General features: G+C 56.2%; 61 protein-coding genes and 1 pseudogene (2 of these 62 running past the window's edge). 35 read left to right on the forward strand and 27 right to left on the reverse strand.

All coding sequences use genetic code 11. The features are described 5' to 3' along the window. Positions 1-324, forward strand: partial view of a glutathione S-transferase gene (locus R1T46_RS08720; RefSeq protein WP_317308283.1) — the 3' end only. Its footprint begins 327 nt before the window's first position; the window shows 324 of its 651 coding nt (coding positions 328-651); the start codon falls outside the window, past its left edge; its stop codon occupies positions 322-324. 60 nt (positions 325-384) lie between these two features. Here R1T46_RS08720 and R1T46_RS08725 read toward each other — a convergent pair whose 3' ends face one another. The 5 genes and pseudogenes from R1T46_RS08725 to R1T46_RS08745 all read right to left on the reverse strand — a co-directional run. After that, positions 385-1674 (reverse strand): hypothetical protein, encoded by a 1290-nt coding sequence (locus tag R1T46_RS08725; protein ID WP_317308016.1) that lies wholly within the window; start codon positions 1672-1674, stop codon positions 385-387. Positions 1675-1739: 65 nt separating this feature from the next. Further along, the gene (locus R1T46_RS08730; protein ID WP_228209946.1) at positions 1740-2003 is read right to left on the reverse strand and encodes a type II toxin-antitoxin system ParD family antitoxin; all 264 of its coding nucleotides are present in this window, start codon (positions 2001-2003) and stop codon (positions 1740-1742) included. A gap of 103 nt (positions 2004-2106) precedes the next feature. Further along, positions 2107-3306: an MFS transporter gene (locus tag R1T46_RS08735; protein ID WP_317308017.1), complete on the reverse strand. Its 1200-nt coding sequence runs from the start codon at positions 3304-3306 to the stop codon at positions 2107-2109. Positions 3307-3564: 258 nt separating this feature from the next. Then, a complete protein-coding gene (locus R1T46_RS08740; RefSeq protein WP_317308018.1) occupies positions 3565-4665 on the reverse strand; it encodes a mandelate racemase/muconate lactonizing enzyme family protein in 1101 nt (366 codons plus the stop codon). A 119-nt stretch (positions 4666-4784) separates the two neighbouring features. Further along, positions 4785-4922, reverse strand: a pseudogene (locus R1T46_RS08745) (SDR family oxidoreductase); the annotation flags it as partial. 186 nt (positions 4923-5108) lie between these two features. Here R1T46_RS08745 and istA point away from each other — a divergent pair. Together istA and istB are read left to right on the forward strand one after the other, a co-directional pair. Then, positions 5109-6650 carry an IS21 family transposase gene (gene istA / locus R1T46_RS08750; protein WP_317305993.1) on the forward strand — a complete coding sequence of 514 codons (1542 nt, stop codon included), beginning with the start codon at positions 5109-5111 and terminating at the stop codon, positions 6648-6650. A 12-nt stretch (positions 6651-6662) separates the two neighbouring features. Beyond that, a complete protein-coding gene (istB, locus tag R1T46_RS08755) occupies positions 6663-7418 on the forward strand; it encodes an IS21-like element ISSpu5 family helper ATPase IstB (RefSeq protein WP_317305994.1) in 756 nt (251 codons plus the stop codon). Positions 7419-7602: 184 nt separating this feature from the next. Here the strand turns inward: istB and R1T46_RS08760 are convergent, their stop codons facing one another. Continuing rightward, positions 7603-7776, reverse strand: coding sequence for an RSP_7527 family protein (locus R1T46_RS08760; protein WP_156105514.1), 174 nt, complete (start codon positions 7774-7776; stop codon positions 7603-7605). 126 nt (positions 7777-7902) lie between these two features. Here R1T46_RS08760 and gcvA point away from each other — a divergent pair, with 126 nt between their 5' ends. Further along, positions 7903-8781 carry a transcriptional regulator GcvA gene (gene gcvA, locus R1T46_RS08765; RefSeq protein ID WP_288351984.1) on the forward strand — a complete coding sequence of 293 codons (879 nt, stop codon included), beginning with the start codon at positions 7903-7905 and terminating at the stop codon, positions 8779-8781. A gap of 63 nt (positions 8782-8844) precedes the next feature. Here gcvA and rlmF read toward each other — a convergent pair whose 3' ends face one another. The 3 genes from rlmF to R1T46_RS08780 form a co-directional block, all read right to left on the reverse strand. Continuing rightward, positions 8845-9777, reverse strand: a complete 933-nt coding sequence (gene rlmF, locus R1T46_RS08770) for a 23S rRNA (adenine(1618)-N(6))-methyltransferase RlmF (protein WP_317308019.1) — start codon at positions 9775-9777, stop codon at positions 8845-8847. 532 nt (positions 9778-10309) lie between these two features. Then, on the reverse strand, positions 10310-11254 hold the full coding sequence (locus R1T46_RS08775; RefSeq protein ID WP_041657592.1) for an IS5 family transposase: 945 nt from the start codon (positions 11252-11254) through the stop codon (positions 10310-10312). A 71-nt stretch (positions 11255-11325) separates the two neighbouring features. Then, positions 11326-12072 (reverse strand): class I SAM-dependent methyltransferase, encoded by a 747-nt coding sequence (locus tag R1T46_RS08780; RefSeq protein ID WP_317308020.1) that lies wholly within the window; start codon positions 12070-12072, stop codon positions 11326-11328. A 130-nt stretch (positions 12073-12202) separates the two neighbouring features. On the opposite strand from R1T46_RS08780, the gene R1T46_RS08785 reads away from it, so the two are divergent. Beyond that, a complete protein-coding gene (locus R1T46_RS08785; RefSeq protein ID WP_317308021.1) occupies positions 12203-12448 on the forward strand; it encodes a hypothetical protein in 246 nt (81 codons plus the stop codon). 446 nt (positions 12449-12894) lie between these two features. Next, entirely contained in the window at positions 12895-14163 is a 1269-nt protein-coding gene (locus tag R1T46_RS08790) for a dicarboxylate/amino acid:cation symporter (protein ID WP_317308022.1), read from the forward strand. 37 nt (positions 14164-14200) lie between these two features. Here the strand turns inward: R1T46_RS08790 and R1T46_RS08795 are convergent, their stop codons facing one another. The 3 genes from R1T46_RS08795 to R1T46_RS08805 form a co-directional block, all read right to left on the reverse strand. Then, positions 14201-14653 carry a DUF3010 family protein gene (locus tag R1T46_RS08795; RefSeq protein ID WP_317308284.1) on the reverse strand — a complete coding sequence of 151 codons (453 nt, stop codon included), beginning with the start codon at positions 14651-14653 and terminating at the stop codon, positions 14201-14203. Positions 14654-14729: 76 nt separating this feature from the next. Continuing rightward, the gene (locus tag R1T46_RS08800; protein WP_317308023.1) at positions 14730-15020 is read right to left on the reverse strand and encodes a helix-turn-helix transcriptional regulator; all 291 of its coding nucleotides are present in this window, start codon (positions 15018-15020) and stop codon (positions 14730-14732) included. Beyond that, positions 15017-15340 (reverse strand): type II toxin-antitoxin system RelE/ParE family toxin, encoded by a 324-nt coding sequence (locus R1T46_RS08805; protein ID WP_317308024.1) that lies wholly within the window; start codon positions 15338-15340, stop codon positions 15017-15019. The genes R1T46_RS08800 and R1T46_RS08805 overlap by 4 nt, the downstream gene beginning before the upstream one ends. A gap of 314 nt (positions 15341-15654) precedes the next feature. Here R1T46_RS08805 and R1T46_RS08810 point away from each other — a divergent pair, with 314 nt between their 5' ends. After that, positions 15655-16305 (forward strand): cold shock and DUF1294 domain-containing protein, encoded by a 651-nt coding sequence (locus R1T46_RS08810; protein ID WP_317308025.1) that lies wholly within the window; start codon positions 15655-15657, stop codon positions 16303-16305. Positions 16306-16545: 240 nt separating this feature from the next. On the opposite strand, the gene R1T46_RS08815 is transcribed toward R1T46_RS08810, so the two are convergent. Both R1T46_RS08815 and R1T46_RS08820 read right to left on the reverse strand, forming a co-directional pair. Next, positions 16546-17646, reverse strand: coding sequence for a mandelate racemase/muconate lactonizing enzyme family protein (locus tag R1T46_RS08815; RefSeq protein WP_317308026.1), 1101 nt, complete (start codon positions 17644-17646; stop codon positions 16546-16548). Between the two features lie 106 nt (positions 17647-17752). After that, a complete protein-coding gene (locus R1T46_RS08820) occupies positions 17753-18592 on the reverse strand; it encodes a hypothetical protein (protein ID WP_317308027.1) in 840 nt (279 codons plus the stop codon). A 176-nt stretch (positions 18593-18768) separates the two neighbouring features. Between R1T46_RS08820 and R1T46_RS08825 the strand changes: the two genes are divergently transcribed. Next, a complete protein-coding gene (locus R1T46_RS08825; RefSeq protein WP_317308028.1) occupies positions 18769-20547 on the forward strand; it encodes a DEAD/DEAH box helicase in 1779 nt (592 codons plus the stop codon). A gap of 175 nt (positions 20548-20722) precedes the next feature. Here the strand turns inward: R1T46_RS08825 and R1T46_RS08830 are convergent, their stop codons facing one another. Beyond that, positions 20723-21154, reverse strand: coding sequence for a hypothetical protein (locus R1T46_RS08830; protein ID WP_305936619.1), 432 nt, complete (start codon positions 21152-21154; stop codon positions 20723-20725). A gap of 284 nt (positions 21155-21438) precedes the next feature. Between R1T46_RS08830 and R1T46_RS08835 the strand changes: the two genes are divergently transcribed. Both R1T46_RS08835 and R1T46_RS08840 read left to right on the forward strand, forming a co-directional pair. After that, the gene (locus R1T46_RS08835) at positions 21439-23169 is read left to right on the forward strand and encodes a winged helix-turn-helix domain-containing protein (RefSeq protein WP_317308029.1); all 1731 of its coding nucleotides are present in this window, start codon (positions 21439-21441) and stop codon (positions 23167-23169) included. Between the two features lie 61 nt (positions 23170-23230). Next, positions 23231-23710 (forward strand): peptidylprolyl isomerase, encoded by a 480-nt coding sequence (locus R1T46_RS08840; RefSeq protein ID WP_317308030.1) that lies wholly within the window; start codon positions 23231-23233, stop codon positions 23708-23710. Positions 23711-23834: 124 nt separating this feature from the next. Here R1T46_RS08840 and R1T46_RS08845 read toward each other — a convergent pair whose 3' ends face one another. Next, positions 23835-25826, reverse strand: coding sequence for a hypothetical protein (locus tag R1T46_RS08845; protein ID WP_317308031.1), 1992 nt, complete (start codon positions 25824-25826; stop codon positions 23835-23837). 221 nt (positions 25827-26047) lie between these two features. On the opposite strand from R1T46_RS08845, the gene R1T46_RS08850 reads away from it, so the two are divergent. From R1T46_RS08850 to R1T46_RS08905, 12 genes are all read left to right on the forward strand, one after another. Beyond that, positions 26048-27196: a mechanosensitive ion channel family protein gene (locus tag R1T46_RS08850; RefSeq protein WP_213480127.1), complete on the forward strand. Its 1149-nt coding sequence runs from the start codon at positions 26048-26050 to the stop codon at positions 27194-27196. Between the two features lie 182 nt (positions 27197-27378). Next, the gene (locus R1T46_RS08855) at positions 27379-27663 is read left to right on the forward strand and encodes a hypothetical protein (protein WP_040474347.1); all 285 of its coding nucleotides are present in this window, start codon (positions 27379-27381) and stop codon (positions 27661-27663) included. A 74-nt stretch (positions 27664-27737) separates the two neighbouring features. Beyond that, positions 27738-28634 (forward strand): DUF692 domain-containing protein, encoded by an 897-nt coding sequence (locus tag R1T46_RS08860; protein WP_213480126.1) that lies wholly within the window; start codon positions 27738-27740, stop codon positions 28632-28634. After that, positions 28631-29434 carry a DNA-binding domain-containing protein gene (locus R1T46_RS08865; protein ID WP_317308032.1) on the forward strand — a complete coding sequence of 268 codons (804 nt, stop codon included), beginning with the start codon at positions 28631-28633 and terminating at the stop codon, positions 29432-29434. Before R1T46_RS08860 ends, R1T46_RS08865 begins: the two co-directional genes overlap by 4 nt. A gap of 58 nt (positions 29435-29492) precedes the next feature. Next, positions 29493-29828 (forward strand): DUF2282 domain-containing protein, encoded by a 336-nt coding sequence (locus R1T46_RS08870; protein WP_288351947.1) that lies wholly within the window; start codon positions 29493-29495, stop codon positions 29826-29828. Positions 29829-29830: 2 nt separating this feature from the next. Further along, complete coding sequence (locus tag R1T46_RS08875; RefSeq protein WP_007152732.1) at positions 29831-30670, forward strand: DUF692 domain-containing protein; 840 nt, start codon at positions 29831-29833, stop codon at positions 30668-30670. Beyond that, positions 30663-31448, forward strand: a complete 786-nt coding sequence (locus R1T46_RS08880) for a DUF2063 domain-containing protein (RefSeq protein ID WP_286811894.1) — start codon at positions 30663-30665, stop codon at positions 31446-31448. The genes R1T46_RS08875 and R1T46_RS08880 overlap by 8 nt, the downstream gene beginning before the upstream one ends. Continuing rightward, positions 31432-31971: a DoxX family protein gene (locus R1T46_RS08885; RefSeq protein WP_317308033.1), complete on the forward strand. Its 540-nt coding sequence runs from the start codon at positions 31432-31434 to the stop codon at positions 31969-31971. Before R1T46_RS08880 ends, R1T46_RS08885 begins: the two co-directional genes overlap by 17 nt. 84 nt (positions 31972-32055) lie before the next feature. Next, positions 32056-32211, forward strand: a complete 156-nt coding sequence (locus R1T46_RS08890) for a hypothetical protein (RefSeq protein WP_007152729.1) — start codon at positions 32056-32058, stop codon at positions 32209-32211. Positions 32212-32256: 45 nt separating this feature from the next. Beyond that, complete coding sequence (locus R1T46_RS08895; RefSeq protein WP_075196958.1) at positions 32257-33189, forward strand: DUF4124 domain-containing protein; 933 nt, start codon at positions 32257-32259, stop codon at positions 33187-33189. 51 nt (positions 33190-33240) lie between these two features. Further along, entirely contained in the window at positions 33241-33621 is a 381-nt protein-coding gene (locus tag R1T46_RS08900) for a DUF6152 family protein (protein WP_007152727.1), read from the forward strand. Positions 33622-33629: 8 nt separating this feature from the next. Beyond that, entirely contained in the window at positions 33630-34115 is a 486-nt protein-coding gene (locus R1T46_RS08905; RefSeq protein WP_317308034.1) for a hypothetical protein, read from the forward strand. Between the two features lie 46 nt (positions 34116-34161). On the opposite strand, the gene R1T46_RS08910 is transcribed toward R1T46_RS08905, so the two are convergent. Continuing rightward, positions 34162-34569 (reverse strand): hypothetical protein, encoded by a 408-nt coding sequence (locus tag R1T46_RS08910; protein ID WP_007152725.1) that lies wholly within the window; start codon positions 34567-34569, stop codon positions 34162-34164. Between the two features lie 151 nt (positions 34570-34720). Between R1T46_RS08910 and R1T46_RS08915 the strand changes: the two genes are divergently transcribed. Together R1T46_RS08915 and R1T46_RS08920 are read left to right on the forward strand one after the other, a co-directional pair. Next, on the forward strand, positions 34721-35503 hold the full coding sequence (locus tag R1T46_RS08915) for a helix-turn-helix transcriptional regulator (protein WP_317308035.1): 783 nt from the start codon (positions 34721-34723) through the stop codon (positions 35501-35503). 154 nt (positions 35504-35657) lie between these two features. Then, on the forward strand, positions 35658-36020 hold the full coding sequence (locus tag R1T46_RS08920) for a hypothetical protein (RefSeq protein WP_317308036.1): 363 nt from the start codon (positions 35658-35660) through the stop codon (positions 36018-36020). Between the two features lie 43 nt (positions 36021-36063). Here R1T46_RS08920 and R1T46_RS08925 read toward each other — a convergent pair whose 3' ends face one another. Genes R1T46_RS08925 through phnD form a run of 6 tightly spaced genes read right to left on the reverse strand, consistent with a single transcriptional unit; the run spans position 36064 to position 41144 of the window. Beyond that, entirely contained in the window at positions 36064-36846 is a 783-nt protein-coding gene (locus R1T46_RS08925; RefSeq protein WP_228301504.1) for a DeoR/GlpR family DNA-binding transcription regulator, read from the reverse strand. A gap of 14 nt (positions 36847-36860) precedes the next feature. Continuing rightward, the gene (locus R1T46_RS08930) at positions 36861-37670 is read right to left on the reverse strand and encodes an HAD-IIB family hydrolase (protein WP_317308037.1); all 810 of its coding nucleotides are present in this window, start codon (positions 37668-37670) and stop codon (positions 36861-36863) included. A gap of 16 nt (positions 37671-37686) precedes the next feature. Then, a complete protein-coding gene (phnE, locus tag R1T46_RS08935; RefSeq protein ID WP_317308038.1) occupies positions 37687-38496 on the reverse strand; it encodes a phosphonate ABC transporter, permease protein PhnE in 810 nt (269 codons plus the stop codon). Beyond that, on the reverse strand, positions 38490-39308 hold the full coding sequence (gene phnE / locus R1T46_RS08940) for a phosphonate ABC transporter, permease protein PhnE (RefSeq protein WP_085679484.1): 819 nt from the start codon (positions 39306-39308) through the stop codon (positions 38490-38492). The genes phnE (R1T46_RS08935) and phnE (R1T46_RS08940) overlap by 7 nt, the downstream gene beginning before the upstream one ends. Continuing rightward, positions 39305-40099 (reverse strand): phosphonate ABC transporter ATP-binding protein, encoded by a 795-nt coding sequence (gene phnC / locus R1T46_RS08945; RefSeq protein ID WP_040474321.1) that lies wholly within the window; start codon positions 40097-40099, stop codon positions 39305-39307. The genes phnE (R1T46_RS08940) and phnC overlap by 4 nt, the downstream gene beginning before the upstream one ends. A gap of 52 nt (positions 40100-40151) precedes the next feature. Further along, entirely contained in the window at positions 40152-41144 is a 993-nt protein-coding gene (gene phnD, locus R1T46_RS08950; protein ID WP_317308039.1) for a phosphate/phosphite/phosphonate ABC transporter substrate-binding protein, read from the reverse strand. Positions 41145-41368: 224 nt separating this feature from the next. On the opposite strand from phnD, the gene R1T46_RS08955 reads away from it, so the two are divergent. The 3 genes from R1T46_RS08955 (at position 41369) to R1T46_RS08965 (ending at position 43442) form a co-directional block, all read left to right on the forward strand. Continuing rightward, positions 41369-41824 (forward strand): CopD family protein, encoded by a 456-nt coding sequence (locus tag R1T46_RS08955; RefSeq protein ID WP_036209262.1) that lies wholly within the window; start codon positions 41369-41371, stop codon positions 41822-41824. A 137-nt stretch (positions 41825-41961) separates the two neighbouring features. After that, positions 41962-42915: an adenosine deaminase gene (locus R1T46_RS08960; RefSeq protein ID WP_317308040.1), complete on the forward strand. Its 954-nt coding sequence runs from the start codon at positions 41962-41964 to the stop codon at positions 42913-42915. Between the two features lie 92 nt (positions 42916-43007). Next, entirely contained in the window at positions 43008-43442 is a 435-nt protein-coding gene (locus tag R1T46_RS08965; protein ID WP_317308041.1) for a DUF4399 domain-containing protein, read from the forward strand. Here R1T46_RS08965 and R1T46_RS08970 read toward each other — a convergent pair. Further along, positions 43397-43948 (reverse strand): MOSC domain-containing protein, encoded by a 552-nt coding sequence (locus R1T46_RS08970; RefSeq protein WP_317308042.1) that lies wholly within the window; start codon positions 43946-43948, stop codon positions 43397-43399. The genes R1T46_RS08965 and R1T46_RS08970 overlap by 46 nt on opposite strands. 238 nt (positions 43949-44186) lie before the next feature. Between R1T46_RS08970 and R1T46_RS08975 the strand changes: the two genes are divergently transcribed. Next, complete coding sequence (locus R1T46_RS08975) at positions 44187-44873, forward strand: SDR family oxidoreductase (RefSeq protein ID WP_317308043.1); 687 nt, start codon at positions 44187-44189, stop codon at positions 44871-44873. 20 nt (positions 44874-44893) lie between these two features. Here R1T46_RS08975 and R1T46_RS08980 read toward each other — a convergent pair whose 3' ends face one another. Further along, positions 44894-45859, reverse strand: a complete 966-nt coding sequence (locus R1T46_RS08980; protein WP_317308044.1) for a DUF6635 family protein — start codon at positions 45857-45859, stop codon at positions 44894-44896. A gap of 186 nt (positions 45860-46045) precedes the next feature. On the opposite strand from R1T46_RS08980, the gene R1T46_RS08985 reads away from it, so the two are divergent. Together R1T46_RS08985 and R1T46_RS08990 are read left to right on the forward strand one after the other, a co-directional pair. Further along, positions 46046-47182 carry a zinc-dependent alcohol dehydrogenase family protein gene (locus R1T46_RS08985; protein WP_007152707.1) on the forward strand — a complete coding sequence of 379 codons (1137 nt, stop codon included), beginning with the start codon at positions 46046-46048 and terminating at the stop codon, positions 47180-47182. A 15-nt stretch (positions 47183-47197) separates the two neighbouring features. Then, a complete protein-coding gene (locus tag R1T46_RS08990; protein ID WP_317308045.1) occupies positions 47198-47614 on the forward strand; it encodes a thioesterase family protein in 417 nt (138 codons plus the stop codon). Positions 47615-47641: 27 nt separating this feature from the next. On the opposite strand, the gene R1T46_RS08995 is transcribed toward R1T46_RS08990, so the two are convergent. Both R1T46_RS08995 and R1T46_RS09000 read right to left on the reverse strand, forming a co-directional pair. After that, a complete protein-coding gene (locus tag R1T46_RS08995; protein ID WP_317308046.1) occupies positions 47642-48031 on the reverse strand; it encodes a DUF2780 domain-containing protein in 390 nt (129 codons plus the stop codon). 267 nt (positions 48032-48298) lie between these two features. Next, a complete protein-coding gene (locus tag R1T46_RS09000) occupies positions 48299-48967 on the reverse strand; it encodes a glutathione S-transferase (protein ID WP_317308047.1) in 669 nt (222 codons plus the stop codon). 242 nt (positions 48968-49209) lie between these two features. On the opposite strand from R1T46_RS09000, the gene R1T46_RS09005 reads away from it, so the two are divergent. From R1T46_RS09005 to R1T46_RS09025, 5 genes are all read left to right on the forward strand, one after another. Continuing rightward, entirely contained in the window at positions 49210-50358 is a 1149-nt protein-coding gene (locus R1T46_RS09005; protein ID WP_317308048.1) for a M14 family zinc carboxypeptidase, read from the forward strand. A 43-nt stretch (positions 50359-50401) separates the two neighbouring features. Beyond that, a protein-coding gene (locus R1T46_RS09010) for an IS3 family transposase (RefSeq protein WP_317306215.1) occupies positions 50402-51573 on the forward strand; the annotation gives its coding sequence in 2 pieces (ribosomal slippage) (positions 50402-50651 and positions 50651-51573; 1173 coding nt in all). A 184-nt stretch (positions 51574-51757) separates the two neighbouring features. Beyond that, a complete protein-coding gene (locus R1T46_RS09015) occupies positions 51758-52213 on the forward strand; it encodes a GatB/YqeY domain-containing protein (RefSeq protein ID WP_317308049.1) in 456 nt (151 codons plus the stop codon). Positions 52214-52259: 46 nt separating this feature from the next. Continuing rightward, a complete protein-coding gene (locus tag R1T46_RS09020) occupies positions 52260-52955 on the forward strand; it encodes a VWA domain-containing protein (protein WP_317308050.1) in 696 nt (231 codons plus the stop codon). A gap of 58 nt (positions 52956-53013) precedes the next feature. Then, positions 53014-53683, forward strand: the 5' portion of a protein-coding gene (locus R1T46_RS09025) for a DnaJ domain-containing protein (RefSeq protein WP_317308051.1). It continues 53 nt past the right edge of the window; the window shows 670 of its 723 coding nt (coding positions 1-670); its start codon is at positions 53014-53016; its stop codon lies beyond the right edge, outside the window.

Here is a 53683-nt window from a genome sequence, read left to right on the forward strand (position 1 = left end):
CGTTATAAATACGCGGATCGCCATCCAGAACTCTCCCAGTTGGATTACCAGCAGAAGGGTGAGGTGTTTTTGCAGGCGTTGGAAAGCCTATTAGCCAAGAACCGGTATCTCCTGGGGAGCAACATCAGCATCGCTGATATTGGCATCATGCCCTTTGTACGCCAGTTCGCCCATGTCGATCGGGAGGTGTTTTACAGTCTGCCCTATCCGAATTTACAGAAATGGCTGAGGGATTGGCTGGAACATCCAGTGTTCCTGCAGGCCATGATCAAGTTCCCGTCTTGGCAGGAAGGCGATGATGAGGTGGTGTTTCCACTGAAATAACGGGACAGATCTATTTTCTCTGAGATCACGATCCGCGCTTCGAGCCAGTCTCGTAAGCCATCATTCATTGGCAGAAACCCCAATGCGCTCGGCCAGGTAATCGCAAAAGTGTTGGGCGACGTCCTGGCCGTCTAGGTCTTCGGCGATTGTCGTCTTTCTTTGCTGGTTATCAATCGCAAGAATCTTGAAGTGCTCCACCTTGCTTACCCCCTGTCCCGTGCTTCCCGTGCGCTTGATGGTCAGGCGCAAAACCTGATCCATCGTCAGCTTGCGGCTGCGTACAGGCAGGAAGAGCCAGCTTCTCAAGGTACGAATTCCCTGTCGGTCAATACGGACAACCAGGCGGTTGAAGGGCAGGTATAAGGCAGCAGCGCCTGCAGCAATCGCGACCAGCACAAAGGGGACGCTGAACAGGCCCAAGAACACGCCAAAGGCCCCGCCCGAAAAAGCCGACGTCAGCATCGATACGCTTGCAAACCCGAAACCGCCTGCAAAGATCCAGGCGAACGCGCTGAGCATCTTGTTGCGGAACATGGGGAAACGCATTTTTATCTGATGGCCATAATCCTGGTAGTTCATGGCACGGGAGAGGCCTGGCAGGTCCAATTGGCCAGACTGTATGGCTTCTTTGGCGGCCTGGGATTGTTCGTTACGCAGGTCGCGCGCCTGAGCACTGATATCATGCTCGACACTCTGAGAACGGGTATCGCCGTGAAACGCCGGAATGTCGTACTGGCGCTCCAGATCTACGCCCGCAATATCCGCTTTCACCGATAGACGCCAGAAATGGTAGCGGCTGGACCGTTCAATATCGGCTTCTGGTAAGTCGCCCGGCAGGTCGAATCGAAAAGCAAAGCGTACACCTTGCCCGGCTGTCTCAATTTTCGGTGTGCCGCGTTCCGCCCAGAGTATCCGCTCCTGGCGGGAGCGGTTCTTTCCCGATCCGGACACATAGGTGTAAATGCACTCCAGTGTCACGGTGACTTCTGCATCGGGAACTGCCAATTCCTGAACTCCGAGCCTGGGCACCAGAATTGTGCCACCCATCTGGCCACCGATGGCCGCAGGATATGGGTCCATGATCAGTTCGACCGTGCCGTAGTGACGATACTCCCGGGTCATGGCGATGGCTTTCCACAATAGCCCCAGGCCCACAGCAGGAAAAGCGACGACCATTAACACCAACCACTGATTTTGATCCAGGGCCTTTGGTAGAGTCCAGAGTAGCGGCGTGCTTATGGCGTTCCACAGCAGGGCGATGACCCATGTCAGTAAGAGCGTGCGTTTGCGATCAGACCGGATGCGAGGGGCTTCCCAGCCCTTGCGGCTTTGCCAGTTGAGGTGCGTCATTGTGGTGGGTCTTTTGTTGTTGGGGCGAAAACCTGGACAGATCTGTTTTCTGGAGGTCAGATCTATTATCTGCGCGCACGTTTAGAGAGGTAAGTCGCGAATTCGTCGCCAGCAAATGCTGTGGTTCTGCCGGTTTTCAGGTCTTCCTGACCCGCGTCGATGGCATCTCTCAGATCATTCATCTTCGTAACGTAGCTGGACTCAGCTTCCTCGACCATCCTCAGGCCGGCTCGCAGTACTTCGCTCGCATTCTGGTAACGGCCAGAGGCAATCAGGTGGTCAACCACTTCGGACTGATGCTCTGTGAGTACAATATTTCTCGTTGCCATGGGGTCGGCCTTTCAAGAGTGATATTGGCATAATATGCCAATCAATGCGTTTGCGGTCCAGTGCTGCAAAAGGCGTATCGGTGTCAGCGCTGAATCTCGGAAGCTATTTCCCCCTTGCCCGTTCCCTCCGAACCAGCAACACCAAAGCCAGCGCCGCCAGTGACCCCATCACGGCGGCGAAAGTGATCCCGGTCGTCCTCAGGCTGGTCACGCTCGCCATCAACCCCAGGCCGATCACCGGTACCGAGATAGCGATATAGGCCACGACAAAGAACGCGGACGTCACCGCTGCCTTCTCCCGCACAGGGCTGGCCGCGGCGATGGCGCCCATGCCGGCGCGGAATGATATGCCCTGGCCCATACCGGCAATCACAGCGCCGGCGATGAACAGCGCGAGGGACTGGGTGTAGGTGCCGAGCGCTATCGGAATCACGCCGAGCATCAGGGAAGCGCAGCCCAGAGGTAGGCGCAGCCTGAGCGGCAGTCTGCCCTGCAGGAACTGACCCAGGGTTGAGGCGATGAAGATGCTTCCGGCCACAACGCCGATCAAAAACCGATTGTCGTAGCCCAAGACCTTGCCCATCATCGCCGGGGCGATGGATGTGAAGAAGCCGCACATGGCGAAGCCTGCGAAACCGGCGATGGCGGCGGGAATAAACACACCGCGGACTTCCGCTGGCACGTTCAGGCGCTGGACGGACAGTTTGGGGCGAGCGGGTTTCGAGACGGTCTCAGGCGCTGCCCAGATGCAGCACGCGGCCAGCATAGCCATGGCTATGTGCACCAGAAAGGTCAGGTGCAGTGGCCAGGGTAGGTACTGGGAAAGAGCGCCCGCTAACATCGGCCCCAGGCCCAGCCCGCCCATGTTCGCCGCCGTGGCAAAAAAAGTGGCTTTCTCCCGCCAGTGGGGCGGGGCAAGTTCAATGACGGCCACCGTGGCCGTACCGGTAAAGATCCCTGCGGACAGCCCCGACAGCACCCGGCCGGTCAGGATCATCGCCAGGCCATCGGCCTGCCAGAACACCAGGTCACTGATGATGGAGCAGGCCAGGCCCGCAAACAGCAAAGGCCGGCGGCCTATCTGATCAGACCAGCGCCCGGTCAGCACCAGTGCGGCGATCACACCAAAGGCATAGGTGGCAAAGATGATGGTGATCATCAGGTCGGAAAACCCGAAACTGTCCTGGTAGATCGGGTAAAGAGGCGTCGGCATGGTGGTGCCGATCATCGTGACACTGAAGGTGAAGGCTGCGCCCAGGAAAATAAGCAGCGGAAACAAGCGGTGTTGCTTGGGTGAGGGCATGCAGGGGTCCTGGTCGGCAATCTTAAAAGTTGGTGTGCTCGTTTTTGGTCTGTTCACACCCGATCAATAATCCCACACAACGCATCCAGCCCATCCGTCAGCGGCGCCGATGGCGTAGAGGGTCTCTGTGGTTTCTTCGGTTAGGCAGACGATGCGTTGGGGATAGTTCATGGGGGCACTATACCGTGAAAGTGGGGCTTGACCACTCATGCAAATCGGCATGATCGCAGACACCCACAGCAAAATGCGCCCTGGCATTTACTCGTAGACGTCCCGCAGGGAAAGCAGCTCAAAGTCCGGGGTAACGCCCAACCCGGGTCGATCACTGAGCCACATGCGGCCATTGGCGACTTCCGGGGCGCCTGTGGCGAGTTGCACTGTGTTGTAGTTGTGCAAATCGGTGGTGTTTAACAAGGCTCTGGGGGGTGTGCTGGCGGCCAGATGCGCATAAGCCGCCGTCGCAATTCCACTGCCCCAGGCGTCTTCTACGGTCATGGGTATGCCGGCATCTGCACAGACGTCGCGAATGATCCGGGAGGGCGTCAACCCACCGAATTTGCTGACCTTGAGGGCAATGGCATCCATGGCGTCGTCCCTGATGCCGCGCTGGAGCTCATTCAGGGTGTTGAAAGCTTCGTCCAGTTTGATCGAATGCCTGGCACGGCGCCGGACCGACAGGCACTCTTCGTAGCTGCGGCAGGGCTGTTCCAGGTAAATATCCACATCCTCGACGGCTTTTGAAAAACGCAGCGCCTCGTCGCGCCGCCAGGCGGCGTTGATATCGCCGATCCAGAGCTCATCCGCCTTTTTGAGTTTGTTAAGCCTGCGAACCAGGTCAATGTCTTCTTCAACCTCATGACCCAGCTTAATTTGAATGTGGCGGAACCCCTCGTCGCGGTAACGTCGTAGTGATTCTTCCATTTCCTCTGGCTCGGCCAGTGGCACAATCCGGTGCAAGGGCATGGAGGGCGATTGAAGCCCGCCAAGCAAGGTGAATACCGGAAGCCCGGACACCTTGCCCAGGAGGTCCCAGCAGGCAATATCGATGGCCGCTTTGGCAACCGCCTGGCCGGTAAGGGCCTGATTCATCCGTTCCTGGATGACTGACACTTGCCGCGGGTCCTGGCCGAGTATTTCAGGAGCGAGCAGGGACAGGCAGGAGGGAAGGCCCTCGGCAAACGCCGGCATGTAGTTGGGGCCGCAGGGGCACACCTCGCCAAAGCCTTCGAGGCCTGTGTCTGTTGAAAGTACAACCACCGTTGTTTCGAAAGCCTGATGAGAGCGGCCACCAGCGAAGGCATAGGCTTTTCCAGTATATTCCAGGCTCGCCGTGTATACGGCCATTCGCTCGATACGCATAGACCACTCTGCTCTGTACCCATCCCTGATCAAGTAAATCTAGTTCAGCTATGTGGGGATAGATAGCAGAGCCGGTCGCCTTGAATGTCACGTTTGGCGACAAACGCTTCGGCGGGAGCCTAGTCCTCGTAAATCATCTTCCGCGTCATGCCGCCATCGATCACGAAGTTCTGACCGGTCACAAAGCTTGCGTCCGGCGACACCAGGTAGGCCACCATAGCCGCCACGTCCTCGGGTTTGCCGACACGCCCACTGGGGTTGCGTATTCCAGACCAAGGTTGCCACTGATTCCAGACGAAGTCTGCCACCCATTCCACGCGAAAGCTGCCACTAATTCCACGGCAAAGCTGCCACCCCAGCAGACTGCCTGAAGCTCCATCAAAATCGTCCGGCGCGGGATTACTTAACGGTACTCTGACCCTTTTCATCCGGAGATGGGCCAGATGCCAGCGAAGAGGTTATCCATGCGTAAAATCAAAGAAGTCCTTCGCCTCAAGTGGGAGCGAGGGCTGAGCAACCGCCAGATTGCGGCGGCCTGTGGCGTTAGCCGCCCCACCGTAAGCGACTACCTGCGCCGCACGGTTGAGGCCGGTCTGAGCTGGCCGTTGCCAGCGGATATGGATGAGGCCCACCTGGAGCGGTTGCTGTTCCCGCCGCCACCGGACCTGCCGGCACAGGCCAGAGGTATACCCGACTGGCAACACATCCGTGACGAACTCACGGGCAAGAACGTCACCCTGTTCCTGCTCTGGCAGGAGTACCGGCAAGCCAACCCGGACGGTTATCAGTACAGCTGGTTCTGCGAGCACTACCGGGCCTGGCGGGGCAAGCTGGACCTGGTGATGCGCCAGGACCATCGGGCCGGTGAGAAGCTGTTTGTGGACTACGCTGGCCAGACCGTGCCCGTCATTGACCGCACCACCGGAGAGATCCACGAGGCACAAGTCTTTGTCGCGGTGATGGGTGCATCCAATTACACCTACGCCGAAGCCACCTGGAGCCAGACATTGCCGGACTGGGTCGGCTCCCACATCCGGACCTTCGAGTTCCTGGGCGGAGTGCCGGAACTGGTGGTTCCGGACAACCTCCGCTCCGGCGTCAGCAAGGCCCATCGCTACGAGCCGGATCTCAACCCAACCTATCAGGACATGGCCGCCCATTATGGCGTGGCCGTTGTCCCGACAAGAGTTCGTAAGCCCCGTGACAAAGCCAAGGTGGAAGGCGGTGTATTGATCGTCGAGCGCTGGATCCTGGCAGCCCTGCGCCACCGTCAGCACTTCTCCCTAGGTCAACTCAACGCCACCATCCGTGAGCTACTGGAGAAGCTCAACAGCCGCCCCTTCCGCAAGTTGCCCGGCTGTCGGCGTGACCACTTCGAACAGCTGGATCAACCGGTTCTACAGCCGTTGCCGGCAGAGCCGTATGTCTACGCAGAGTGGAAGAAGGCTCGGGTGCATATCGACTACCACGTGGCCATCGACGGTCACTACTACTCAGTGCCCTACACACTGATCAAGAAAGAGGTGGAGGTTCGCATCACCCACAACACCATCGAATGCTTTTACCGGGGCAACCGTGTCGCCAGTCACCGGCGTTCCGATCAGAAAGGGCGACACACCACGATTGCTACCCATATGCCCGAGTCCCATCGCCAGGCGGGCGAGTGGTCGCCGGAACGGCTCATCGCCTGGGCGGCCAAAACCGGACCGGCGACGGAGAAGCTTATCCGCACCGCTCTGGGTGCCCGCAAACACCCTCAGCAGGCGTACCGCTCCTGTCTGGGCATTCTCCGGTTGGGGCAGAGCTACGGCGAGTCGCGGCTGGAGGCCGCCTGCCAGCGAGCCCTGATGCTGGGAAGCTGCCGCTACAAGAGCATTGAATCCATCCTCAAACACCGTCTGGATCAGCAGCCCCTGGAAGAGCAACAGGAACTGGCCTTGCCCGACACCCACGACAACATCCGTGGCCCCGCCTACTACCACTGAAGGATCTCTGACATGCTAAAACATCCCACACTGGACAAGCTCCACGCCCTCAAACTGACCGGCATGGCCGCCGCCCTGGCGGATCAGTCGGCCACCCCCGACATCACCGATCTGAGCTTCGAGGAACGCCTCGGGCTGCTGGTCGACCGGGAAATGACCGAGCGAGATAACCGGCGCATGACCAGCCGGTTGCGCCGGGCTAGGCTGCGACACACGGCCATCCTTGAAGACATCGATTACCGGAACTCACGGGGCCTGGATAAAGGGCTGGTGCAATCACTGGCCGGCTGCCAATGGGTAAAAGAGCACCTGAACGTGCTCATCACCGGTCCCACCGGGGTTGGCAAAACCTGGCTGGCCTGTGCACTGGCACACAAGGCCTGCCGGGAAGGCTACACCGCCCAGTACGTCCGCCTGACCCGACTGCTACGGGAGCTGACCATTGCCAAGGGCGATGGCCAGTACGCCAAACTCCTGACCAACCTCGCCAAAGTCGACGTCCTGATCCTAGACGACTGGGGGCTGATGAAACTGAGCGCGGAGAACCGGAGAGACTTGCTGGAGGTGCTGGAAGACCGACATGGCCGGCGTTCCACCATGGCCACTAGCCAATTACCTATCGAGGAATGGCATGGCGTAATCGGTGACGCCACTCTGGCAGACGCCATTCTGGACCGGCTCGTTCACAACGCCTACAAGATCAACCTGCGGGGCGAGTCCATGCGAAAACAAAAGGCAAAGTTGACGGCCACCGAGACTTCGGAGTAAGAAGAGAAACCCCGCGTCGCTACGCTCCGATGGGTGGCAGCCTTGCTCCGATCCGGGTGGCAGGCTTCACGTGGAATGGGTGGCAACCTTCAGCGGTTTACGCACGCAATCAGGCTGGTTCGCCAGTTTGAGCAAAACCAGCCAGTCTCCACATAAGGCCATCGAGCGCTAAACGGAACACGAATTAATGGCTAATGGACAGTTTCGGCAGCTTCACGTGGAAGAAGGACTTGATTTTGGCTTTGAGTGACACTGCCATCTGCGCGATATATTCGCTACGTTCCTGCGATGCAAGCTTTGTGTAGTAATCAATGTCGATAGTGCCCTGTTCGTTCAGTTTCGGAGCCTGATAAGTCATGGTGGTGTGTCCTGGTTCGATAAGTGAGTATCTTCTACAGGACTTATGGTAATGAGTACGAGGCTCTTGAAAAAGCGATCCTTTCTCATCAGACTGATGAATTAATCTCATCAGTCGAGCGAAGTTATGCGCCACCTGCCACCTCTGAATGCGCTTCGGGTATTTGAATCAGCGGCTAGACACCGCAGCTTTGTCGCAGCTGGCAAGGAACTTTTCGTGACGTCATCGGCGGTCAGTCATCAGGTGAAGACACTTGAAGAATATTTAGGGCTTTCACTGTTTGATCGAAGCAGGCGAGCGGTGACGTTAACCCCTGAAGGCGAGCAATATCTCTCATCGGTCAGGCATGCGTTCGATGAGATTGAAATGGCCACCCAACGACTGACCGCGAACCAGGAATCCAACGTGGTCAAGATCAGTGTTGCCCCCAACTTCCTAACCCGCTGGCTGATGCCACGCATGGCTCGATTCCAGGCCCTATACCCGGATATTGAGCTGGAAATTAATGCGTCCATGGGGCTGCTGGATTTCGATCGCACCAGTACCGATATGGCGGTTTATTTCGGGAATGGTGAATGGGACGATATTGAAGTGCATTTCCTGCGCAAAGTTATGCTGGTTCCGGTGTGTAGCCCGCGACTACTGGACGGTGAGTTGCCGCTGGAGAAGCCTGAAGACTTGGCTAAACACACTCTGATTTATGTCAGCAAACGGAAGTGGGAGTGGGAGAATTGGCTGCAACAATCAGGCGTGGATTTTATATCCGCCCGGGGCAGCTTACAGATGTCCAGCGGGCAACTTGCCACGGCGGCGGCGCAAGAGGGCCTTGGAGTGGCGCTGGCTGATAGCACCCTGACGTCCCGTGAGATTAAATCGGGGAAGTTGGTGGTGCCTTTCGACATCCAGTTGGATACGAATCGGGCCTTCTATCTGGTCTACCGCAAGCAACGTCCGCTGACCATCGGAATGAAAGCCTTCAAGGAGTGGCTGATGAACGAGATTTAGGGAGCCCTCGGGCCTGATTCTGGGAGGAAAACCGGGACAAAAACGGCCTAAACTCGGGGCGGCTCAGATGAATGTCCAGGCCAAGACCCGCGTAATCTTATTTCCCTGCTTCATCTCAATTTCCCTTATATCGACTGCACCAAGCTTACGAATTAACTTCTTTGCGGGCTTAACATTGTCGGCTTTTGAAACCAGGCTGGTAAACCAGCGACATTGAGTTGAATACGCCTGGCTTTCTCTTATCAGCTTTTTCAGAAACAGCTGCTCACCCCCCTTGCACCAAAGCTCTGCTCCCAGACCACCAAAATTCAGAGTAGGGGATTCGGATTTTGTTTTTTGTTCACCGCGACTGCGAGCAAGGTTATTGAGTTTTAGCCGGCTACCTTTCATCGCGTCATCGAGAGATGCATGGAAAGGCGGGTTGCATACGCTGACGTCAAAGAACTCACCAGCTTGGATGATCCCTTCGAACATGTGGTTTTTATCGTGCTGGGTGCGGAGCGTGAAGCGACCTTGGAGTGCGGGGTTGTTGGTGATGATTGTGGCTACGTTCGCAAGCGACTCCGTATTGATGTCGCTACCGACACACTGCCAGCCGTAAATTTGGCAGGCCAGTAGCGGGTAGATGCCATTGGCTCCCGTCCCTATATCCAGCAGCTTGATGCTGGGCTGATCAAGCCCGGGCAAGTCAGCGATGTAATGGATATAGTCGGCCCTGCCCGGGATTGGAGGGCAAAGTGCCCCGTCCGGAATGTCCCAAGCGACAATGTTGTAGTATCGGTTTAATAACGCGGCGTTGAGAGTTTTTACTGCCAATGGGTCTGCGAAATCGATGGAAAGGTTGCCATGAGGGGTCGTTTTCACATGGGGGTCTAGTGCCGGGTGGGTTTCTACGAGAGCTGGGAGGTCATAGCCCTGATTGTGCAGATTCCTCGGGTGTAGATCCTTGCGAGCAGGCTTTGTGGAAATCGGAACAGGATTATTTTTTTGGTTCATAAGCAGGGGGAAACTGTGACAGACCTGTTTTTCGGGGCTTTCGCGTAGGTTCTCTGTTTAGATGAATTGCGAACAGGCGTTTACGAAAGTCATCGGATGGCAAAGTTGCATGCTATCACTCAAACGGTTGTTACACATTTCTGCCAGTGAAATATGCACTCCAGAAATACATGTTCTAACCTGGTCGACAAGAGTGTTGGTTGTGAGGGTCAAGGTGTTCAGACTGAGCTTGCAGTGCATGAAGTACCCGAATCCGATGCAGCCGAAAAGTAGCGAGAGGAAGATATCTACGGTTTCCATGGGGTGAGGTCCTCCGGCTTTTCTTTCCTTACTCTATCAGCCCCGCCTGTCACCGTGGCAACGTAAGCCGCCACAGATCCGTTTTGCTCTAGGGAAGGTCTGAATAACTGCTGATATTTGCCGATCTTGGGTTTAACCGGCAAAAAATCGAAGATTCAGACACTATTTTCCCGTTAGTTGTGTGTTTCTTGCCCGATTCCCGCCATTTTGGCGAAAAACAGGCGCACTGGCCCTACGCCAGCATGTATTTTTCACCAATCAGCAGGTTGCTGAACGCGGCCAGCAAATGCAGCCGGTTGTTGTTCTTGGCTAGACCGCGATAGCGGACCTTGCTATAACCGAAGACCTGTTTAATGTACCGGAAGGGATGCTCCACTTTGGCACGAACACTGGCTTTGATTTTCTCGGCTTTCAGCTTGTCAGCATCCAGCTTCTTCCGGGTGCCAGGCCGTTTGGCAATGAACCAGGAGACGTTTTCACGGTGCTTATGCTCATCCCGCTTCTGAATGCCAAGGTACCCGGCATCGCCGAAGACCCGTTGCTCTTCACCGTGCAGCAGCTTGTCGGTGGGCACGATGTCGTGCACGTTGGCAGCGGTGGTATCGATGCTATGAATCAGGCCAAGCGTATCGTCGACACCAATGTGCATCTTCATGCCGAAGTGCCATTCGTTGCCCTTTCTGGTCTGGTGCATTTCAGGATCGCGCTTGCCAGTGCTGTTCTTGGTGGAGCTTGGAGCAGAAATAATGGTGGCATCTACGATGCTGCCTTCACGCAGCATCAGGCCGTTCTTCTCCAAGTGTTTATTCACCTCTTTAAACAGCGCCTTGCCAAGACCGTGCTGCTCCAGGAAATGCCGGAAGTTGAGAATGGTGGTCTCGTCCGGCAAGCGGTCCAGCTTCAGGCCAGCGAAGTGGCGCATGGATTCGATCTCGTAAAGAGCGTCTTCCATCGCCGGGTCGCTCAGGTTATAGAACAACTGCATGCAGTGAACTCGAAGCATGGCAGGCAGCGGATACGGAGGCCGACCGTTCTGACCCTTGGGGTAATAACGGGCTACCTTCTTCTCCAACTGCTTCCACGGAATCAGCTTGTCCATCCGTTCCAGAAAGATCTCGCGACGCGTCTTGCGCTTCTTGGTCTGGTACTCAGCTTCGGAGAAAGTGATCTGATCCATGGTGGCAACGAATCCTATGCGGTTGGCGATGGCCATATTATCGCTGATTTTGAGACTTATTCAGAGTCTCCCTAGGCCTTTACGCAGACAAACAGAGCATTGCCAGACTGCCCGTCCCAGGGCTCTATCTTGCCGTAGTCGTGCTCGAATATATGCACCTCGAAATAAGGCTCCAGCAGTTGTGCCAGATCCTCGAAGCCCAACGCCACCATGGGATGCTCGTCTTTCCAGGTTTCGCTGACATTGTGGGTGGTTTTTTTAATGCGCAGCTTGAGTGACTGCTGCTCGCCCTGGCCGTGGTAGTGCCAGCCCGAGCTGAAGGTGAAGGCTCCATCCTGGTGCTCTGCGGTATGGGTTACGAACAGGTTGTTGTCGATTTTGTTCTTGTCCACCGCGTTGAAGCAGAAAACACCCTTGGCCTGCAGGGCATTGTGAACGCTGGTGATGCAGGATGTCAGGCGGTCGATGTCACTGTTGTAGTGAATGGAATACAACAGGCAGGTGATCAGATCGAAAGGCTGGTCAAAGGCAAAACGGCCAATGTCTCCCAGGGTGAAACTGGCTTCAGGGCAGCGCACTTTCGCTTTATCCAGCATGGGCTGGTTGATGTCCAGGCCCTGGCTCTGGTAGCCAGAGTCGAGGAAATGCCGAATGTGGGGGCCGGTTCCACAGGCCAGGTCCAGATGCTGGCGACCGCCGTTTCCAAACAACTGGTTAAGCCTGCGTACAGCGCTGCTTTGTTCCGGGTAGTCGATGTCGGCACACATCAGGTCGTAATAACCGGAGAGGTCGGTGTAGAGCTTGATGGACGGTTGCATGACGACTCACTGGGCGGGCGGGGTAGGCAGCTGTCCGGCAGTATAGCAAACCGTATTCGCTAATGGGGGGATCGGCCCGTTGAATCCCGATTGTCTATACTTCTTGGGAGAGTATTAAGAAGGAGGAACTATGATGCGGTATTTCGCGGTTATGTTATTCACGGTTTTTCTTGCGGGCAATGCGCTTGGTAGTCAATGCCCGACGCTGATAAAACAGATTGATCACCAACTGCAGTCAGCGCAATTGGACATTGAGGCTGAGGCCAAGGTCAAAGAGCTCCGGGAACGGGGTGAATCGCTCCACAATCAGGGTAAACATTCCGAGGCGGTGATTGCGCTAAAAAAGGCGATCGATGAACTGGACGCTGCGTTGTAGGTGGTTGGCGTCTCGGCAACGGAGTTAGTCTGTGGTGGACCATCTGGCAGCTTCCATCTTGAAGCGGATGGCACCACCGGCCGACCCCGCAAGCAATCATAGCCATTGTCCTCTATACCCTCGGAGAAAACCGGAAAATCGCATATAACCGGGACAAATCTATTTTCTCGGCTTCTCCCTCTATTTTTCCTACCCCTGCTGAGACGGATTCTTCATATCCATATAGCACCCGCATATAGCCCATAATTGCACCAGATTCCCCGAAGCCTTGTGGCACAAGGCTTATGGAAGTTTAACCCTAGGTTCCTAACAAACTTATCCACAGCTTCTGTGAGTAAAGTACGTGGCAATACCGGTTTACCAACGAGCCGGTACTGACCAGAATCCTTGCCCTTACGTTTTTGAATGCCTGCTCACTAACGGACGAAGGTATAACGGGAGCCTCCATGAAAGCTGTACTTGATGCCTATCTGAATACTTCGCTGGTGCTGCGCATTGGTATTGCGCTTGTTCTTGGTCTGGTTGTAGGACTGGTGGGCGGGCCCGCGGTGGCCGAATGGCTGGATCCATTGGGGGAGTTGCTGCTTCGGTTGCTGAAGTTCCTGGTTGTGCCGATTGTCCTGTTAACTCTGATGGTGGGAATCAATCAGGCCAATCTTGGCAGTATGGGGCGTGTGGGCCGGAAGATGCTGGGCTTTTATGTGCTGACCTCGGCGTTGGCGATCACGGTGGGGCTGGGTGTAGCGTCTGCTTTCTCGCCTGGCAGCGGCCTGGAATTGACGTCTTCGGAAAGTGTCGAAGTGCCGGAGAATCCGGGCTTTATCCAGGTACTTCTGAACATTGTTCCCACCAACATGGTTGAGGCATTCGCCGAGCCGAACCTGCTGGGGATTATCTTCACCGCGATTGTTTTTGGTATTGCACTGTTGAAGCTGCGGGAGTCAAAGGCTCACGGCGAAGTTGCTGAGCGGGTGTATGGCGTGGTTTCTGGCCTGAATGAGGTCACCATGAAGGTGATGGCCGGGGTGCTCCAGTATGTTCCGATTGGTGTGTTTGCGATTGTGGCCAGCACTGCAGGTGAGCAGGGCATGAACACGATACTGGCCCTCGGGGATATGGTCATGGTGTTGTACATCGCCCTGGCGGTACAGCTGGTGGTCTACGGGGTTCTTATGCGTTTAAATGGCGTTAACCTTATGGACTTTGTTCGTGAGGCCCGGGCTCCGGTCGCCACGGCCTTTGCCACCCAGAGCAGCTCCGGAACGCTGCCCTTAACCTTGAACGCGGCTCGGCGTTTGGGTGTTCCCCAGAGTATCTATGGCTTCAGCCTGCCGCTGGGCGCGACCATCAATATGGACGGGGCCGGCATCCGCATTGCCATTTCTGCCGCCTTTGCCGCCAATGTGATAGGGGTGCCCCTGGACTTTGTCACTATGCTGGAGATCGTTCTGATCGGCACCCTGGCCTCCATCGGTACGGCCGGTGTGCCGGGCGCTGGTATCGTGATGATTGCTACGGTGTTTGCCCAGGTGGGCCTGCCCATTGAAACCGTAGCGCTGCTGGTGTCCATCGATGCCCTTGTGGGTATGGGGGCCACGGCCATGAATGTCACCGGGGATCTGGTGTGCACTTCGGTGATTGCCCGTTCTGAGGATAAATATGAGGCGGCAGAGGCAGGCTCAAGCCAGGCGGTGCCGCAGGAACAGTTGTCCTAGGGGGCAGCGTGTCAGCGGGAGCCGAGTATCGGCTGACTCACATTGATGCGGCCCCTTTCATGCTGGTCATCTGAGCGATATAGGCGGTGATAAAGGCAGTTTCCTGAAACACCTTCAAACCCGTGTCGGCGAACGCAATGGGCAGCGGGTTGGATGTCAGGGTAGATTTGATCATTGCCGGGGGCAGCAAGGTCACGGTTAACTCAGTATCGGTGATCAGTTGAATGGCCGCTTCCAATTTGAAGCTGATGGCACCGCCGGCAAACTTGCCTTTCGGCATCCGCTCTTTGATCGCGACACGGGTGACCCCGTACTCGGCCATTAACTCCGCAAAGGCCGCCTGGAACCGCTTCAGGTCTTCACGGCTATGATTTTTCGGCAGTGACAGTTTGCGCACCTTGCACTCCGGCAGGTTGAACTGCCCTCTGTCCATATTCAGCAAACACACCACCGCATCGCTGCCCGTCAGTTCAACTCCGCATACAATCATAGCCATTGTCCTCTGTGCTCCGGTTGTGATCAGCCACGAATGACTTTACCAGCATGCACTTGTCCGATGTGGTTCTCTATGGCGAAGGACGATCATTCTCAGTAGCGTCGAGCCTGACCGTATAGCCACAGGCGGCAGCATACTTATTGAGAGTCCTCCAGCTAGGATTACTTTTGCCACGCTCAAGTCTGGAAATGTTGCTTTTGTTTGTCCCAAGTTTCTTCGCGACATCTTCCTGTGTAAGACCTGCTTTCGTCCTCATTGTGATCAATTGATCAATCAGGCTAAACTCTTCCTCAAGAGCATCATACTCTTTGCGAACTTCGGGGTTTTCCAGTGCCTTTTGCTTAAATTCTTTAAAGTTCATCGCTTTTTGACCTCCTTCAAACGCTCTTTCGCGAGCTCCAGGTCTTTCTTTGGTATTTTCTGATCCTTCTTCACAAACACATGCAGGATGACGATTCGTTTACCCTGCATGTAGCAGAAGAATCCTCTTCCAATTCCCTCTTTTGCCTTTGCTCGGAGCTCGAAAAGCTCATCACCCAGTGACTTAGTGTGAGGCTCTCCAAGGTTAGCTCCGTGTTTCGTCATCAATTCCATCAACCGGATCATTCGTGCTTGAATCTTGGTCGGCATCCGGGCCAGCTCTTGATCTACTTTCCCGTAGAGTTCAATTTCCCAATCCATGGGTGCTCCTTTCAATTTTAGGTTATCATATACGACAACATGGGTGGGTGGGAAATATGCTGGCGAGGGTGTGCCTATTTAGGTGCAATTGCTCGTTCGTTCAGTTGCTGGAGCAAGGCTTGCCGCTGGGCGCTTTTATTGTATATTTGGCCGGCGAGTTCCAGCGTGAACATTCGCATGTAGTCTGGGACAGTGGCTGCAATTTATGGCTTACTCCAGCTTTCTCGGCTAGCCATACTGCTTTCCCTGGATGCTGTTAGTACTATTCGCCAACGATATCACTATTGTGTGTGGGTTCGGAAAGGGGAAGTGGATTGAATCAGAAAGGATTACTCACCGCCTGGAATGATGCCAAGGGGTTTGGCTTCATCACGCCGGAAGGCGGCGGTGAACGGGTCTTTGCCCATATCAGCAGTTACGCAGGCAGTGGCCGGCCGTCTTCCAATCGCAAGGTGACTTACAGCCTCACGAAGGACGGTCAGGGCCGGCTGAGGGCAGGGCAGTTTCAGTACGCCGGAGCGGCAAAGGTTGGTGCCAGCATTGCGCCGGGAGTCTGGGCGGCCGCGGCGGTTGTGATGGCGTCGTTTGCCACGCTGGCTGTCTTGTTCCATCGAGGTTATCTGCCGGTCTCGATCCTGGCTGCCTACGGTGGAGTGAGTCTGGTGTTGTTTGTGATGTACTGGATCGATAAGCGGGCGGCACAGCGGGGTGGCCAGCGCATCGCGGAGAAAACGCTACACTTGTTCGAGCTTTGCTGCGGTTGGCCCGGTGCGCTGTTGGCCCAGCAGGTTTTTCGGCATAAGACGCGAAAGGGCAGTTATCAGTTTGTTTTCTGGCTGGCGGTGCTGGCCAATCTGGGTGCTCTGGGGTGGCTGCTGTTGGCTCCGGAGGCGATGAGTTGGCGGCAACAATTGGGCTTTGATTTGTCGAAGTCTTTGCGGCCGCTTGTCTGGAGCCCGAAATGATTAAGCCGAGTTGCTACAGCTGTCGGAAAAAATTTGAGCCGTCAGAACTGAGGCTTTCCTACTCAAAAAACTACTGTGAGGGCTGCGGCGTTGGGCTGTTTGGTGACGAATACTTTCGTTTCGCCAGAAAGCCCGCCCCAACGGCCCGGAAGAACCTGGCTGTTCATGTGGCCGTGCTTCTTTCTGTGGTTGCCGGCTTGTCGTTATGGCTTTTGATGGGTAGGGCGTGACGGCCCCAGTCTATTCGTAGACATCCCGCAAGGACAGTAAGGCAAAGTCTGGTACAACGCCGAGGCCGGGCCGGTCACTGAGCCACATTCGGCCGTCCGCCGCTTCCGGGGCGCCTGTGGCAAGCTGCACTGTGTTGTAGTTGTGCAAGTCGGTGGTGTTCAGCAAGGCTCTGGGGGAGGTGCTGGCGGCGAGGTGCGCATAGGCAGCCGTCGCGATGCCACTGCCCCAGGCGTCTTCAATGGTCATGGGGATGCCGGCGTCGGCACACACATCCCGAATGATCCGGGAGGGCGTTAGCCCACCGAACTTGCTGACTTTCAAGGCAATCGCGTCCATAGCATCGTCTCTGAGTCCACGCTGAACCTCGCTCAAGGTGTTGAACGCTTCATCCAGTTTGATCACATGCTTGGCACGCCGCCTGACCGACAGGCACTCGTCGTAACTGCGGCAGGGTTGCTCAAGGTAGATATCCACATCCTCAATGGCCTTTGAAAATCGCAGTGCCTGATCGCGCCGCCAGGCGCCATTGATATCGCCCACCCAGAGTTCATCCGGTTGTTTGAGTTTTCTGAGCCTGCGAATCAGGTCGATGTCTTCGTCCACCTCATGGCCCAGTTTGATCTGGATGTGCCGAAAACCCTCGGCGCGATAACGGCGAAGCGACTCTTCCATTTCTGCGGGTTCGGCCAGTGGGACAATTCGATGCAGGGGCATGGACGGTGATTGAAGACCGCCAAGCAGCGTATAAACAGGAAGCCCGCACGCCTTGCCCAGGAGATCCCAGCAGGCAATATCGATGGCCGCCTTGGCGACAGCCTGGCCGGTGAGCGCCTGACTCATTCGTTCCTGAATTACCGACACTTGCCGTGGGTCCTGGCCGAGTACCTCAGGTGCCAACACTGACAGGCAGGAAGGAAGGCCCTCGGCAAAAGCCGCCATGTAGTTGGGGCCGCAGGGGCACACCTCACCATAGCCCTCCAGTCCCGTGTCTGTTGAGAGGGCAACAACCGTTGTTTCGAAGACCTGATGGGAGCGGCCGCCAGCAAAGGCATAGGCTTTCCCGGTGTATTCCAGATTCGCCGTGTAGACTGCCATTCGCTCGATTCGCATAAGCAACTCCGCCCGGAACCGTATACGACAACGTTAGTTCACCGGTGTACGAATAGATAGCGGCGCCAGCGGAATGCTGGCGCTTTCGTTAGATTCGGCGACTCATTCAGGAACAGCGACGTAACTTCCGTGCGGCGATCCCAAGCAGGCCAATCAGAAGCAATGGCAACGATGCCGGCGTGGGCACTTCGGCAGCGCCCCCGAAATTAAAGGTCTTCTGGTAGTTTCCGGCATTGACGGAGACATTGTCGATATAGCCAGTTTGGTCGGGAGTGAACGAGCCCAAGCCTAGACTGATACCGAACAGATTAGCTTCGCCAAAATCTGTATTCAGCTCCGTAAGCCAATCACCCAGGGTACGTAGTGGCGGACCACCAGCGCTGTTGGTTGCGCCAAAACCACCGGTGCTCCATAGCAGGCCGCTGTTAAAACTGACGGAGTAGTTAATCCACTCACCGTTCGGCACTGCAGAGCTTGAGCCTTCGGCTCCAGGCTGGTTCCAGTAGGGCTCGAAGATCAACTGGGTATAACCACCCTCATCTTGGGTTGGAGACGCATTTAAAAACTGCATTTTTAACGAAGGGGCGGGTTCAACAGCACCGGTACTGCCCTTGTACATCGAATAACTGAAGGAGGCGTTCGCACCAGAAAGATCATTAACAGTGCCAAAACCGCCGTCAGGACGAAGCTGAATTTCAGCGCGTGACGCATTTGTCGGCCCGGTCTGAAGTTTTACCGCCCCCGAGTTCAGGGGCGCATTGTTCTCCAGGTTACCGCCTTGTCCAGTCAGGTCTACAATTTCCGCCGTTCCATCAGCCGCCACGAGGGTTCTTTCCCATGGTTGGTTATCGAGGTCTGATACGGGTGTTGCTAGTGCCACCACAGGAAGTGCGCATATGAAGGTTGTTGCGAGGACGATATCTGTTTTTGTAGTTTGCCTAAACATACATGCTGCTCCTAACCCCGTCAGTTAATACTAAATATGTATATTTTATCGACGCTTAGGTGGGCGGAAGCGCAACGAATCCATGCGGCTTAACGGCAAGGAGCCTGGTTTATAGCGCTGCAGTCTTTGCTAGTATGGCTTCCTGTCCCATCCTGAAAACGATTAAGCCCCACAAAATGAACGTTCCCTTCAAGCTCCGGCCTTACCAGCAGGAAGCGGTCGACGCCACGCTGAATCATTTCCGCAGATCCGATGAGTCTGCGGTCATCGTGCTGCCAACCGGCGCCGGCAAAAGCCTGGTCATTGCCGAGCTGGCCCGTCTAGCCAAGCGTAAAATTCTGGTGCTGACCCACGTCAAAGAGCTTGTGGAGCAGAATCACGCCAAATACCAGAGTTATGGGTTGGCAGGCGGCATCTTCTCCGCTGGGCTGAAGCGTAAGGAAAGCCACCATCAGGTGACGTTTGCCAGTGTGCAGTCGGTATCGGCGAATCTGGATCAGTTCCGGGATGAATACTCGTTGGTCATCATCGATGAGTGCCATCGGGTCAGTGGTGATGAAACCAGTCAGTATCAACGGATCATCGAGTTGCTACGGCAACAGAATGACGCCCTCAAAGTGCTCGGGCTGACCGCTACGCCCTACCGTCTGGCCATGGGCTGGATCTATCGCTATCACTACCGGGGCTTTGTTCGCGGCTCTGGAGAGGATCAGGACAAACCCTTTCAGCACTGCATTTACGAACTGCCGTTGAGCTATATGATCAATCGAGGGTATCTCACCCGGCCCGAGTTGGTGAATGCGGCAGTGGCGCAATACGATTTCTCCGCGCTGGCTCGGGACCGCTTTGGCGAGTATGCCGAGAAGGACGTCAACCAGCTGCTGAGCAAACACAAGCGTGTGACCCGCGCGATCATTGAGCAGGTGATGGAACTGGCCGCTGAGCGCCAGGGAGTGATGATCTTTGCGGCCACGGTGGAGCATGCGAGGGAGATCACCGGTTATCTTCCTGAATATGAGACCGCTTTGGTAACTGGCGCGACCGATCAGAAAGATCGGGACATGCTGATTCAACGATTCAAACAGCGGCAGTTGAAGTACTTGGTGAACGTATCCGTGCTCACCACGGGCTTTGATGCACCCCATGTGGACGTTATCGCGATTCTTCGTCCTACCCAGTCGGTCAGCCTGTATCAGCAGATCGTGGGCCGCGGCCTTCGCCTGGATGAGGGCAAGCCGGATTGCCTGGTGATTGATTACGCGGGCAACCACGTGAATCTGCATCACCCGGAGGTGGGCGAGCCGCAACCGAACCCGGACAGTGAGCCGGTGCAGGTATTTTGCCCGGGCTGTGGCTTTGCCAATATCTTCTGGGGCAAAACAGACAGTGAAGGCCGTGTGATCGAGCACTACGGGCGCCGTTGTCAGGGGCTTCTGGAGACTGCGGACGGGGAGGAACCTGCCGCGCAGAACGGGCGCCCTCAACAGTGCGATTACCGCTTTCGCTTCAAGGAGTGCCCCCACTGCGGTGGCGAGAATGATATTGCAGCCCGCAACTGTCACCAATGCCAGAAAGCCATCATCGACCCGGATGATCAACTGAGAGACGCGCTGAAACTCAAGGATGCCATGGTGATCCGTTGCGCCGGGGTCACGTTGAGCGTTAACGAGAGTAAACTGAGGATGACCTACCACGGCGAGGATGGGGAAGAGCTCAGCGAGTCGTTTGATTTCAGCAAGCCAGCGCAGTGCACCGTCTTTAACAAACTGTTCGGGCGGCGTTTCGCGAATGGCCGAGCGCCGAAAACATTCAACAAGGCGAATGAGGTGCTTGAGAGTCAGGCCTTGTTGCCAGCGCCGGATTTTGTCATCGCCCGCAAGCAGAAGCACTATTGGCAAGTGCAGGAACGCGTTTTCGATTATCAGGGTAGTTATCGGAAGGCGAATGAGACCTGAGGACAGGTTCTTCTTTCCCTGTTCGTGATCCATGATCTCTACATGAATCTGCTGAACTCCCGCGCCGGTTACAGCGAGCGTTAGATGCCCCGAGCAGGATCTGACGAGTCCCTTCATGCCAGATCTTGACCATTGCGCCTATGACGCGGAAGCCCCTTTTCCCTTATATGAGTTGTCAAAGCTGATTGCCGGTGCGGACTTCGAGCAACTCAAATGTCAGTTTTCCTGTGGCGCTGTATTTCCGAAAGGCGCCGTTCTGCTTCATGATGGTCATGCATCTCAGGCGTCCTTTATCTTGAGCCATAGATAAGCAAACCGAATCCTGGTCGGTGACGCCGTAATAGCCCGTACCGGACCAGTTGCCGCCGACCAGCTCGCCCGAGATCACGTTATCCGTGCCGTAAAAGAAGTTGAAAATCTTTTCGCCGGCTTTGGCCCTCACTGTGTTGCCCACCACCAGCGCTTCGATTTCCTCCGAACTCAGTTGAACTGCTCCACTCTCGATGGCTGTCCGTTGCTCTGAGTCTGCCAGTGCGTGACCGGTCAATAGAAGATCAGTCAGCATCGCGGCGCACAGCAGGGCTGCCTTCGTCTTTAGGTTTGTCATGGTTGGTTTCCTTCTTTAATTGTTTGGGGAGCGCCATCCCGCTCTGTCTGGTAATTGCCACGTCGTTTGGATGGAACGGGCTACAGCCTGCATTATTCCTGGGAGAAGAAGGTGGCGCTTGAGGAATATCTGAGGAATATCTGAATAAGTCTGCGGATTATTTGCGTTTCCAATAGCTTGAGAGAGGTCGAGGTTTTACTAGGGGCAAAGTTGCCATGGGTGTAAATTTGAGTATGGATCTCTCAACAGGACGGTCGTAGTGTCATTAAACAGGGGATAGGCGCATGGCAGGGCAGGAGAGGCAGGATTCGCCTGATACAGTCTACAGGTTTGGCGATTATCTACTGGATCGCAATCGTGATGGCCTCTCGCGCAAGGGCGAGAAGTTGCACGTTGAACCTCAGGTCTTGTTGTTGCTTTGCTACCTTGTGGAGCATCGTCACCGGGTTGTCTCCAAGGGCGAGCTGATCGAAACGATCTGGCAGGGCCGGGTCATTTCCGACGCGGCACTCAACACGTGTATTCGTTCTGTACGGCGTGCCCTGGGTGATACCAGCGGCAGTCAGTATTACATCAAAACCTATCCTAAACGTGGATTCCGTTTTGTTGGCCCGGTTAACGAGAGTGGCCAGCGTGAGGCGGCCAAAAATGGGCCAGCCAGTGGGCGTGCAGGCACATCTCGAGCAGACGGAATACAGAATCGTCGGGCAATCGGTGCTGCCGTTTTATTGCTGCTGTTTTTGACTGGCGGATTCGCTTGGTGGGCCTGGACTGAACCTAATGATGACGCCACACTGGCACTGTCAGGAAAACCATCCATCGCCGTGCTTAAATTTGTCAATCTGAGCGACGATCCTGACCAGGTTTATTTTGTTGATGGTCTGGTTGAGGATCTGATCACAAGCATCTCCCTAAATCGGGAACTCTTTGTGATCTCACCGAACTCCACCTTTCGCTATGCTGCGGGAGACGTGGATGTGGATAAGATCGGGCGTGAGCTGGAGGTGGCCTATATTGTGCGGGGCAGTGTTCGACGGACGGACAATCGCGTGCGGATCAATGCCGAACTTATTGATGCTCGAACCGGTGCAACTGTCTGGTCGGAACGGTTTGATCGAGAGCTGGTCAATATCTTTGCCCTCCAAGATGAAATTAGTCGCGCCGTTGCCGGGCGTCTGGCCCCCGAAATTGTCACGGCGAAGGCCGAAGAAAGCAGGCGTATACCCACCAGTAGCCTGCGCGCCTGGGACCTCTATCTTCAAGCAAAGGCTTTGCAGGCAATTGTTATTGAAGAAAACCAAGAAGAGGCTATTCGTCTGGCTGGCCTTGCGATCCGGCGGGACCCAGAATTCGCGGCACCCCGAGCATTGATTGCAAAGGCTAGGGGCATTCAGTTTTTCCATGGGTGGACTACGAACCCTGAGCTGACGTTGGCGAAAGCGATCGAAAACGGTCGTGCGGCCATTCGCCTGGATGGTAAGGCCCCGGCTGGCTTTGCGGCGTTGGGTTACGTTTTCAGGCTCACTGGCGATGAAACCCGCGCGCTCGGCCACTTGGGAAGGGCAAAGCAGCTTAATCCCAACGATGCCGGCATACGGCTTGAACTGGCCCATACTCTAGACTGGTTTCGTTATCATAAGCGGGCACTTACCGAGATCGAGGAGGCCATCCGCCTAAGCCCCCTTGATCCACGGCTGGAAATGATGTTCTTCTATCACGCTCACATCCTATTTCATCTCGGCGATTATGCAGGCTCTCTGGCTGCGGCTGACAGGATGGCCGGGACACTTACCAACGATACCTGGCGTAAGTTCTATCATTTGATTCGCGCCGCGAATTTTGCGTTTATGGGGCGCAAAAATGAGGCGATGGTGGAGGTGCAAAGTGCACGGATAATTGCTCCCCAGCTGTCGATCGCTTCAATGAGAAAAAGGTTTGAAGGTGGGCACAATCACCCGGAAAATCGCAGGGTTTGGCTGGAAGCACTGCGCAAAGCGGGGATGCCGGTGAACTAAGCCTGCAGTCAGCGCCGCTGCCGGCTATAATGGCCTACCATTTGTCTTTGCAGAGAACCCTATGCCAATCGAAAAGAATCAGGTCGTCCTGTTTCACTACAGTGTCCGTGATGAAGAGGGCAACGAAGTTGAAAATTCCCGTGGCGGTCAGCCGAACGCGTATCTGCATGGCCATGGCGGCGTTATCCAGGGTCTGGAAGAAGCTCTGGAAGGTCGCGAGGCCGGCGATACGTTCAGCGTTACCGTCACTCCGGAAAAAGCCTACGGCCCGCGCAAGGCCGATGCCGTGCAGCGCGTGCCGGTCAAGCATTTGATGGGTGCCAAACGCTGGAAGCGGGGCATGATCGCCCAAGTGCAAACCGAGCAGGGCCCGCGCCATGTGGTCGTTGCCAAGGTCGGCCTCAAGTTTGCCGATGTCGACACCAACCATCCGATGGCCGGTAAAACCCTGACTTTCGATATCGAAGTGATCGAAGTACGCGCCGCCGATGCGGAAGAGATAGCGCACGGCCATGCGCATGGGCCGGGTGGGCATCACTGAAGGATTGGAGGCCTTGTTCCGACTTCGGTTCGAGGGGGGGCGATTAGGCACCGGGGCCGGCTCGACTTGATCTCGGCACGACAGCTGTGGCTGCGTGTCTTAAAAGTTCAGCACGTCGCTTTTACTACCGCCCCGAAGCCCAACAGCCACGGGCCAGGTCCATGGCCCGGTTGACTTCATCGGCAGGGATGTCGCCCGGCTCGCCTTTTTCTATCGGGTCATAGTGGAACACGTACAGTCGGGAGACGAACTCGGCTACCGGTAAGGAGGCTTCGCCGAAGAGTTCACCGTGGCCATGGGTGGAGGTGATGACGCCCTGGCCCCAGTTCTGCCCGCTATCGTTGTTGGGGTTGAAAAAGTAGACGCGCATGGTCTTGTCTGGATCCATGGCGAGCCGTTGGATGGTGATGGCGTGCCAGCCGAGAAAGCGCGTGGCGCTGTCGGTCACCGCGATACCGGCCGGCTGTGGATTGATCACGGGAATGTTGCCGTTATAGAACGGGTGATAGGCGGCGTAGAAATCCCGGATAAATCCTTCGAAGTCTTTCAGGCCGCCGGTAAAAACGTCTACGGCAATGCGAAATCCGTGGCCGACGTGGTCGCCGTGAAATTCGGCGTTGACCCATTTATGGGGATCCTCTCCGCGGCCAATACTGCGCCGCCCCATTTCAAAATAGATGCGGTCCAGATGCGGCACGGTCAGCAGGGATACGGCATCGACATCCACGGGCGGTTCGGTGGCCAGTCCGGTGCCAAGCTCTTTCGAAGAAATGCTGTTGCCTTCGAAGCGCATAACGATTTCATCGTCCCGCGCTGCCCAGGCAAGGATGCGCAGCAGTTCTGCCGGCATGTTGTACGCCCACATGGACAGGGCGCGGGTGGACTGGCAGGTCGGGTAGTTGCCCTGGCCCACGCCCAGTGGCCGCCCCAGCACGTTGAGTACGTCGGCAAGCAAAAAACATTCGGGGGAACGGCTGCTGCCGAAGACCGTCGCGATCTTCTCGGCTGCGGCGTCGCAGAGCGTCATGCGTATCTGGCGCCACAGGGATGGCGCTACCGGTGGCGAGTAGAGAATGCCCCGCTCCAGCATCATGGCCAGGCCGTAAGTGCATTGACTGGTTTCCGGAAACACGGCGTCGTCGATCAGGCGGTGAATCAGTGCAGGGTAGCAGTGGAATGCATCGGCACCGGTGTAGCTCAACCCGAGGGCTGTGGGGATCAGGGCGTTCCAGCGCCCGCGCAGGTAGCGTATGAACACCGGCATGTAGGCCGACACCAGGCCGGTGTTGTGCATGGCCTGGGCAAAGGCGATGGCTTCCTGCATCAGGGCGGCATCGTCCATGTCCGCCAGTCGTTCGGAATAGACTTCAAAACCGGGGTCTTCACGGCAACCTTCAGTGGGGCTGAATACGGCGTTGATCAGTTGCAGGGCGTCGTCGCCGACTTCTCCGCCCAGGGCGTCGGGTTTTTCCAGGCAGACGGCAATCTGGGTCACCATGTGCTTGACGCCCTCAACCTGCACCGGGCGCTGCTCCAGAATACGCCAGACTTCGGCCACCAGGTGCTCAAGCAGGTTTTCATATCCCAGATGCTGGAGCAGGTAGTGATACAGGTTCTGCACGGCATGGCCGAGCTGATCGGGCCGCAGCCGGTCGCTCTCCTGCAGGTCATCACTGACCACCAGGTCCAGGTTCATCGCCATCACCTGGGCGAGGAAATTATGGGCATGTTCCGCCGAGATAGAAGCGTGGACGTAGTCGCCTTTGGTGACCGCCAACAGGCGAACCTGACTCAGGCATTCGACCAGTGTTGCGGTGGGCTCCCCGTGGCGGACCGTACGCGCAGCCAGGGAAGGCACCAGTGTCTGGGGGTAGTCCCAATCGCTGCCACCAAAGAACCCGGCGGATTCAATGGCCGGAACGCGTTCGTAGATTGCGTCCAGCCCTTCGGGGCTGAGCATCAGGGGCCTTGCCGCATCAATTACTTCGAATACGGGCGAAACGCCCTCGATCGCGTTGATTGCAGCAAGGCGGCTAACGGCATCGTCAAATGCATTTACAAGTTCCGTTGGCGCGCGGCTGTTCTGGTTTTCGGTTTCTTTTTTTTGTCTGGCCATACAACCATCCTTGAGCCAACCTCGGACTGTGTCAACCTGGACTGTCGAAAACATCCGCGCCCACCGGTTGGCTGAAGCCAGGAACCTGTTGGTCCACCATTTCGGATAGGATCAATGGCTGATGATTGGTAAACAGGCTGACGTTAACCTACATATCATTATGAGCAAGAGATCCGATAAAGTGACGCCCACCCCCCCAACAAAAGAAGAGCAGACACCTGATGGCTGAATCCTTTGGTACCGAGCTGGTTGAACAGCTCCAGCGATATATTGGCGATGCCTTCCTGGCCGTGTCAGGTGAGGATTTGGACTGGGGCGCGCTTGTCGTACAGATGCTTGGCCAGTTGTTGGTCTCTGTAATCTATCTTGGGGTGTTTTTCGGGATCTATCTGGTGGTGACCGGTGCTATCCGGCTGGTCTTGGGCAAGCAGCGGGCCAAAACACCTCTGTTCCTCCAAGTGCGAAGCACTCTGCGCTATCTGGCTGGGTTAGGGGCGCTGGTCTTCATTCTTGCACAGTTCGGGACGTCTCCTGAGGTTCTCAAGGCGATGGCGAGGGCGGGCTTTATGGCCCTCGGTTTCTATGTGGCCTGGCTGGTTCTGGCACGCCTGATCAAGGACAGCATGGTGCGCTACAAAATGGATCCTTCGATTCGTCAGCTGGTCGAGAACCTGTTTTCGGTGGTCGTCTCAGCGCTGGCTGTGGTGACGGTGCTCGCCCAGTTCGGTTTCGATGTGGTTTCGATTGTGGCGGGGTTGGGGATCGTCGGTATCGCCGTTGGCTTTGCGGCGCAATCAACCCTCTCCAATTTCATTGCCGGTATCACCCTGCTGATTGAGAGGCCGTTCCGCATTGGTGATTGGGTGACCATCAACGGGCAAGACGGCAAAGTGGTCAAGATTGCCTTGCGCACCACCTGGCTGCGCACCCGGGATAATATCTTCGCGATGATTCCAAACGACAGTGTGGCGTCATCCGACATCATCAATTACAGCGCAGAAGGGGTCACCCGCCTGAATATCCCGGTGGGCATTGCTTACAAAGAATCCGCGAAGGCCGCGAGGGATGTGCTGATGCCGGTTCTGCTGACGCACCCTGAAGTTTTACAGGGTGCTGGTATGGAGCCCCGTGTTCTGCTTAAAAGCCTGGGCGATTCTTCAGTGAACCTTGAAGCCAAGGTGTGGATTACTCCCGATAATCTGGATGTGCAGCCCAGAATCATGGCTGATGTTCTGGAACAGATGAAAGAAGCGCTGGATGCCGCCGGCATTGAGATTCCTTTCCCTCATTTGCAACTGTTTATAGATGATGCAAAAGGGCTCAAGCCGGTTCTGGAGCCCCTCTACAGCAAGCGGGAAGCTAACGGATAACTCCTTGCCCCCTCCTCTCTCCCACGCCGGGTGACGTGAACCCTGTTATGACAATGGTGACACTCTCGTGACCATTCCGTGATGATCTGGTCGGCCCATGCAGCGCACTATTTATTCAGGCGGGAAACACATGCTGAATGGTTACCTGCCGCTCCGAACTCATAGATGAAAAGGAAACAGATATGAACACGATGCTAAACGGTGCCCGCATTGCAGCTCTCGCCGCCGCCTTCGCGACTTCAGGATTGGCCTATGCCGCTGAACCACCTGCCGGCTCCAGCGGTGCGGCGGTCTCTGGCAGCGATAAAGTGCATTGCTACGGGGTGAACTCCTGTAAGGGAACGGCCGACTGCAAAACCACCGAAAATGCCTGTAAAGGACAGAACGCGTGCAAGGCCCAAGGCTTCAAGGGGATGTCAGCAAGCGAATGCCTGTCGGAAGGTGGTGTGATTGGCGATCTGGGCTGAGTAGGCCAGATCAAATGTGTTTGTCCGGAGGCGCGTTCCGGCGCGCCCCGGGTTTTCAACGGGAGATTTAACGGATGATGAATCACTCTGCCAAAGCCAAACCGAATGGGCTGAAGAACAGTCTCCGTGAGCCGTTCCAGGGTTTTGGGCTGGGTTTGCGCCCGCGTCATTACAACAGCTTTCTTGCCCAGCCGCAGGCGCTGGATTGGCTCGAGGTCATCTCCGAAAATTACATGGTCCAGGGCGGAAAACCGCTTGCGATGCTCGACAGGATTCGCGCCGACTACCCAATCGCGATGCATGGTGTGTCGATGTCGATTGGTTCTGTATCTCCCTTAGACCATGGCTATCTGCAGCGCCTGAAAGCGCTTGCGGACCGTATCCAACCGATGTGGGTTTCTGATCACTTATGTTGGACCGGTGTGCACGGCACGAACCTGCACGATCTTTTTCCCTTACCTTATACCGAAGAAGCCTTGCGACACGTTGCCGCGCGCGTTCGCGAGGTGCAGGAAACGCTTGGGCGCCGTCTGGTGCTGGAAAACGTTTCAAGCTATATCGATTACGCCAGTTCAGAGATGAGCGAGTGGGCGTTTCTGACCGCCCTTGCGGAGGAAGCCGACTGCCTGCTGCTACTTGATGTAAACAACATCTACGTAAGCGGTATGAACCACGGCTTCGACCCGCGTGACTTCATCGACGGCGTACCAGCGCACCGCATCCAGCAGATTCATGTGGCCGGGCACTCAAACCTGGGTGACGTCATCATCGATACCCACGATGCGCCGGTACCCGACGAAGTGTTTGATCTCTACGCCTATGCATGCCGTCGCTTCGGGCCGGTCAGCACGATGATCGAGCGCGACGATTCAATTCCGCCGCTGGAGGACCTGATCGTGGAACTCGACCGGGTGAGGGCCGTGGCAGCTCGTCACACCCCTGTGTGGGATCGAGAGGAGGCATACGCATGACTGATTACGCCCCTCGTTCGTTAGCCGATCTGCAAGCGGGACTGCAAAACTATGTTTTGGGCGATGGTGTTTCGGACGACATTCTTTCCGAGCTGACGGGCGGTGCTTCTGACCAGAGTAAGCGGCGCCTGCATATCTACCATTCTGGCTATCGCTCGCGGATGAACGAGGCGCTCCAGTCTGCTTTTGAGCAAACTTGGGCCTATCTCGGTGACGACGCATTCGACGCAATTTGCACACGCTACACCGAGACGAATCCATCGCATTCGCCGAATCTGGGCGACCATGGCAGCAACTTCCCACGCTTTCTGCAGCACGCTTTGTCTGCCGATCCGGAAATCGCCGAGCTGGCAACCATGGACTGGAGGCTCCACAGCGCCTTCGATGCACCGAATGCCGCCATTCTCACCGGTGAGCAATTGGCAAATGTCGGCGAGGCGCAGTGGGCATCGCTGGGATTCGTCTTCCACCCGTCCGTTTCGCTCGCTCAGTTCGAGTGGAACGCACTGGAAATCTGGCATGCGCTGGATCAGAAACAGACGCCGCCCGTCGCCGAAAAGCTGAACGAGCCGGTAGGGCACCTGTTCTGGCGCAGCGACCAGCGAAGCTACTTTCGCACACTTGAGTCGGATGAGTATGCCGCACTTAAGGGCCTGCTTGAGGGGCTTGGTTTTGCACAAGTGTGTGAGCAACTCGCAGAAGGCTATCCGAATACCAGTATCGACGCGTCGATTGGCACCTGGCTGGCGCGTTGGCTGGCGGATGGGCTGTTGTCGGAGGTCAAGCCGGGGCCTGTTTGAGTGACACCGTAACCCTTATTGGCGTGCTTTGGCCGACCGTAAAATTCAGGAGTCTGACATGTCCAAATCCAAAATCTCACAGTCCGAGATCACCGAAACCAACACCACCCGCACCATGACCGCTGCTGCCATGGCACTCGCCCTGGGTTCTGCGATCTCCATCGCTGCCGTTCCGGGCGTTGCCCACGCGGAGGGCATGGAAAAGTGCTATGGAGTTTCGCTCGCCGGTAAGAACGACTGCGCCGCCGGGCCGGGCACTACCTGTGCGGGCACGTCCACTATCGATTATCAAGGGAATGCCTGGACGCTGGTTCCGAAAGGCACTTGCGAGGAGACCGCATCCCCGACTTCACCCACAGGCTTCGGACAACTCGAAGCCTTCGAGGAGAAGTAGCAATGCTGCCCTCACGGGCAGGCCTGGGCCTGAAACCAGAGCACTTTCGGAACATTCTGGAATCGGGCCCAGACATTGGTTTCTTTGAGGTTCATGCCGAGAACTACATGGTTCCGGGTGGCCCTATGCACCATTATCTGGGGAAAATTCGTGAGCACTACCCGTTGTCATTGCATGGGGTAGGGCTCTCGATCGGAGCCGACGCTCCCCTGGACAAAACACATCTTGATGCGCTGGCGGTGCTGATTGACCGTTATGCGCCGCAGGTTTTTTCTGAGCACCTGGCCTGGTCGAGTCATGGTGACTTCTTTCTCAATGATCTGTTGCCGCTGCCATACACGGCCACCACCCTGAACCGTGTGTGTGACCACATCGATCAGGTGCAGACGCACCTGGGTTGCCGCATGTTGCTGGAGAACCCGGCGACCTATCTGGAGTTCTCGACCTCGACCCTGTCGGAGACCGACTTCATCAGCGAAGTAATACGCCGCACGGGCTGTGGCCTGCTGCTCGACGTCAACAACGCCTATGTTTCGTGCATCAACCATCACCGCGAGCCCGGGGCTTATATCCGTGCATTACCGCTTGACCGGGCGGAGCAGATTCACCTTGGTGGTTTTGCCTCCCAGGCCGATGCCAACGGCGACCCGCTGCTTATAGACAGCCATAGCGCACCCGTTGCGCAAGACGTGTGGGCACTCTATACCGAAGTACTTGAGCAAATGGGGCCGACTGCCACGCTGATCGAACGCGATAACGACATTCCGCCATTTGACGTTTTGCTGGCCGAGGTCAATCTCGCCGACTCGTACCTTGTTGAAGCAGGAGGCCAACGTGAGTGAGCAGACAGTATTCGCTAGCGCATTGCTTGATCCGGCGCAACCCTGCCCGGACGGGTTACGGGCGTGGAACGGTTCCGATCCGAACCAGCGCTTTGCGGTGTATCGCAACAACATCGTGGTATCACTGATTGATGCACTCGCTGCCACGTTTCCTGTGTGCCAACAACTGGTTGGCGAAGCCTTCTTCCGCGCCATGGCCAGGGTGTTTGTGGTGGCGCAACCACCGCGTTCGCAAATCCTGACCTTCTACGGGCGCGAATTTCCGGCCTTTATCGACACCTTTAGCCCGGCATCATCAGTACCCTATCTGGCCGACGTGGCCCGGCTCGAAAGACTACGACTCGACGCATTCCATTCTGCCGATGTTGAGCCGCTTGGCACGGAGGACATAACCGGAGTGCTGTCTGCTCCCCATCGGCTACCCGGGCTTCGCATGGATATCCATCCCTCGGTGGCGGTGCTGCAATCACGGTTCGCCGTGCTTTCGCTATGGGCCGCGCACCAGCAGGCAACCCCTGAATTGGCCCGTGTCGAGCCCCTGCAACCAGAATCCGTATTGGTGCTGCGTTCCGGGCTGGAAGTCCAGTGCATCGATATCGCAGAGGCCACCGGCGTTTTTATGGATCGACTGATACAGAAGGAAACGTTGTCGCAGGCTGAACAGGACGCCAAGGCATGCGAGCCCGGTTTTGATCTTGTTGCAGCTCTGACCCTTTTGCTGCGCTGGCAGATCATTACCTCCCTTTACCCCGGAGATGAACATGGACAACTCGACTGAAACCGATGCTCAAACCTCAACCGGCACGGGTGTCCTGACAGGCCTGATCAAGCAGGCAAACACTCTTTTCGGACGCATTCCGGACACTCTGATCGCTATGATCGCCCGCTTTTCGATTGCCGGCGTGTTCTGGAAATCAGGCCAGACCAAAATTGAAGGGCTGGCCATCGATATTGTCTCCGGCGAGTTCAGCCTGGGGCTGCCACGGCTGTCGGACAGCGCGCTCTTTCTGTTCAAGGAGGAGTACAGTCTGCCATTGATCGCCCCCGAGCTGGCGGCCTTGATGGCGGCCTTGATGGCGGCGTTCGCCGAGCATCTGTTTCCGATTCTGCTCTTGTTGGGGCTGGCCACCCGATTCTCGGCGATGGCCCTGCTGGTGATGACGCTTACCATCCAGATATTCGTCTATCCCGGTGCCTGGCCAACGCACGGGGTATGGGCGGCGGTGCTGCTTTATCTGATGGCTTACGGGCCGGGTTGGTGTTCAATGGACCACTTCATCGCGGCACGTTACCGGCGCTGAAGTGCATCCAAACACTTTTTTCCTATTTCATATATCATGGGTGTTTAGTTGTTGGATAAGCCAACAGTTAACGTGGAGAACACCATGAGCAAGAAGCCCGAGAAAGTGACATTAACCTCTGCCACCATTGAAGAGCAGACGGCAGCTTTTTTAAAGGCTGGTGGGGCCGTTGAGTACGTAGGTAAGGGTAAGAGTGGCCAAGAAACCTCAGCGGGCCCGAAGCAGATTAGCGTGAAATAGTCACCGGGGCAGATCTGGTTCTGAAGCGCAGGGATTAAAGCGTTAATGAAAGTCGTAAACCCAGTCCTTGTTTTTCTACTCTCTATGATCTTTGCAGTCTCTGGTCATGCAAAGATTTATAAATGGGTGGATGAAGACGGGAAGATTCATTTCAGCGATCGGGAAGACCATCGCGTTGAGCAGGAAGTTGTCAACGTGAAGCCTGGCGCGTCGAAATGGTCGCGTTTTGATATCAAGATTAAAGCCGTCGATGTGGAGCTGAGTGAAGAGGAAAATCAGCAGATTGTTGATGGTGTGAACAACGTCTACGAGTTCTTTGACCGTGTGATGTCCTTTGATATGTACAGGACGGTTCCGGTCAATATATTGATGTTCAAGGATAAGGCTGAATACCGGAATTACCTTGTTCGCAGGAATAAAGGTCTGGCGGTTGCTTCATACGGCCTGTATATACCTTCCGAACACCAGATAGTCGTCTATGTGCAGGAAAACAGAAGCCGCACCTTTGAAACGATCAAGCATGAGGTGAGCCACGCGGTTGTCGATACCATCGTTCCTTATGCGCCGCTCTGGTTGAATGAGGGGCTTGCCGAGCAGATGGAAATGCTGGAACGTGATGAATCGGGCCTGTACTTTGAACGTCATCAGGAAAACAGTTGGGTGGTTGCCCAGGCCCGTGAACAGGGCCGTTTAACGGGCATTTCACAGTTTCTGAAATTATCCAGTTATAAGTGGCGCCATTCAGAGCTGTCGGGGCATGGGAGTTTGAGGGCTCAGTCCGGTCAATTCCTGAGTTTCCTGCTCTCCAAACCGACCCGCCGCAACTTCGTGGTGCGGCTGATGCACAACTTCAACCGGGGTGACCGCACTCTCGCATACTACCTGGTGGATGATAATTACATCGGCGGAGTCAGTATGTTGGATTTGGACTGGCGGCGTTGGCTGCACGAACAGGGTAACGACATCATCCGGTTTTAACCGTCGGTCGTTGCTCTTCATCTTTGAAAACCCGCAATGAGAGGACTCACTATGCCTCACGTTCGTTTTACCCACCTGCTCGGTTTTGCGTTTCTTGTTGCTGTTCTCGCTGCCTCTGCCGCTCATGCTCATCACGGTTGGGCCTGGGCCACGGACGAGGAATTTGAAATCACCGGTACCATTCAGTCGATGCGCCTTGGTAATCCCCATGGCGAGGTCACGATAGACGTTGATGGCGAGGCATGGGTTGTGGAAGTCGGCCAACCCTGGCGTAACGACCGTGTCGGGCTCAGTAAAGAGATTTTGAGCGTCGGCCGGGAAATGACCGTGCACGGTCACCGTTCCGCCAAAGAGGGCGAACGGTTGGTCAAGGCCGAGCGGATTGTCATCGATGGGACGAACTACGACTTGTATCCTGGCCGTGATTCCTGAGCCTGGAAATGATTGAGCCGGCGCTGGTCTTTGTTGAAAACCTGGCCTTTGTATCGGCGCTGCGCAATTCCACCCTCGCATACCCGCTGATCAACGCCGGGCATATTCTTGGTGTTGCCCTGCTGATTGGTGGAATTGTGCCGCTGGATCTGCGTTTGCTGGGGCTCTGGCGCCGCTACCCTGTGATGGTGTTTGTCGATGTGCTTCGAGTCACCTCCGCGCTTGGTTTGGGGTTAGCGGTGGTCTGTGGCTCGCTTCTATTCGCCACAGCGGCGGTGGACTACGCCGGGTCGATGTTGTTCCGGGTCAAGATGGTGGTTGTCCTGTTGGGATTGTCGAACGCGTTGCTACTTGCTCGGGTGTTAAAGCGCCGGGATATACGGAGCCTCCCAATGAGTGCTTCCATGCCTTTGCCCTTGAGGGCAGGTGCCTTGATGTCTCTGGTGTTCTGGATGAGTGCGCTGACTCTTGGCAGGCTATTGGGCTACTTCTGAGCAGGCGGGTAGCGACAGGAGTTGCCGCTACCCGGTGTTTCGAAGGCTAGCTGAATGCAGGTTCAAGAGGTTTACTGCCAGCAACCCGTTTCATCCACGCCATGTCCAGTGGAACAAGAATGTTCACTGCGAACAGCACCCAGCCCAACGCCTGCAGGCTCTCCGCAAACCACAGCATCAGGGCGAAAGACAGCAGGGCCCAGCTGACATCCACAACCATCATCAGGTTGAAGTATTTCTCCAGCCACCGTGCGTTCATGGCCATAGCAGCCATATCCACGCACCAGAGCAACATCACTATGCCCACCACCAGATAGAAGGTTGCGCCGGGCCCTCCCGCTAACTGGGCGATCGGCTCTGCGGCCAGGATCAGTGCCAATGCCAGTGGCGTGGAGAGGAAAACATCGCTCAGGACGATCTGTTTTACGCTGAATTGACGGACGAAGTTTTTCATAGGATCACCTCAATCGGGTTTCACAATGTGTTGGACTACGCTACAAAGCATCTACCTGGGCGGTGATGGGCACAATTACCTGTGAGGTAATGGTGCAGCACACCCTTGAGGAAGATAATCGCTGAACACTCGAATATTCACAGGAACTACCATGAGCGCCTTCGGTACGCTTTTTAGAGAAATGCGGCAGGGTAAACGGTTGAGCCAGATGGATTTCGCCCTGGAATGCGAAGTATCGGCGAAGCACATCAGCTTTCTGGAAACGGGCCGAAGCCAGCCCAGTAAGGGCATGGTTCTGCATTTGGCGCAGATGCTACAGACGGATCTGGCGGCGACCAACCGCCTGCTGTCTGCGGCGGGTTACAGCCAGGTATACAGCGATCAGGATTTGAACGCGCCAGGCATGGCGATGATCAAAGAAGCGCTTGATCACCTCTTGAAGGCGCACCTGCCGTACCCGGCGGTTGTCTTTGATCACGAGTACTATCTGGTGATGGCTAACACAGCCATGCAGGCGATGATGGTAAGAATGGTGGAACTGGGCGCTCACTTTCCCGCAAGGCCGAACTTTCTGCTATCGCTGTTGGACAACGAGAGCATGAAACCCTTTGTGGGAGATTGGGAAAACATCGCATGCCACATGCTGCAGCGGGTCTACCATGAGCATCTAGCCGGCCCCTTCCGGGACCAGCCCAACCGATTGCTGGAGCATGCCTTGACTCTGCCCGGCGTTCCGCAGAACTGGAAAAGCCACGTGGTGGAACATCTCGACTACCCGGCGATTCCTTTTACCCTGAACCTGGGAGATCAGCAGCTTAGAATCTTTTCGACCATTGCAACGATAGGCACGCCTTTGGATGTCACCGCACAGAACTTGCGGATCGAGCATTTTTTCCCAATGGATGAGCGTAGCAAGGCTTTCTGGCAAAGCTGAAGCGGGCTGCTGCCGGGGAAAAGACTTCCGGGCCGGCGAGGTAGATGCGTTTGGATCGTGTCATGGGGAATCAACTGGTCATCAAAGGCCGAAAGGTACGTGTTTCCTGTTTTTTATGACAGGCCTGCTTACCGGCATTTGGAAATACCGGCATATGGCGCGGAGTGAGGACGCTACCTCGCCGGTATATGTGGATATCGCTCACCGCAGTTCGCTGCTCTACAGCTTTGCGGCGCTGCTGCTGGCGGCGTTTAGCGCTCATAGTGTGCTGGCTGATTGGGTTAACACGACTGCCGCCGTGGCTGCACTGATGTTCTTCGCTTTTGCAATTGGTACCTATGTGATTCACGGCCTGCTTCAGGATACAGACAACCAATTGCGCCGGCCCCACCGCCTGGGTAAGCGGCAGTTGCCGTCCTGGGTGACCGGGTTCTTCATGCTGTTGCTGATCGTCGGGGAAGTCGGCGGGGCGCTCGTTCTGGGTGCAGGCGCAATGCTGGGAATCTGGCAGGGTTAAGTAGGAGATATTCACTGCACCGCCTTGCGAACGTTCGGACTCGTTAAGCTCCAACACACTCGATGATTTCAAGCGACGCAGGCAGGCCTATCTGTTTTCCGGCACTAATGAAGTCGGTGTAGAAGCGATCCACATACTTGAATGAGGCGACTTTACAATGAGAGCTTTGGGTCCATTTGCTATGGTTGGCCACCAGCAAGCGTGACCGGGTGTTGGAAATGATGGCCCGGCTGACTTCGGCCTCGCGGATATCAAAATCCATCAGGCCATGCTGTGGGTCCATGCTACCGGTGCTGATGATGCCAAAGTCGGTGATGAAGGAGCTGAAAAATCCGGTCACTTCCGGCCCGACCACATCATGGTGATTGTGCCGGTATTGCCCACCGGAAACGATGACTTCGATGCCGGAATTGCCGGAAAGCGCAGAGGCCACACTAAGGTTGTTGGTCAGGATGCGCAGTGACTGATGATGAATCAGCGCTTTCGCCACCAGTTCGATGGTGCTGCCGACTCCCAGGCTGACGGTGGCGCCTTCAGGAATATCCATTGCAACCCGCTGAGCCATCTGCTGCTTGGTGGCATGATGATGGATCCGCGCGTTTTCAACGGGAGAAATCGTGGCACTGGCCGGTAGGCTGACGCCGCCATAACGACGACGTAGCACACCCTGTTCGCACAGTTTGTTGATGTCTCGGCGAATGGTTTGGGTGGTGACTCCAAAGCGTTGGGCAATGTCTTCAACCTCAACATGCTTCTGCTCGTTCACCCAATCCAGAATGCTTTTTTGCCGATCTTTGGCGCCCATCAGATTAGATACTCGGTCCATTACCCCTGGCTTGATCACACAGGATGTGTTTCGGCCTGCGGCAGGTCGGATTCGGTCCGTTGCCTCAGCCAGTTTTCGGCCATTTCCGCGAAGCCCAGCCCGGAACGCTGGCTGACAACGGCTGCCGGCCGATGGGCCATCCCGGGCAGATGCTTGCGAATGTTTGCCACGCCAACACTTAGTGGAAAACATCGAAACATGCTTTCGTCATTGGGTGCATCGCCGATGAAAACTGCGCGCTGTTGCAACGCCTGCAGATCCAGTCCCAGCACTTCCTGCCCTACACGCACGGCCATCGTGGACTTGTCAAAATCGCCGAGCCAGACGTTGAGGTGGATTGAGCTTTGCCGAACGTTGAAGCCCTGGCCAACCAGAGCGTTATGAAGAGCCGCTACTTGCTCTGAGCTTAAAGACTGCTGCTGGTTGTAGTCGACCGCTACATCGACATAGCGGAAGGCCTGGTCGCTGGCGAGTTGTGGTTCGAAGTCCAGATCCAGTGCGGCGACTGCAGTCAGTATGGCCTCTTGGTCGCGCTTATGGCCGGCTGCGTCGTTCCAGTAGTGCCAGCGGACCGTCTGGGGGGCGGTCCGCTCGGCGTAGAAGGCGCCGCCTTCACCAATTACGGCAGTGACCGGCCACGTTCTGATGATCTGGTCGCACCAGCCGGCGCAACCACCGGTCACCGGAATCACGCGAATACCAGCCGCTGCCAGCCGACAAAGGGCAAGATAGGTTTCTGGCAGCAATTGACCATCGGTGGTCAGGGTATCGTCCACGTCGGTAAACAATACGTCCGCTTGGCCAAAGTTAAAGCTGTTTGTCATGGACTGGGTTTCCGCGTCAGATAACTTTCTTGCGCAAGGCGCTGGTTAGTGTTTCGCCCAGAATTACCAACACCACAATAGCGAGCAGAATCGTGGCCACCGTCTGCCAGGCAAACAGGTCGATAGACCCTTGCAGCAGCACTCCGATGCCACCGGCGCCCACCAAACCAAGCACGGTGGATTCACGGATGTTGATATCCCAGCGCAGGATGATGATGGCAAAAAAGGCTGGCATTACCTGCGGCACGATCGCGTACAGCACTACTTTCATTTTGCTGGCGCCGGTTGCCTGCATAGCTTCGACGGGGCGGCGATCGATTTCCTCGATAGCCTCGCCCATCAGTTTACCAATGAAACCGATTGACCGGAACATAACCGCCAGAATGCCCGCAAGTACCCCGGGGCCGAAAATGGCGACGAACAGCAGGGCCCAGATGATGGTGTTTACTGAGCGGCTGGACACAAGAATAAACCGACCGAGCCACAGGGTGGCCTTGTTCGGCGTGGTGTTCTGCGCCGCGATATAGGACACCGGCAGGGCAATGAATATCGTGAGCATGGTAGACAGGGTGGCAATGTGTACGGTTTCCAGCATGGCCGCGAAGATGGCATTCCAGGTGCTGAACTCCGGTGGCCACATGCGTGCGCCCAGGTTTTGGATCTGGTTGGGGGCGTCCCACACCCAGGGCCAGAAAATGTCGATGTCACGCACCGCCCAGACAATCGCAATCAGGGTTACCAGGTAGATCCCATAGCGGGTCCACTGTTCTTTCCGGTCGTAGCGGGACCAAACACGGTCAGTCAGTTTCGCAGCGTGATCTACCATACTTTTTTCCTCACCCATCCGCTTATGCCTTCGCTGACCAGAATGATGCCAATAATCATCAGCAGAATGGCAAAGGCGAAGTCGTAATCGTAACGTCCGAACGCATTCATCAGTGTGCCGCCAATACCGCCTGCTCCGACAATGCCAACCACCGCGGAAGCGCGCAGGTTGCTGTCGAGCTGGTACATGGATAGCCCAATCTGGCGTGGCATGATCTGCGGAAACACGCCGTAGATCAGCATCTTCAGATACCCTGCGCCGACGGAGCGCATGGCTTCCACCTGGCCCCAGTCGATTTCTTCGATTTCTTCGGCCAACAGTTTGGCCACGAACCCGATGGAATAGAGTGTCAGGGTCAGAATGCCTGCCATGGGGCCAAACCCGACGGCCGCCACAAACAGGATGGCCACGATGACCGGGTGGAAGCTGCGGGAGATAATGATGATAGCGCGCCCCACCAGATAGACTGGCTTCGGAGCCACGTTTTTGGCAGCCATCACCGCAATAGGTATCGACAGGAACACCCCAAGCAGGGTTGCCAGGAATGCAATCTGGAAGCTTTCCTTGAAGCCGGTCCACAAGAGTCCGGCACGCTCAAAGCTGGGAGGAAAGGCTCCACCGAATATTTTGGCGGCTCGGGGCAGGCCCTCGGAAATTCGCGCCCAATCAAAGGGCAGCGTGGAGAAAGCCCAGTAGAGATAGGTCAGGGTAACGGCGATCAAGCCATAGCGGAGCCAGGGGTTGGCTATGAACGGGGGCTTCTTCCAGACCCTGCCCGACGTCATGTCGGTTGCAGTTCTGCCGGTGGTCATACGGTCGCCTCCTGGGTTTGGGCGCCGGCCTCAGCCGCATCCTCGTCCGGGGACTCAATGCCGCCGTAAATGGCATCCAGCGCATCCTGGTTGAAGTCCTTGGGCGAACCGTCAAAAATCATCTGACCGTGACGCATACCCACAATGCGATCCGTGTACATCCGCGCCTGAGTGACGTTGTGGATGTTGATCAGCACCGGCAGCGACATTTCGCTGGCCAGGGTTTGGAGCAGGCTCATGATCTGCTGAGAGGTTTTGGGGTCCAGCGACGCGGTTGGCTCATCCGCCAGCAGAATCTCCGGCTCCTGCATCAGTGCCCGCACTACGGCTACCCGTTGCCGTTCACCCCCGGACAACTGGTCGGCTCGATTATTGGCGTAGTGGGCGATACCCACGCGCTCCATCAGGTGGAAGGCGCGATCGATATCCGATTGAGGGAAGCGGCGGGTCAGGGCCTGGAACAGTGACACATAGCCCAAGCGTCCGGACAGCACGTTTTCCATGACCGTCAAGCGATCAATCAGGTTAAACCCCTGAAAAACCATGCCGATACGCCGGCGGGAATGTCGCAATTCGCTGCCGCGAAGATTGACCAGTTGGTGGCCATTCAACTTGATCGAACCCGATGTGGGCTCAACCAGCCGGTTGATGCAGCGCAGCAGTGTGCTTTTCCCCGCTCCAGAAGCGCCGACGATGGAAACGACGCTGCTGCCGTCAACCTCAAGATCCAGGCCTTTTAGCACCGGCTCATTGTGCCCGTATCGCTTTACCAGGTTGGTAATTTCTAACATGAATTCACTCCGGCCAGAGCTTCCGGCCATTGGCCGGAAGCGCCTGTTGCTCTTATTTCAGATTGTCGGGCGTGTACTGAACGCCGTTGGACGCCTGGATGGTGCGAATTACGCGCCAGTTGTCCTTGTAGTTGATGGGGATGAAGGTCTCGACGCCCTCAAACTCTTCGCCCAGCTCGGTGCCGGAAAACTTGAAGCTGTAAAAGGCTTCACGAATTTTCTCGACCAGCTCGGGATGCAGGTTGTGGGCGTGGTTATAGGAGGTTGTCGGGAACCGGTCGGACTCCCACACCAGACGCACATCTTCCTCGTCATAAAGCCCACGCGCGGCCATACGCTCAACCACTTCCGAGGCCACAGGGGCCGCGTCGTAATCCTTGGCCACTACGCCGAGCATGGACTGGTCATGGCTGCCGGAGAAGGTGATTTCATAGTCGTCACCTGGTACCACGCCCATTTCCGGGAACAGGGCACGGGGGGCTTGGTTACCGGAGTTCGAGGTAGGGGAGGTGTGTGCGACGCGCTTACCTTTCAGGTCGGTTATTTCATGGATGTCGGAATCGACGTGGGTGTAGACCTGAAGCGAGTAGCCGAACTGCCCGGAGTCTGAGCCCATCAAGGCGAAGGGCACCGCACCGGCGAGATTAACCGCGAAAGGCGTTGGGCCGGTAGAAAAGCCCGCCACATGCAAACGGCCGCTGCGCATGGCTTCCACTTGCGCGGCGTTGGATTGCACGGCGAAGAAGCGAACATCCTTGCCTGTCACTTCAGACAGATGATCGATGAAGGGCTGCCAGATGTCGGAATAGATGGCGGGATCTTCAACCGGCGTATAGGCAAAGATCAAAGTATCGGGATTCACCCACTCTGATTCGTCCGCTGGCAGGTCAGCAACCATATCGCCGTTTTCGTCGCAGTATTTGGCGTCTAGTGAGCCTCGTTCGCAATCTCCAAATGCCTGAGCGCTGAAACCCGCCAGCAACGCGGATGCTGTCAGAGTGACCGACGGCAGGATGCCGGGAAACACTTTCCTGGAAAGGTTCATTCTTTTCTCCCTTTGGAGCGGTCCATGCATGAGGGGTCTCGGCCTCGCATTGAGCATCCGGGAAGGACCAGCTCGCTATGCTTGTTATTATCAGATGTTCAATTGAACATTCAGCTTAACAGCAAATGTCCATTAGACAAGGTCAGAAAATCCGCTCAAGAGAGTTGGTTTTGTGGCGGGTGAGGCTTATGCTCGTCACACATTTCCTATCCGGGAGTCGCTTTATGGGTCTGGCTATCGCATTACATGTTCTCTCTGCCGTGATTTGGGTTGGCGGTATGTTTTTCGCCTATATGGCCATGCGGCCAGCAGTGGTGGAGGTCATTGATGCATCGCAGCGCGGTGCTCTTTGGTGTCATACGCTGTCCCGGTTTTTCCGCTGGGTATGGGTGGCGATCATACTGTTGCTGGTGACCGGTTACTGGATGGTCTTCAGTGTGTTCGGCGGCATGGCGGGTGCCGGCTGGCACGTTCATGTGATGCAGGGGCTGGGGATTGTAATGATGCTGCTCTATTGTCACGTCTATTTTGCCCCCTTCCGGCGGTTGAAGCAGGCCGTTGCCAATCAGGATCCACAGGAAGGCGGACGCCAGGTAGGGCAGATCCGAAAGCTGGTAGGTACCAACCTGATTCTCGGTCTGATCGTCGTGGTGATCGGTGCTGGTGGGCGGTATCTGTAGACCTATCTGGTAGCGGATAGCGGCTTGTGCTTGCGCCCTGTCGTCTTTTTTCTTTGCGGACCGCACGGGGATTTGCAAGACCTCATGGCTTTCCGGGATGATTTGTTGATACACGATAAATCATCCTGGAGACTGTGATGAACGAAGCCTGGCTGAAAGCCCTACCCAAAGCGGAGTTACACCTACACCTGGAAGGTGCGCTTGAGCCTGAACTGATGTTTACACTGGCCCGGCGCAATGGCATTGAGTTGCCGTGGAGCGATGTCGACGTGCTTCGGCAAGCCTATTCCTTCAATAACCTGCAGGAATTCCTGGATCTTTATTACCAGGGTGCCAATGTGCTGCGCACGGAGCAGGATTTCTACGATCTCACCTGGGCGTATCTGCAGAAGTGTCAGGCGCAGGGGGTTGTCCATGTTGAACCTTTTTATGATCCGCAAACCCATACCGAGCGTGGCATTCCCTTTGAAGCGGCCATCAATGGCATCAGCGGCGCCATGCGGGATGGGCGCGAGCAGCTGGGTATTACCGGTGGGCTGATTCTCAGTTTCCTGCGGCACCTCTCTGAAGACGACGCTTTCCGGACACTTGAGCAGGCGATGCCGTTTCGTGATCAGTTTTTTGCGGTGGGACTGGACAGCGCTGAACAAGGCCATCCGCCCAGCAAGTTTGAGCGGGTGTTTGCCAAAGCGCGGGCTGAGGGCTTCCTGGCGGTTGCCCATGCCGGTGAAGAGGGGCCGCCTGAGTACATCTGGCAGGCCCTGGATCTGCTCAAGGTAAACCGTATTGACCATGGGGTCCGTGCCGCGGAAGATCCGAAGTTGTTGGACCGACTGGCGGACGAGCAGATCCCGTTAACGGTTTGCCCGTTGTCGAACATCAAGCTGCGTGTGTTTCAGGACATGACCCACCACAACATCCTGGACCTGTTGGAGCAGGGTTTGAAGGTTACCGTGAACTCGGACGACCCGTCCTATTTCGACGGTTATGTGCTGGAAAACTTCGTGGCCCTGCGTGATGGCCTGGGGATGACCGAAGCGCAGGCCCGCCGGCTGGCGCAGAACAGTATGGACGCTCGGTTAGCTCCGTAGAGGCAGCTTGCACAAGGCAGTATCGATATTCGGCAAGATGCGAAAATCTGTCCTACCATTGAACAGTCAATCCCGCGTTCAAGGAATGAGTCATGAGCATGATCAGCAGCACACAACGTTTATTGCTTGGTTCGGTTCTTGCCGCCTCAATGGTCGCCGAGGTCCATGGAGCGACACCCGCTCCTGAAGGCGCGTCGGTGTATTTTATTACGCCAACTGATGGGCAGACCGTGAGTTCGCCAGTCACCGTGAGGTTCGGTCTGGACGGGCTGGGAGTGGCGCCAGCGGGCGTGGAACGTAAGGGCACCGGCCACCATCACCTGCTTGTGGATGTAGACGATATGCCGGCGATGGACCAACCGGTTCCGTCCGATGATCGTCATATTCATTTTGGTGGCGGACAAACCCAGACGTCCCTGGAACTGTCACCGGGCGAACACACCTTGCAGTTACTGGTGGGGGATCACCTGCACGTACCCCATCAGCCGCCTGTGATGTCCGAGAAGATCACCATCACGGTGGAGTAGTAGCACAAGTGGTTCAGAGGCAGGCCAGAAACGCTGTCGCCAAGTGCCACCTTGCCCCCTTCAATCACTTGCGTCGTTATACCGCCATGCCCATGCATGGCGTTATAACCGCCCGGCCCAAGGGCGGCCTCCATCTTACTGCAGGGATGGCAAAGGCCGGTGCATTCCAGCACCACACCCCCAATTCGGAACGTTTTGCCTTTCAGGGCCAGGAGGTTCAGGCCTGAGACCACAATGTTGCGCCGGAAAATCTTGGGGTCAATCGTCTCCCGCCCCAGGCAGGAGGCAATGGCATGCAGGTGCTCTTTCTGGATCAGGGTGACCTGTCGTTTGCTGGTCTCGCGGCCCTCGAATCGATCGCCTTCCAGGCCCTTGCCCGGCGTGATCATCACGTCATCGAGTGTTTTCATGGACTCGCCGCGGGCAGGGCGGATGCCAATCCATTCAACCCGACCGCGCTGAGGGAGGGTGTCGAACAGGGTTTGAAGCGAGGTCGGTTGCGCCATGGATACCTCATGTGAGTTTTAATCCAGCCTGGTCCTGAGTAGTGTACTCAATGGAGCCTTTGGTGGGCCGTACACGACGTATTATGCTGAGGCCGGGATTTCATCACAACGTCCTCCTGAGACAGTCCGGCTCTTCGGGCTGTTGCCTGAGCGTAAAAACAGCGCAAAAGACCAAATGAAGCTAATCTGAGTATCACCTCGTACACAATCCCGAATCAAATCGAAAAAGGAGATTGTCATGACAGACCCAGTTCTTTTGATCACCGGCGCATCTTCGGGCATTGGTGCCGCTACGGCGCGGGCTGCTGCAAAGAATAATTATCGTGTTGTACTGGCAGCGCGTTCGAAAGACAGTCTTCAAAGCCTGAAAGAGGAGATTGGCAGTGATCGGGCGATCAGTGTTCAGTGTGATGTTCAAAGCAGCGAAGACCAGAAAGCCATGGTCGAACAGGCCCTGAAGGCTTTTGGGCAAATTGATGCGGTCTTTGCCAATGCAGGTCGCGGTGGTTCGCCGGGCGGCTTCAGTGGCGCAGACACCGACGCTTGGCGGGATATGATTCTTACCAATGTCTATGGGGTTGGCCTCACTTTGCAGCACTGTCTGCCGGCCTTGAAAGAAAGCCGTGGCCACTTGTTGCTCACTGGCTCCGCCGCCGGCAGGGTGACCATTCCCGGTTCTATGTACAGCGCGACGAAATGGGCGGTGTCGGCCATCGGCTATGGTGTCCGGGAAGAGCTACGGGGAACGGGCGTTCGGGTAACGCTGATAGAGCCTGGAATGGTAGACACGCCTTTCTTTGACGAGCCCCCGGAGAGAGCACTGAAGCCGGACGACGTCGCCAATGCGGTGGTTTACGCCCTGTCACAGCCAGCCCACGTAGACGTGAACGAGTTACTTGTCCGGCCTACGCCGCCCATTGAATAAGAGAGGTCTCGGAAATCGGCTTAGATCAACCCTGCTCTGATCATGTCGAACGTGTCCAGAATGCGGGCCACATACTGGTCTTTCGGGCGAAAGCTGCTTTGAGTGCTGAGCGAGACGTCCCGCTCCAGGTGATCCAGCAGCTTGTGCAGGCGACGACGGTGCAGGCCGAGTGCCGCCTGCACGGGGTCGGAAATAACGCCGGACAGCGCTGCGAACGCCGCCAGGGCGGCCATGACCGCGACCATGACGCTGGCGGTCGTTGCCAGCGACGGCTCCGGTGGAAATACGCTGTAGTACCACGTGCCGATGGTTTCGCCGAGAATAAAATCCCGTGCCGCCAGGGTCTTTGCGAGCATGGACGCCAGCACCACCCCGAGCCCTATGCCCCCAGGCGTAAACTTCTGGAATGCAAACGCGCCCAACACGGTGCATGAAATGCTATTGGTGATATCGGCAGAGGCCGTCCGCGTTACGCGGTACTGACGAAGAGCGTCGGAAATCACGGGCTCTATCAGTTTGATAAAGTGCTGGTGGTCGACCGGCTCAGAACTGTGGCGTTCATAAACCTCCTCCAACGCTTCCGCCAGATAGTCTTCCAGCAGGTGGCCCGTAGGCTGACCACTGTTCAGCAGGTCTGCCTGAATCAGGCTCGATATGTGCTGCTGTACGCGGGTGGTGAAACCTGCAGGCACACGATCGGCCATTCCGTACAGCCATCTGAGGCCGGCGCGTTTGCGCGTCGGAATTTTTACCAGGCAGGCAAGGGCGTACATCGGTGCCCAAAGCAGATTGATCGGCGCCCGCAACATGTCCCAGCCCAGTGCCATCCGGTTGGTCGCGATAGCCCCTGGGTAATGGAAATGTCGGTCGATAAACGTTGGCACCCGCGACCGGCAGTCGGCAAAGTACCGTTCAATGCCCGAGCGTAAGGCTAGCTCTATCTCTGCTTCGGAGATGGTCTGCTCGGGTGGTATGGCAATGGGCATAAGTGACAGGTGCAGTTACCGGTAAGTGGGACGGAGTTGTTTACAGGCGCTCACTTTATCAGGAATCGTTACGGTTTCCTGTTAACGCCCTGATCATCCGGTAGAGAAACCCCAGAACTTCCCTAAATCAGAGAAACTTAGTACCTTGCGGAAATTCCGAACAAAAACACCAACAGGATCATCGTTATGAAAATCCGTGCCGCTGTATTGGAAACGATAGGTGCGCCACAGCCTTTCGACGAAAACCGACCGCTGACGATTGAAGAGCTGGAACTGGATCCACCGGGCGATCATGAGGTGTTGGTTCAGATCCGGGCAGCGGGTTTGTGCCATTCAGACTTGTCCGTGATTGACGGCAACCGGCCAAGGCCCGTGCCTATGGCCCTGGGCCATGAGGCGGCAGGCGTGGTCAAAGCCGTTGGGGCAGGGGTGACAGATCTCAGCCCGGGTGATCACGTGGTCACTGTCTTTGTTCCCAGCTGCGGGCACTGCAGCCCCTGTGCCGAAGGTCGCCCCGCGCTGTGCGAACCGGCGGCCGTCGCGAACAATGCCGGTACGCTTGTTGGTGGCGAACACCGGCTGCATCGGGCGGATGGTACGCCGGTGAATCACCACCTGGGTGTCTCTGCGTTCGCCGATCACGCAGTGGTGTCCCGACATTCACTGGTACGGATTGATCCAGACCTGCCGTTTCATCATGCCGCCCTCTTTGGCTGTGCCGTGCTGACGGGCGTGGGCGCCGCTATCAACTCGGCCGATATCAAAGCCGGCCAGACGGTCGCTGTTATCGGGCTTGGTGGCGTGGGCCTGAACAGTGTGTTGGGTGCGCTGGTGGCCGGGGCGGGACAGGTCATTGCCATTGATCTGGATGAGGACAAGCTTGCGATGGCCAAGAGCCTGGGCGCCAGCGCTGGTATCAATGCGGCGGACGAAGATTGCGTGAGCCAGGTGAAAGCCTTGACCAACGGCGGCGTTGATTGTGCGATCGAAATGGCGGGTTCTGAAAAGGCGCTGGAGTTGGCTTATCAACTGACTCGTCGCGGCGGTACAACCGTAACAGGTGGGTTGGCACACCCTGACAGGAAGGTGTCGATTCAACAGGTGAGCCTGGTGGCAGAGGAGCGAACCCTCAAGGGTAGCTATGTGGGAAGCTGTGTGCCGGTGCGGGATGTGGCCCGCTACGTCAGCCTGTTTCGCCAGGGACGGTTGCCGGTCGACAAGCTACTGAGCGACACCCTGACCCTTGATGAGATCAACGAAGGCTTTGAGCGATTGGCAAACGGCAAGGCCATTCGCCAGGTCATTCTTTTTGACGACCACTGACGCCAGGCTGCCTCCATGGAACGATCTGACTTCCCCGTGTTTTACCCCATCATCACCCGATGGATGGATAACGACATCTACGGTCACGTCAACAACGTGACCTACTATTCCTACTTCGATTCGGTCATCAACCGCTATCTCATTGAAGAAGGCGGTCTTGATATACACAACGCACCGGTAGTGGGTTTTATGGTGAGTTCCAGCTGCCAGTTCAAGAAGCCGGTTGCCTACCCTGATGCCCTTGAAGCCGGCGTTCGGGTTGCCAGAACTGGCACCCGTTCTGTGACCTACGAGGTGGGGATTTTCATGGGGAACGACACCCAGGCAGCCGCACATGGCGAGCTTGTCCATGTGTTCGTGGATCGTGCCACCCAGTCCTCGACACCGATTCCTCCAGGGATTCGGGAGGCCCTGGAGCGAATTACGGTGTAGAGGCCGTCCTTGAGAGGGGCGACAGCTTCAGGCGTCCGGCGTCCAGAGACCCTGCAGTTGCCCCAGCAACGAAGAGCCAATTCCCTGATTTTCCAGGAAGCTCATGATAACCGGGACAAACTGCTGGATCATGCCGCTGTCCATACCCAGGGCTGTAAAGGCTGATTGCACACCGTCCATCGACGAGATGCCGGAAAGCAGGCTTCCGCTCAGGCTGCTACCACCGCCCAGCAGGCTGGACAGGCCAGAGGCTTTGCTGGTTAGGGTGCTCATGGAGTCGTTGCCCAACTGGTTTTTTGCGAGCTGTAACAGGGCGCCAGTACCACCTGTTGCCTGGGCCTGTGTGACGCCGAGCTGGCTTTGGAGTTGGCCGACCAGTTGCTGGGCTTCACCGCTGACCTCTGATGCCGAGGTCATTGCTTCGGTGCCGCTGGAAAGCGCGTCGTTAAGGTCGAAGGCGTTAGCGGCTGGGGCGAGTAGGTCAGATGCTTGAAACCAGGAGGAATTGCTTGATGGTAGCGTTCATTGGGCTGTCCTGAGGGATGTATTATCGAGGTCAGCTCTATTTATGGGGGCGGTAGATCGCTAATAATAGTGAGTGAAAACCGAAACATATCGAATATTCTGCCTGGTGTTGCCGGCACGCTTCAAAAAGGGGAGGGCGATGAGCCCTCCTCGGTGCGTTCAGGCAAAATCGTATTCACCGCCCTTCTCTAGTGCCCTCTGATAAGCGGGTCTGGCGTGTGCTTTCTCAACCCACGCATTGATATGGGGCCTGTCTTTGCCAACGATACCCCGTGCCACGGAAGCTTCCAGCGGGAAGCTCATTTGAATGTCCGCCGCGCTGAGGTTGTCCCCCAGAAACCAGGTGTTTTTTGCCAGGTGAGCTTCGACGAAATCCAGGTGTGTTTTGATCATCGGGCCGATGAAGGTAGCAGTGGTTTTATCGGCAATGCCTTTGGCCACCGGCTTGATAAAAAACGGCATCGGGCTGTTTTTTACCTTCTGGAACACCAGGCGCATTACCAGCGGTGGCATCAGGGAGCCTTCGGCGTAATGCAGCCAGTAGGTATAATCCAGCCACGCCTGGCCGCCGGCTTCCGGCAACATGGTGTCTTTGCCGTAGGTGTGGGCCAGATACTCGATAATAGCGCCTGACTCCGCTACCACCAGGTCGCCATCGGTAATCACCGGTGATTTACCCAGCGGGTGTACTTTTTTCAGGCTGGCTGGCGCCAGCATGGTTTTAGGGTCACGCTCGTAACGCTGGATTTCGTAGGGCACTCCCAATTCTTCCAACATCCAGAGAACGCGTTGTGAACGGGAATTGTTGAGGTGGTGAACGGTAATCATGCAGTGACTCCACTGGTGTCAAAAGAATAAGCAGGTTAGCAGTGTAGTCTGCAAATAGCTTTTTGGATCACCACGGGTTTTGCTTCGAGTCGTTTTTCCAGTGAGTGTTCTTGCACAAGGCAGTTTTCCGAGCTAGATAAGGATAACAATAATATTGCGAGAGGCATCTGCAGTAGATGCATGTTGGTATCCTGATAGTTAGATAATCATTCGATGAAACATACATAGAGGAAGGATTTCTCATGAAAACATGGTTATCGATTATCGCTATTAGTAGCTTAGTCTTCACGGGGTTGGCGCATGCGGCTCCCCAGAGTAAACCCAACGGTCCCTGGATCACCGACGGACAGAATGTGTCTTTGGCTGCGTTACGAAGTTATGCCCAGCTTTGGCATACGCTTGAGCAACTGGATCGATCGGCCAAAGGAGGGTTTGTCCTTTCGAGCGCTCCTCGCCTCAGTAATACTGGCCGGGAAATCCCCGTGGTTACAATAGGGAGCGGACCTCAGCGCATAATGATCATCGCTCAGCAACACGGCAACGAGTATGTCGTGAGTGAGGCTATGGTTGATTTGGCCAGAGATCTATCCGACAACTCGAGGGAATCAAGGGCCATACGGGATGCGCTCACGCTCACCATCGTACCCAGAGTCAATGTCGACGGGTTTGACGCAAGTGTTGAAGATGCTTTCGGGAATACGCCACCGTGGCGCCAGAACTACGATCCATCATGCGTATCGGGTCCTTGTCCCGCGTTTTATCAGCGCGGACGCGGTTATGACATCAACCGCTATCATTCGTTTCTTGAGGATGGTCCAGAGGTCGATCCATACGTTGGTGGCCCTAATCCCGTGCCCGAGTCGGTTGCCATGCGTTTGTTGTTTGACGAATTTCAGCCTTCGGTGGTAATCGATTTCCACCACCAGGGCTCTTATGTTGATGCCGACGGCAATTTAATTACGGGATCGACGCTATGGCCGAATGCTACATCGGCGGCTGAGGCGCTGGGTGTGGTGGATCAGTTCGAGGCAGGAGTGGAACTTGCAAAAAAAGTGGTCACGGTTATGGCCACAGAGCTCGACCAGTACGGTTATGCCAACATCACGCTCTATCCCGGTACCACAACGCCTGGAATCGCCCGTAACGCGTATGGACTGTTGGGTGCCGGATCGGTGCTGTTCGAGATGCGTGGAGGTATTGGAACCAAGGGCAATGGGTACATTACCAAGACTGCGTACAATGCTGCCAAAGCCGTTGTCGCCGCCATGGCCGACGGCACTTTGTTCGACGCGGACATTACGATCGCGGAAAGCCTTCCCCCCAGAGGCCCGGGAATTGGCGCGCCTAACGAGGAGGGAGGATGTAGTGGCATAGTGACTTTGGCCACCTGATTTTGAGTGTATGATCACTCACATAATGAATCAGGTGAAGACGATGGCGAAAACTAGAAACTTCAGTCCGGAATTCCGTTTGGAGGCAGCCCAACTGGTGGTCGACCAAGGATACACAGTGAAAGCTGCCTGCGATGCCATGGGTGTCGGTAAATCCACCATGGAGTACTGGGTCCGTAAACTTCGTTCCGAACGGGCTGGCAAAGCGCCCAGAGGCGAGGCCCTGACCACAGAGCAGCGTGAGATTCAGGAACTGAAGCGCCGCCTTCGTCGGTCGGAGGAAGAAAAGGAAATCTTAAAAAAGGCTACCGCTCTCTTGATGTCGGACTCCCTGAGCAATTCTCGATAATCGAGCGACTTGAAGAGAGCTATACGGTGCAGCGCCTGTGTCGGGTGTTTGGGGTGCATCGCAGCAGCTACCGGGCATGGCGTGACCGGGATAGAACGCCCTGTGACGCTGAGCAAGCACTCCAAGAGCAGGTTATTGAGGCCCACGAGACCAGCAATGGTTCAGCCGGGGCACGGACGATTGCCAGCATGGTGACACAGGCCGGAATACCGCTGAGCCGTTACCGAGCCAGCCGACGGATGAAGCAGCTGGGACTGGTCAGTACGCAGCCGCCAAGCCACGTTTACAAGAAGGCCGATCAGCCGCACCTGGATATTCCGAATCTTCTTGACAGGGAGTTCGACGTAGAGGAACCCAATCAAGTATGGACCGGAGACATCACCTATCTTTGGACCGGTGCGCGCTGGGCTTATCTAGCTGTTGTGATCGATTTGTTTTCCCGTAAACCGGTGGGCTGGGCCATATCCCTATCACCGAATACGGATCTGGTGAAGAAGGCGCTGACGATTGCGTATGAATCCCGTGGGAAGCCATCAGGAGTCATGTTCCACTCGGATCAGGGATGTCAGTACACAAGCCTGAGGTTCCGGCAGTTGTTATGGAGCTACCAGATGAAACAGAGCCTCAGCCGACGGGGGAATTGCTGGGATAATGCCCCGACAGAGCGCTTCTTCCGGAGTCTGAAAACAGAATGGGTGCCGGAAATCGGGTATCCATGCTTTGCCGCGGCGAAGCAATCGGTCACGGATTACATGATCGGCTATTACAGTGCGCTGCGACCGCACAAACACAACAGTGGATTGCCGCCGAATGCGGCAGAGAAGGCCTACTGGAAAACTCAAAAGACGGTGGTCTATAACACTTGACCACTACAGGAGAAGTAGAGTAACAAGGTAAACCCATGAATGGGTTAGCCTCATCCCCACGTATAGGGGATGAGGCTCCAGCCATATGATCATAACGATTGAACCTGCCTCGCTTTTTCGTTACATCTATCCTTTCGCTTCATCTGAAATCAGTCACCTCATTTCATATACCAGGAGGCCGGCAATGTCGGAACCATCACTTAAAGAACAACTCAACACCGCAGTGAAAAATGCGATGCGGAACAAGGACAAAACCCGGCTTGTTACCCTGCGTATGGCGCAGGCTGCGGTCAAACAGATTGAAATTGATGAGCGCCGTGATTTGAGCGACGAGGATGTTCTCAAGGTGTTGGACAAGATGCTCAAACAGCGCCGTGACGCCGCCAGTCAGTATGACGAGGCAGGCCGAGAGGAACTGGGTGACAAGGAAAGGGCGGAAATGGTGATCATCGAGGAATTCATGCCCGCGGCCCTCAACGAGGATGATCTGGACGGCCTGATTCGAATGACCATCAGCGCTACCGATGCACAGGGAATGCAGGATATGGGCAAAGTGATGAACGAGCTAAAGCCCCAGGTGCTTGGCCGGGTTGATATGGGCCACCTGAGCAAGAAGGTGCGGGCAGCGCTGGCGGGTTGATGGCACCCCATGTGCGTGACGCACTGGTAAACGAAAAAGGACCACTATGGCCGACAAAGAACTGCGCCCCAAATCCGATAGACAGGCCATCGACCAGTTTATCAACGAGGTTCGCACACTGCCCAAACAGGGCGGTGGGCAGGGCAGGCTGATATTTGCGTTGGATGCCACCGCCAGCCGGGAGGCAACCTGGGATGAGGCCTGCCACTTGCAAAGTGAGCTGTTCATGGCGACGCGAGATTTGGGCGGCTTGGCTATCCAACTTTGTTATTACCGTGGCTTTGGTGAGTTCAAGGCTACGGAGTTTGTGACGGAGACCGGTCAGTTGTTGAACCTGATGAACGGCGTTTCCTGCCTGGGTGGGCGCACCCAGATCAGCCGGGTGTTGGCTCATGCCGTGAAAGAAACCCGCGAAAAGGCTGTCAGGGCTGTGGTGTTTATCGGCGACTGTTGCGAGGAGCCAGTGGACGAGCTGTGCCATACCGCGGGGGAACTGGGGATGCTGCGAACGCCGGTGTTCATGTTTCACGAGGGCGCCGATGCCCATGCCAGAGCGGTGTTCCAGCAGGTGAGCAAGTTGTCTGGTGGCGCCTATGCCCCCTTCGATCGTGACAGTCCGCAAGTTCTCAAGGATCTTATGGCTGCCGTTGCGGTCTATGCTTCCGGGGGAGCCAAGGCCCTGCAGGATTTTTCCAGCCGCAGCTCTCCAGAGGTCAAGCGCTTGACCCAGCAAATCAAGTAGCGCTTGTTTCAATCCACGTTCAAACCATCGATGGACCGATGAGTTCCGGGGTATCTGAGTGCCACTAACGCTTCTGGTCATAGCACTGTCGGTTGTTGCGTGGGTCTGGCTGCGCAACCAGCCGGCCAGCCAACGTAAGCCGGCGATGATAAAGCTGGCCTTGATGGCCGGTATCGGGATAGTGGTTCTGATGGCGGTTACCGGCCGTCTACACGCTCTATTCGCGTTGTTGGCGTTTCTCTACCCACTGCTACGCCGGGTGCTGCCGTCATTATTGACAGGACGCATGGCGGGGGCCGGAACGGGAGATGCAAACGCAAGTTCAGGCAGTCAATCCCATGTGTCCGGCGACATTCTGGAAATGAGCCTGGATCATGACTCCGGCACCATGAGTGGCAAGGTCCTGAAAGGCCCCATGGCCGGGCGAGCGCTGGCGGACCTGGGCGAAAGCGAATTTCTTGAGCTGTTGCGATACTGCCGGGCGCACGACGAGGACTCCGCCCGGCTGCTGGAAAGTTATCTTGACCGCCGGTTCGGTGACTCATGGCGTGCTGACGATGAGGCCAGCGCTGGAGGCGAAGAATCCGAAGAACACGGCACTACCGGCGGCCCTCTTACCGAGAGCGAGGCCCTGGACATCTTGGGACTGGAGCCCGGTGCAACACAGGACGAGATCATTCAGGCCCATCGCAGGATGATGCAGAAAGTACACCCGGACCGTGGCGGAA

It is taken from the genome of Marinobacter salarius (assembly GCF_032922745.1).
GTDB lineage: Bacteria > Pseudomonadota > Gammaproteobacteria > Pseudomonadales > Oleiphilaceae > Marinobacter.

What these genes read in the sequence shown, in the direction of transcription:
- R1T46_RS08725 (WP_317308016.1), bottom strand. Translation starts at nt 1,674, where the DNA reads ATGACGCACCTCAACTGGCAAAGCCGCAAGGGCTGGGAAGCCCCTCGC.
- R1T46_RS08730 (WP_228209946.1), bottom strand. Translation starts at nt 2,003, where the DNA reads ATGGCAACGAGAAATATTGTACTCACAGAGCATCAGTCCGAAGTGGTT.
- R1T46_RS08735 (WP_317308017.1), bottom strand. Translation starts at nt 3,306, where the DNA reads ATGCCCTCACCCAAGCAACACCGCTTGTTTCCGCTGCTTATTTTCCTG.
- R1T46_RS08740 (WP_317308018.1), bottom strand. Translation starts at nt 4,665, where the DNA reads ATGCGTATCGAGCGAATGGCCGTATACACGGCGAGCCTGGAATATACT.
- istA (WP_317305993.1), top strand. Translation starts at nt 5,109, where the DNA reads ATGCCAGCGAAGAGGTTATCCATGCGTAAAATCAAAGAAGTCCTTCGC.
- istB (WP_317305994.1), top strand. Translation starts at nt 6,663, where the DNA reads ATGCTAAAACATCCCACACTGGACAAGCTCCACGCCCTCAAACTGACC.
- R1T46_RS08760 (WP_156105514.1), bottom strand. Translation starts at nt 7,776, where the DNA reads ATGACTTATCAGGCTCCGAAACTGAACGAACAGGGCACTATCGACATT.
- gcvA (WP_288351984.1), top strand. Translation starts at nt 7,903, where the DNA reads ATGCGCCACCTGCCACCTCTGAATGCGCTTCGGGTATTTGAATCAGCG.
- rlmF (WP_317308019.1), bottom strand. Translation starts at nt 9,777, where the DNA reads ATGAACCAAAAAAATAATCCTGTTCCGATTTCCACAAAGCCTGCTCGC.
- R1T46_RS08775 (WP_041657592.1), bottom strand. Translation starts at nt 11,254, where the DNA reads ATGGATCAGATCACTTTCTCCGAAGCTGAGTACCAGACCAAGAAGCGC.
- R1T46_RS08780 (WP_317308020.1), bottom strand. Translation starts at nt 12,072, where the DNA reads ATGCAACCGTCCATCAAGCTCTACACCGACCTCTCCGGTTATTACGAC.
- R1T46_RS08785 (WP_317308021.1), top strand. Translation starts at nt 12,203, where the DNA reads ATGATGCGGTATTTCGCGGTTATGTTATTCACGGTTTTTCTTGCGGGC.
- R1T46_RS08790 (WP_317308022.1), top strand. Translation starts at nt 12,895, where the DNA reads ATGAAAGCTGTACTTGATGCCTATCTGAATACTTCGCTGGTGCTGCGC.
- R1T46_RS08795 (WP_317308284.1), bottom strand. Translation starts at nt 14,653, where the DNA reads ATGATTGTATGCGGAGTTGAACTGACGGGCAGCGATGCGGTGGTGTGT.
- R1T46_RS08800 (WP_317308023.1), bottom strand. Translation starts at nt 15,020, where the DNA reads ATGAACTTTAAAGAATTTAAGCAAAAGGCACTGGAAAACCCCGAAGTT.
- R1T46_RS08805 (WP_317308024.1), bottom strand. Translation starts at nt 15,340, where the DNA reads ATGGATTGGGAAATTGAACTCTACGGGAAAGTAGATCAAGAGCTGGCC.
- R1T46_RS08815 (WP_317308026.1), bottom strand. Translation starts at nt 17,646, where the DNA reads ATGCGAATCGAGCGAATGGCAGTCTACACGGCGAATCTGGAATACACC.
- R1T46_RS08820 (WP_317308027.1), bottom strand. Translation starts at nt 18,592, where the DNA reads ATGTTTAGGCAAACTACAAAAACAGATATCGTCCTCGCAACAACCTTC.
- R1T46_RS08825 (WP_317308028.1), top strand. Translation starts at nt 18,769, where the DNA reads ATGAACGTTCCCTTCAAGCTCCGGCCTTACCAGCAGGAAGCGGTCGAC.
- R1T46_RS08830 (WP_305936619.1), bottom strand. Translation starts at nt 21,154, where the DNA reads ATGACAAACCTAAAGACGAAGGCAGCCCTGCTGTGCGCCGCGATGCTG.
- R1T46_RS08835 (WP_317308029.1), top strand. Translation starts at nt 21,439, where the DNA reads ATGGCAGGGCAGGAGAGGCAGGATTCGCCTGATACAGTCTACAGGTTT.
- R1T46_RS08840 (WP_317308030.1), top strand. Translation starts at nt 23,231, where the DNA reads ATGCCAATCGAAAAGAATCAGGTCGTCCTGTTTCACTACAGTGTCCGT.
- R1T46_RS08845 (WP_317308031.1), bottom strand. Translation starts at nt 25,826, where the DNA reads ATGGCCAGACAAAAAAAAGAAACCGAAAACCAGAACAGCCGCGCGCCA.
- R1T46_RS08850 (WP_213480127.1), top strand. Translation starts at nt 26,048, where the DNA reads ATGGCTGAATCCTTTGGTACCGAGCTGGTTGAACAGCTCCAGCGATAT.
- R1T46_RS08855 (WP_040474347.1), top strand. Translation starts at nt 27,379, where the DNA reads ATGAACACGATGCTAAACGGTGCCCGCATTGCAGCTCTCGCCGCCGCC.
- R1T46_RS08860 (WP_213480126.1), top strand. Translation starts at nt 27,738, where the DNA reads ATGATGAATCACTCTGCCAAAGCCAAACCGAATGGGCTGAAGAACAGT.
- R1T46_RS08865 (WP_317308032.1), top strand. Translation starts at nt 28,631, where the DNA reads ATGACTGATTACGCCCCTCGTTCGTTAGCCGATCTGCAAGCGGGACTG.
- R1T46_RS08870 (WP_288351947.1), top strand. Translation starts at nt 29,493, where the DNA reads ATGTCCAAATCCAAAATCTCACAGTCCGAGATCACCGAAACCAACACC.
- R1T46_RS08875 (WP_007152732.1), top strand. Translation starts at nt 29,831, where the DNA reads ATGCTGCCCTCACGGGCAGGCCTGGGCCTGAAACCAGAGCACTTTCGG.
- R1T46_RS08885 (WP_317308033.1), top strand. Translation starts at nt 31,432, where the DNA reads ATGGACAACTCGACTGAAACCGATGCTCAAACCTCAACCGGCACGGGT.
- R1T46_RS08890 (WP_007152729.1), top strand. Translation starts at nt 32,056, where the DNA reads ATGAGCAAGAAGCCCGAGAAAGTGACATTAACCTCTGCCACCATTGAA.
- R1T46_RS08895 (WP_075196958.1), top strand. Translation starts at nt 32,257, where the DNA reads ATGAAAGTCGTAAACCCAGTCCTTGTTTTTCTACTCTCTATGATCTTT.
- R1T46_RS08900 (WP_007152727.1), top strand. Translation starts at nt 33,241, where the DNA reads ATGCCTCACGTTCGTTTTACCCACCTGCTCGGTTTTGCGTTTCTTGTT.
- R1T46_RS08905 (WP_317308034.1), top strand. Translation starts at nt 33,630, where the DNA reads ATGATTGAGCCGGCGCTGGTCTTTGTTGAAAACCTGGCCTTTGTATCG.
- R1T46_RS08910 (WP_007152725.1), bottom strand. Translation starts at nt 34,569, where the DNA reads ATGAAAAACTTCGTCCGTCAATTCAGCGTAAAACAGATCGTCCTGAGC.
- R1T46_RS08915 (WP_317308035.1), top strand. Translation starts at nt 34,721, where the DNA reads ATGAGCGCCTTCGGTACGCTTTTTAGAGAAATGCGGCAGGGTAAACGG.
- R1T46_RS08920 (WP_317308036.1), top strand. Translation starts at nt 35,658, where the DNA reads ATGGCGCGGAGTGAGGACGCTACCTCGCCGGTATATGTGGATATCGCT.
- R1T46_RS08925 (WP_228301504.1), bottom strand. Translation starts at nt 36,846, where the DNA reads ATGGACCGAGTATCTAATCTGATGGGCGCCAAAGATCGGCAAAAAAGC.
- R1T46_RS08930 (WP_317308037.1), bottom strand. Translation starts at nt 37,670, where the DNA reads ATGACAAACAGCTTTAACTTTGGCCAAGCGGACGTATTGTTTACCGAC.
- phnE (WP_317308038.1), bottom strand. Translation starts at nt 38,496, where the DNA reads ATGGTAGATCACGCTGCGAAACTGACTGACCGTGTTTGGTCCCGCTAC.
- phnE (WP_085679484.1), bottom strand. Translation starts at nt 39,308, where the DNA reads ATGACCACCGGCAGAACTGCAACCGACATGACGTCGGGCAGGGTCTGG.
- phnC (WP_040474321.1), bottom strand. Translation starts at nt 40,099, where the DNA reads ATGTTAGAAATTACCAACCTGGTAAAGCGATACGGGCACAATGAGCCG.
- phnD (WP_317308039.1), bottom strand. Translation starts at nt 41,144, where the DNA reads ATGAACCTTTCCAGGAAAGTGTTTCCCGGCATCCTGCCGTCGGTCACT.
- R1T46_RS08955 (WP_036209262.1), top strand. Translation starts at nt 41,369, where the DNA reads ATGGGTCTGGCTATCGCATTACATGTTCTCTCTGCCGTGATTTGGGTT.
- R1T46_RS08960 (WP_317308040.1), top strand. Translation starts at nt 41,962, where the DNA reads ATGAACGAAGCCTGGCTGAAAGCCCTACCCAAAGCGGAGTTACACCTA.
- R1T46_RS08965 (WP_317308041.1), top strand. Translation starts at nt 43,008, where the DNA reads ATGAGCATGATCAGCAGCACACAACGTTTATTGCTTGGTTCGGTTCTT.
- R1T46_RS08970 (WP_317308042.1), bottom strand. Translation starts at nt 43,948, where the DNA reads ATGGCGCAACCGACCTCGCTTCAAACCCTGTTCGACACCCTCCCTCAG.
- R1T46_RS08975 (WP_317308043.1), top strand. Translation starts at nt 44,187, where the DNA reads ATGACAGACCCAGTTCTTTTGATCACCGGCGCATCTTCGGGCATTGGT.
- R1T46_RS08980 (WP_317308044.1), bottom strand. Translation starts at nt 45,859, where the DNA reads ATGCCCATTGCCATACCACCCGAGCAGACCATCTCCGAAGCAGAGATA.
- R1T46_RS08985 (WP_007152707.1), top strand. Translation starts at nt 46,046, where the DNA reads ATGAAAATCCGTGCCGCTGTATTGGAAACGATAGGTGCGCCACAGCCT.
- R1T46_RS08990 (WP_317308045.1), top strand. Translation starts at nt 47,198, where the DNA reads ATGGAACGATCTGACTTCCCCGTGTTTTACCCCATCATCACCCGATGG.
- R1T46_RS08995 (WP_317308046.1), bottom strand. Translation starts at nt 48,031, where the DNA reads ATGACCTCGGCATCAGAGGTCAGCGGTGAAGCCCAGCAACTGGTCGGC.
- R1T46_RS09000 (WP_317308047.1), bottom strand. Translation starts at nt 48,967, where the DNA reads ATGATTACCGTTCACCACCTCAACAATTCCCGTTCACAACGCGTTCTC.
- R1T46_RS09005 (WP_317308048.1), top strand. Translation starts at nt 49,210, where the DNA reads ATGAAAACATGGTTATCGATTATCGCTATTAGTAGCTTAGTCTTCACG.
- R1T46_RS09015 (WP_317308049.1), top strand. Translation starts at nt 51,758, where the DNA reads ATGTCGGAACCATCACTTAAAGAACAACTCAACACCGCAGTGAAAAAT.
- R1T46_RS09020 (WP_317308050.1), top strand. Translation starts at nt 52,260, where the DNA reads ATGGCCGACAAAGAACTGCGCCCCAAATCCGATAGACAGGCCATCGAC.